Raw genomic sequence first — 56,495 nt, 5'->3', positions numbered from 1 at the left:
GGAAAGCACGTTCTACGCGCGCATCTACGCCGACATCGAAAGCACGCTGCGCGCGCACCTGCCGACCTTCACCGAGCAACTGTTCGGCCAGGCCACGGCCATCGCGCACGAGGCGCGCATGATCTACGTGTTCGGCATGGGCGGCGCGTCCGCCGTGCTGGCGCAGGAAGTGCAGTCGCGGCTGGTGCGGCTGGGCTATCCCATCGCGGTCTACACCGACGCGGTGCTGCTGCGCATGGTCGCGGCCACGCTGGACGAGCGCGACGCGGTGCTGATCCTGTCGGCCTCGGGTCTGACGCCCGAGATCCTGGGCGCGGCGCGCATCGTCAAGCAGTACCGCGCCCGCATCGTCGCCATCACCGACGCGACCTCGCCGCTGGCTGAGATGGCCGACGTGGTGCTGCCGATCCGCACCGACGAGACCGACTTCATCTACAAGCCCTCGGCCTCGCGCTACGCCATGATGCTGGCGATCGACCTGCTGGCCACCGAACTGGCCATGCTGCATCAAGAAGAAAACCGTGAACGCCTGCGCCGCATCAAGCTGGCGCTGGACGGCTACCGCGGCGGCCCGAACCGGCTGCCGCTGGGCGATTGAACCTGGAACAGAAGATGTTTGACACTCTCATACGCGACGTGCGCGTGCTGGACGGCAGCGGCCAGGCCGAATACCGCGCCAGCGTGGCGCTGGAAGGCGGACGCATCGCGGCCATCGGCGAGCTGCCCGACGCCCAGGCGCGGCACGTGGTCGACGGCGACGGCCTGGCGCTGGCGCCGGGTTTCATCGACGTGCACACGCACGACGACACCAACGTCATCCGCACGCCGGGCATGCTGCCCAAGCTCTCGCAGGGCGTGACCACTGTGGTGGTGGGCAATTGCGGCATCAGCGCCTCGCCCGTCTCGCTGCGCGGCGAGCCGCCGGATCCCATGAACCTGCTGGGCGCGCGCGAGGATTTCAGCTATCCCAGCTTCGCCGACTACACGCGCGCCATCGAGGCCGCGCAGCCGGCGGTGAACGTGGCGGCGCTGGTGGGCCACACCGCCCTGCGCAACAACCACATGGACCGGCTGGACCGCAGCGCCACCCGCGACGAAGTCCTGGCCATGCGCGAGCAACTGCGCGAGGCGCTGGCGCACGGCGCCATCGGCCTGAGCACCGGCCTGGCCTACGGCTCGGCCATCGAGGCCGACACCGAAGAGGTCAAGCTGCTGGCCGAGGCGCTGGACGAGTTCGGCGCGCTCTACACCACGCACCTGCGCTCGGAGTTCGCCGCCATCCTGGAAGCCATGCAGGAAGCGTTCGACATCGCCCTGCACGCGCGCGTGCCGGTGGTGGTGTCGCACCTGAAATGCGCCGGCGCCGGCAACTGGGGCCGCACGAAGGAAGTGCTGTTCAAGCTGGAGAACGCCGGCAAGATGCAGCGCGTGGGCTGCGATTGCTATCCCTATTCCGCCAGCTCGTCCACGCTGGACCTGAAGCAGGTCACGGACGAGTTCGACATCATCATCAACTGGTCGGCGCCACATCCGGACCAGGCCGGGCGCAAGCTGGCCGAGATCGCCGCCGACTGGAACGTGACGCTGCTGGAAGCGGCCAGACGCCTGCAACCGGCCGGCGCCGTCTACCACAACATGCACGAAGACGACGTGCGGCGCGTGCTGTCGCATCCGCTCACGATGGTGGGCTCGGACGGCCTGCCCAACGATCCCAAGCCGCATCCCCGGCTGTGGGGCGCCTTCCCGCGCGTGCTCGGCCACTACAGCCGCGACGCCGGCCTGTTCCCGCTGAACCAGGCGGTGCACAAGATGACCGGCCTGTCGGCCGCGCGCTATGGCCTGGCCGGACGCGGCCTGATCCGCGAGGGCTATCACGCCGACGTAGTGCTGTTCAATCCGGACACCGTGATCGACCGCGCCACCTTCGCCGATCCCGTCCAGGCGGCGGCCGGCATCGAGGCGGTCTGGGTCAACGGCGCCCTGTCCTATCTACACGGGCAGCCCACCGGCGAACGCGCCGGCCGTTGGCTGCCGCGCAATGGCGACCTGCGCGCGAGCTTCGCGGCGGCGTCCTCTCCCACTCTCTAAGCAAGGAGCACATCATGAGCAATTCCTCCACCACCGACAGCAACGGCATCACCCGCTACGGCGTGGCCGGCGGCACCGGCCAGGGCGGCTCGCACATGCCCTTCGCCCGCGCCGTGGCAGCCGACGGCTGGCTGTACGTGTCGGGCCAGGTCCCCATGGAAAACGGCGAAGTCATCGAGGGCGGCACCGTGGCCCAGTCGCACAAGGCCATCCAGCAGGTGCTGGCCATCCTGAAGGAAGCCGGCTACGGCCCCGAGCACGTGGTCCGCTGCGGCGTGTGGCTGGACGACGCGCGCGACTTTCCGTCGTTCAACAAGGTGTTCAAGGAGTACTTCGGCGAAAACCCGCCGGCGCGCGCCTGCGTGCAGTCGCCGCTGATGGTGGACGCCAAGGTCGAGATCGATTGCGTGGCGTATAAGAGGTGACCCCCCCCGAAGCGCTGCGCGCTTCCCCCCCAGGGGGGCGCCGCTGCGGACCGGCGGAGCCGGATCCGCGCGGCCTGGCTAGCGACGCCAGCGCACGCGCCTCCACGCCTGTCGTACTCCAAAGCAAACGGCCCCACGAATCCTTCGTGGGGCCGTTTGTTTTTGGGGTGGCGTGGCGCTGCCTACGTCCGTCTACATCTTGACCACATCCACGCCCTTGGGCGCGGTGAACTGGAATTCCTTGGCGCCGATGGACGGATTCGGGGTGATGCCCGACAGGTCCACCCGCGTCGTCTGGCCGAAGGAATCCAGCAGCTCGACGCGCGCCGGCAGGTTGTCCTTCAAACCGATATCCACGCGCGAAAAACCGGCGTCGGCGTTGCGCGGCTTGGCGCGCAGCCAGTCCAGGCCGTCCTTGGACGGCAGCGCCGACACCTCGAACGACTGCTCCAGCGAGCCCGAGCCGAACAGGATCGCGGCGGGCGAGGTGCCGATGGCCGCGTCGACCTTGCGTTCGGTCACTTGCAGCAGGTCCGGATCGTACTGATAGACCTTGGCGCCATCCGAGATCACCAGCTGCTCGTAGGGCTTCTGCACCGCCCACTTGAACTTGCCGGGGCGCTGGAACGAGAACGTGCCGGTTTGCGCCGGCTGGGTGCGGCCCTGGGCGTTCACCGTGTATTGCGAGAACGAGCCGGTGGCCCCGTTCACCTTGCCGACGAAATCGCGCAGCTGCTCCTGCGCGCTGGCGGCCGCGGCGGGCGCGGATGCCAGGATCGAAGCCATGCACAGGGCCGCCGCGGCGGCCAGGCCTTGGAACATCTTCATCATGCTTCCTCTCGGGCTGCGGCCGGCACCAGGATGTCCCGGTTGCCATTGGACTGCATCGCCGACACCATACCCGATTGCTCCATCTGCTCCAGTAACCGGGCCGCGCGGTTGTAACCAATCCGCAGATGGCGCTGCACCAGCGAAATGGACGCGCGGCGGTGCTTGAGCACCACTTCGCAGGCCTGGTCGTACATGGGGTCCGACTCGGCGTCGCCGCCGATGCCGGTGACGCTGCCCGCGCCTTCCGCGCCGTCGCCATCCAGGCCGCCCTCGAGCAGGCCTTCGATGTAGTTCGGCTCGCCCTGGGCCTTCAGGCTCTCGACCACGCGGTGGACTTCATCGTCGCTGACAAAGGCGCCGTGCACGCGCACCGGCAGGCCGGTGCCCGGCGGCATGTAGAGCATGTCGCCCTGGCCCAGCAGGGTTTCCGCGCCCATCTGGTCGAGAATGGTGCGCGAGTCGATCTTGGACGAGACCTGAAAGGCGATGCGGGTCGGGATGTTGGCCTTGATCAGGCCGGTAATCACGTCCACGCTGGGGCGCTGGGTGGCCAGGATCAGGTGGATGCCAGCGGCGCGCGCCTTCTGCGCCAGGCGCGCGATCAGCTCTTCGATCTTCTTGCCCACCACCATCATCAGGTCGGCCAGCTCGTCGATGACCACCACGATGGTGGGCAGCGGCGCCAGCGGCTCGGGCTGGTCGGGCGTCAGCGAGAACGGATTGGGGATGGGTTCCTCGCGCTTGATGGCGTCGCGGATCTTGGTGTTGTAGCCGGCCAGGTTGCGCACGCCCATCTTGCTCATCAGGCGGTAGCGCTTTTCCATTTCGCCCACGCACCAGTTCAGCGCGTTGCCGGCCTGGCGCATGTCCGTGACCACCGGCGCCAGCAGGTGCGGAATGCCTTCGTAGACGCTCATTTCGAGCATCTTCGGATCGATCAGGATCAGACGGGTGTGCGAGGCGTCGGCCTTGTACAGGAGCGACAGGATCATGGCGTTGATCCCGACCGACTTGCCGGAGCCGGTGGTGCCGGCCACCAGCAGGTGAGGCATCTTGGCCAGGTCGGCCACCACCGGATTGCCGGCGATGTCCTTGCCCAGCGCCATCGTCACCACCGAGTGGCTGGCGTGGTAGGTCTGCGAACCCAGGATTTCCGACAGCTTGACCATCTGGCGGCGCGGGTTGGGCAGTTCCAGGCCCATCAGGTTCTTGCCGGGTATGGTTTCCACCACCCGGATGCTGACCAGGCTGAGCGCGCGCGCCAGGTCCTTGGCCAGGTTGACGATCTGGCTACCCTTGACGCCAGTGGCCGGCTCGATTTCGTAGCGCGTGATGACAGGGCCCGCCTGCGCCGCCACCACGGTGACGGACACGCCGAAGTCGGCCAGCTTCTTTTCGATCAGGCGCGAGGTGAATTCGATGGTCTCGGCCGACACGGTTTCCTGGTTGGGCGGCGGCGGGTCGAGCAGGCTGATGGCGGGCAGGTCGCCCTCGGCGCCCGGCGGCGGGGCGAAGAACAGCGACTGCTGCTTTTCCTTTTCCACGCGCTCGGACTTAGGCACCACGGTGATGGCGGGCTCGATGCGCACAGGCTGCTCGTGGACCAGCTTTTCCTGCTTGGCCACCACCTGCTCGGTGCGCACGGCCTTGGCCACTTCGCCGACCTTGCGGTCCTCGCGCGCGGCATAGGAGCTGCGCACGCGAAACACCATGCCTTCGATCCAGGCGCCGACCCGCTCGGCGATGTTCAGCCAGGAGAACGAGAAGAACAGGCTCAGGCCGATGGCCAGCATGACCAGGAAGGCCAGCGTGCTGCCGGTGAAGCCGATGCTGCGGCCGATCAGGTCGGCCAGCGTATGGCCGATGACGCCGCCCGCGCCGCTGGCGTGCTCGGACGCGCCGGGCAGGTGCATGCCACGGCTGGGCAGGCGCAGGGCCTCCATGCCGAGCGAACCGACCATCAGCAGGAAGAAGCCGATGCCCTCTTCCCAGTGAACGCGGGGCAGGACTTCGGGTTGCTTACTATTGGTAACTTTAAGTTGGCTGGCCAGGCGGCGATAACCGGCCCGGACGCGGTGCAAAAGCAACACCACCCACCACCAGGCGGAAAATCCGAACAGATAGAGCAGGATGTCGGCCAGATAGGCGCCCAACATGCCGCCGCGGTTGTGCACCGCGCCGGCGGGCACCGAGTGCGACCAGCCGGGGTCGGCGGCGTTCCAGGTGGCCAGCACCAGGGTCAGCCAGGCCGCCAGGGCGGCAAAGAGGATCCAACGGGCCTCGCGCAGCAGCGAGGATAGTCGTGTCTGCAGCGGGGAAGGTCCGTTGCGGGTATTGCGCGAGGCGCGTGGAGTGGCATTCGAGATACGCGGCATGCGGCTCATTATAATTGGGCGTCAATCTAAAGATACCTGCCCATGTCCACGCCTACCTCCACGCCCAAGCACGCTAAAGTTTTGATACTTGGTTCCGGCCCCGCCGGTTACACGGCCGCCGTCTATGCCGCGCGCGCCAATCTGAACCCCGTACTTGTTACAGGTCTGGCCCAGGGCGGCCAGCTCATGACGACGACCGACGTCGACAACTGGCCGGCGGACGCCGACGGCGTGCAGGGTCCGGACCTGATGCAGCGCTTCCAGAAGCACGCCGAACGCTTCAACACCGAAATGCTGTTCGACCACATCGCCAGCGTCGACCTGTCCAAGCGCCCGTTCACGCTGAACGGCGACGGCGGCAAGGTCTACACCTGCGACGCGCTCATCATCGCCACCGGCGCCTCGGCCAAGTACCTGGGCCTGCCGTCCGAAGCGTCCTTCATGGGCCGCGGCGTGTCGGGCTGCGCCACCTGCGACGGCTTCTTCTACCGCAACCAGGACGTGGTCGTGGTGGGCGGCGGCAACACCGCCGTCGAGGAAGCCCTGTACCTGTCGAACATCTGCCGCAAAGTCACCCTGATCCACCGCCGCGACAAGTTCCGCGCCGAGCCCATCCTGGTAGACAAGCTGATGTCCAAGGTCGAGAACGGCAACATGGAGCTCAAGGTCTTCCATACGCTGGAAGAAGTGCTGGGCGACGACAGCGGCGTGACCGGCGTGCGCGTGCGCCACGTCGACACCGGCGCCACCGAGGACCTGAAGGTCACCGGCGCTTTCATCGCCATCGGCCACCAGCCCAACACCAGCATCTTCCAGGGCCAGCTGGAAATGAAGGACGGCTACATCGTCACCAAGAGCGGCCTGTCCGGCATGGCCACCATGACCTCGGTGCCCGGCGTGTTCGCCGCCGGCGACGTGCAGGACCACGTCTACCGCCAGGCCATCACCAGCGCCGGCACCGGCTGCATGGCCGCGCTGGATGCCCAGCGCTGGCTGGAGAGCGAAGGCCAGTAATGAAAGGCAGCAAAGTCGGCCTGGCCGACCTAAAGCGCCTGAAGAAGGACCTGGAGGCCGAGCGCCAGCGCGCCACGCTGGCCCGCGCCTCGGCCGCGGCTGCCGCGCGCAAGCCGGCGGCCGAGTCCGCCAATCCCGCCGACGATGCCGAGGCGCTGCGGCGCAGCCTGCGGTCCGTCACCCCGATCAGGCGCGACGCCCGCGTCGAGCACAAGCCCGTGGCCACGCCCGCGCCGGCCCTGCGCCGCGCCAACGCGCTGGGCGAGACCCCGACCCGCGCCGACGCCGGCGTGTCCGACGGCGGCGAAGTCATCCACCTGCTGTCCGAAGGCGGCACCGCCTTCGTGCGCGGCGACGCCGCGCCCGACACGGCGCGCAACCTGCGTCGCGGCCAGTGGCGCGCGGGCGCCGAACTCGACCTGCACGGCCTGCGCGTGGAACAGGCCCGCCACGCCCTGCTGTCCTTCCTGGATGAATGCCAGGAACACGGCATCCGCTGCGTGCGCATCGTGCACGGCAAGGGCTACGGCTCGCAGGGGCTGGAGCCGGTGCTCAAGGACAAGGCCCGCACCTGGCTGGTGCAGAAGAACGAGGTGCTGGCGTTTTCCGAGGCGCCCGAGCGCGAAGGCGGCGCCGGCGCCCTGCTGGTGCTGCTGCGCCAGGCCGAAGGAGCCCGCAAATGAAATGGCTGTACCTGGCCGTGGCCATCCTGGCCGAGATCGTCGCCACCAGCGCCCTGAAAAGCTCCGATGGCTTCACGCGGCTGCTGCCGTCGGTGGTGACGACGCTCGGCTACGTGGTGTCGTTCTATTTTCTGTCGCTGACGCTGCGCGAGGTGCCGGTCGGCATCGCCTACGCGATCTGGTCGGGCGTGGGCATCGTGCTCATCTCCATCGTCAGCGCGCTGCTCTTCAAGCAGCACCTGGACGCGCCGGCGATGATCGGCATGGGCCTCATCATCGCCGGCGTGGTGGTGATGAACGTCTTCTCGAAGTCCGTTTCCCACTGAGCCCCACAGCAGCCTCCCCGAGCTAGCTGTTCGCGGCCGGCGGCGCGCCCCCGCCCGGCTGGCGCAGGTAATCGACCAGCGCCAGCGTGGCGCGGTCGGGCGGCGGGGTCAGCAGCGACACCACGATGATGGTCAGGAAGGCCACCGGCGCGCCGAACACGCCGGCGGCGATGGGCTGGATGCCCCACCACAGCGTGATCGGCTCGCTGCGCGAGATGCCCAGCACCCATTCGCGCAGCCAGGGCTGGGTGTGTGTCATGTAGGAGAACGTGACCAGCAGCCCCGCCGCCATGCCCAGCGTCGCCCCCCACTTGTTCGCTCGCCGCCAGAACACGCCCATGACCAATGCCGGGAAGAAAGACGAGGCGGCGAAGGAGAAGGCGGCGGACACCATGAACAGGATGTCGGCCGGCTTGCGCGCCGCGACCCAGGCCGCGCCGAACGCCACCGCCAGCAGCAGGATCTTGGACGCCATCACGCGCCGCGCCGCCGGCATGCGCGGCGACACCACCCGATACCACATGTCGTGCGACAGCGAGTTCGACAGGGTCAGCAGCAGGCCGTCGGCAGTGGACAGCGCGGCGGCCAGCCCGCCGGCGGCCACCAGCCCGGAAATCACATAGGGCAGCCCGCCGATCTCCGGCATGGCCAGCACCACCACATCCGCCCCCATGCTGATCTCGCCCAGCTGCACGATGCCGTCGCGGTTGATGTCGGTCACGTCCAGCAGGTTGCTGTCGACCGCGCTCCAGGCGTGCACCCAGTTGGGCAGGCTGAGGAAGTTGGAGCCGACCACCTGCGTGTAGACCTCGTATTTCACCAGCAGGGCCAGCGCCGGCGCCATGAAATACAGCAGCAGGATGAACAGCAGGGACCAGCACACGGAACGCCGCGCCTCGCTCACCGAGGGCGTGGTGTATGAGCGCATCAGGATGTGCGGCATGCCGGCGGTGCCCAGCATCAGGCACAGCACCAGCGCCAGGAAATTGGTGCGCATGTTGCTGCGCTCTTCCGCGTCCTTGGCCGGAAACGGCTCGGCATGCGGCGTGGGCGGCGCGGCGCGCGCCTCGAACAGGGCCTTGGACTGCGACCAGGCCGCGCGCGCCTCCTCGGCATTCGGCGGATAGGACGCCAGCTCACGCTCCAGCGAACGGATCTCCACCATGGGCGCGTCGGTGGCGTTGAGCTGGGCCAGCCGGCTGCGTAGCTTGTCCTTCTCCAGCGTCCAGGACTCGGGCAGCGCGGCGATGCGCTGGCCCATCTCGTCGGCCCGCTCCTGCCAGATGCGCCGCACCTCGATCTCGCCGGTGTCGTTCAGCAGATAGCTTTCCTTCTCGGCCACCTGCTGCAACACGATGCCGGCCGAGACCTGCGGCACGGGCGATCCGGTGTGCTTGACCGACAGCCACACCACCGGCACCAGATAGGCGATCACCAGGATGATGTACTGCCCGACCTGGGTCCAGGTCACCGCCCGCATGCCGCCCAGGAAGGAACAGACCAGCATGCCGCCCAGCGCCACGAAGATGCCCAGCTCGAACGAGATGCCGGTCATGCGGGTGGTGATGATGCCCACGCCGTAGATCTGCGCGACCAGATAGGTGAAGGAACACAGGATGGCGCAGGCCACGCCGGCCAGGCGCGGCAGGTTGCCGCCGTAGCGCGCGCCCATGAAATCGGGGATGGTGTACTGGCCGAAGCGGCGCAGGTAGGGCGCCAGCAGCATGGCCACCAGCACGTAGCCGCCGGTCCAGCCCATGATGTAGGCCAGCCCGCCGTAGCCGGTCAGGTAGAGCGTGCCCGCCACGCCGATGAAGGACGCCACCGACATCCAGTCGGCCGCCGTGGCCATGCCGTTGTAGATGGCCGGCACGCGCCGTCCGGCGACGTAGTACTCGACCTGGTCGGAGGTGCGACAGACGATGCCGATGCCGGCGTACAAGCTCACCGTCACCAGCAGGAAGACATAGCCGATCCAGTTGCGCGGCATGCCCAGGATCTCGGCCAGCGCCATCAGCAGGATCAGCAGCGCGAAACCGGCTGTGTACAGGACATAGATGCGCCGCAGCCGCAGGCTGAATTCCTGCGGGGTGTCCCCGCTGAAAAACGGCATCAGCGGTCCCCCTCAAGCTCGGCGCGCCGGTCGGCGCGGTTCATGACCCCGGCGTAGACCGCGATGATGATCAGGTAGGCCAGCGGCGCGCCATAGGCCGCCATCCAGTACGAGAACGGCCAGTTGAGGAAGTCGAAGGACAGGCCGCGGGCGAAATACGAGGGGATGAAGGTCAGCCCGGCCCAGAGCGCGAGCAATAGCGCGATCAGGCGCAAGTTGCGGCGCCAATAGGAACGGGAGGGGGATGCGGAGGGAACGCGGGATTCGGGCATAGCGATTTTTGACAACCTGGCCTGAATATCGCGAAACGCGGCGCCCGCCGCGCCGGAGCAAGCATTTCCGGACGCTTTAAGCGACAACGGCCGGCACTGCCTGGTGCCAGCCGTTGTGCGTTTTGCTTTTTTTGATACTGCTTTACTTTTTTTATGTACCGGTGCCGCCGGTCTCGTGCCCATGATGCAGGGCTTGTCTCCTCACCTGCATGGGACGAGATTCTGCACCAGACGCGGGATTGTCACACTAGGGGAATGCCCTAATTCGGCGCATTCATTTACATATAACTGGCACCACAATGGTGCAAATCACCCAACTCGTCCCAACCTTTGGGATTTTTCCCGGATGCCCGCGAGTCGGCGTCCATTTACGGCCTTGCCGCAAAACCCGATTTGCGCCGCCCTTCCCCATCCTGGCGCCACCGCGCCCGCATCCGGGCGCGCCTGGCCGCCACGCCCCGCCACGGGGCGGTCCGCGCCGTTTTTATATCCCGTTTACACCCGCCGGCCAAAGCTATACCCCGTTTTTACCCCCCGCTCCGTAACCTGCCGCTGTCCTGATTGGTCATTGCGCCTGCGCGGCCCGCATCCCCTCTGCCGCGCATGGCCCGACGCACGCAGGGAGCATCGCTCCCGGGAGGAAAGAACGTGGATGCCATCTATATCGCCATCTTCGCCGTCATGGCCGGGCTGACTTACGCCCTGCTGGGATTGTGCGCAGCCCTGTCATCGGGAGACCAATCATGAGCTGGCTCTACTGGCTCAGCGGCCTGACCGCGGCCGCCCTGTTCGTGTACCTGCTGGTCGCCCTGTTCAAACCGGAGAAGTTCTGATGAACGCCCAATACATCGGACTGCTCGTGCTCTATCTCGCAGTCCTGCTTGCCCTCGCGCCGTTTCTCGGGCGCTACATCCGCATCGCCATGGAGGACGGGCAGTCCCGCTGGACCGCCTGGGGCCGTCCGCTGGAACGCGTCATCTACCGGCTGTCCGGCATCGATCCGCAAGCCGAGATGGGCTGGAAGCGCTACGCGCTGGCGGTGCTGGCCTTCAACATCCTCGGCATCATCGCCGTCTACGCCCTGCAACGCCTGCAGGGCATGCTGCCGCTGAACCCGGCCGGCATGGGCCCGGTATCGCCCGATTCCGCGCTGAACACCGCCATCAGCTTCGTCGCCAACACCAACTGGCAGGGCTACGGCGGCGAATCGACCATGAGCTACCTGACGCAGATGCTGGCGCTCACGGTGCAGAACTTCGTGTCCGCCGCGACCGGCATCGCCGTGCTGTTCGCGTTGATCCGCGGGCTGGCGCGCCATTGCAGCGCCACGCTGGGCAACTTCTGGACCGACATGGTCCGCAGCACGCTGTATGTGCTGCTGCCGCTGTCGCTGATCCTGGCACTGGCGCTGGTCAGCCAGGGCGTGATCCAGAACTTCAGCCCCTATGTCGAGGCGCAGACCGTCGAGGCGCTGCACTACGCCCAGCCGCGCGTGGACGCGCAGGGCCAGCCGGTGCTGGACGCGGCCGGCCAGCCGGTCACCGACCCGGCGGTCACGCAGACCCAGACGCTGGCGATGGGTCCGGTGGCCTCGCAGGAAGCGATCAAGCTGCTGGGCACCAACGGCGGCGGCTTCTTCAACGCCAACTCGGCCCATCCCTATGAGAACGCCACGCCGCTGGCGAACTTCCTGGAAATGCTGGCCATCCTGATCATCCCGGCCGCACTGTGCTTCTCGTTCGGCGAGATGGTCGGCAGCCGCAAGCAGGGCATCGCGGTGCTGGCGGCGATGACGGCGCTGTTCGTCGCTTTCGCGATCAACGTCGGCTATTTCGAGCAACAGGCCAATCCGATGGCGGCGCAGGCCGGCGCGGACAGCTCCCTCTCGGCCTTCTCGCCCGGCGGCAACATGGAAGGCAAGGAAACCCGCTTCGGCATCGCCGCCACCTCGCTGTTCGCCACCGTGACCACGGCGGCGTCCTGCGGCGCGGTCAACGGCATGCACGACTCGTTCAACGCCATGGGCGGCGTGACGCCGATGCTGCAGATGCAGCTGGGCGAGGTGGTCTACGGAGGCGTCGGCTCCGGTCTGTACGGCATGCTGGCCTTCGCCGTCCTGGCGGTGTTCATCGCCGGCCTGATGATCGGCCGCACGCCGGAATACCTGGGCAAGAAGATCGAGGCCTACGACATGAAGATGGTGTCCATCGTCATCCTGGCCACTCCGCTGCTGGTGCTGGGCGGCACCGCGCTGGCCGTGTCGGTCAGCGCCGGCCAGGCGGGCGTGCTCAATCCTGGCATCCACGGTTTCTCGGAAATCCTGTACGCCCTGACCTCCGCGGCCAACAACAACGGCAGCGCCTTCGCCGGCCTGTCCGCCAACACGCCCTTCTACAACGTGCTGCTGGGGGCGGCGATGTGGTTCGGCCGCTTCGCCATCATCGTCGCCGTGCTGGCGATGGCCGGTTCGCTGGCCGCCAAGCGCCGCCTGCCCGCCGGCCCCGGCAGCATGCCGACCCACGGCCCGCTGTTCGTGGTGCTGCTGATCGGCGCCGTGCTGCTCGTGGGCGCGCTGACTTACGTGCCCGCGCTGGCGCTTGGCCCCGTCGCCGAGCACCTGCTCCGCTAATGATGAAGCCCACCCCCGAAGCGCTGCGCGCTTCCCCCTCAAGGGGGCGCCGCCGCGGACCGGCAAAGCCGGATCCGCGGGTGACGCCCACCCCCGAAGCGCTGTGCGCTCCCCCCTCAAGGGGGCGCCGCCGCGGACCGGCAAAGCCGGATCCGCGCGGCCCCGCGAGGCGGCGAGCTTCTCCATGCTGCGGATGGCTCGCCAGCGCCGCAGACAACTTGAACACCAACGGCTAGGAATGAAAATGGCCAAGATTGAAACTTCTACGACCGGCGCCGGAGGCGGCGCCGCCCGCGCCGCGTCCAGCGGCGTCCATGAACGCCAGTTCGGCATGTGGTCGAGCGCGCTGGTCGGCCCGGCGCTGCTGGACAGCCTGCGCAAGCTCTCGCCGGCCGCGCAGATGAAGAACCCCGTCATGTTCGTGGTCTACGCCGGCAGCATCCTCACCACGATCCTGTGGATCATGGCGCTGCGCGGCCAGGCCGAGGCCCCGGCGGGCTTCATCCTGGCGATCACGGTATGGCTCTGGTTCACCGTGCTGTTCGCCAACTTCGCCGAAGCCCTGGCCGAAGGCCGCGGCAAGCAGCAGGCGGCCACCTTGCGCGGCCTGCGCACCACCATCGACGCGCGCCTGCTCAAGGGATTCAAGGACGCCGACGCCAACCGCGCCACGCCCGACGCATGGCGCGGCCAGGCCGTCAGCCAGCCCTCCGGGCTGCTGCGCCGCGGCGACGTGGTGCTGGTCGAGGCCGGCGAAACCATCCCCGGCGATGGCCAGGTGATCGCCGGCGTGGCGTCCGTCGACGAAAGCGCCATCACCGGCGAATCCGCGCCCGTGATCCGCGAATCCGGCGGCGACTTCTCGTCCGTCACCGGCGGCACGCGGGTGCTGTCGGACTGGATCTTCGTACGCATCGCGGCCGATCCCGGCGAGAGCTTCCTGGACCGCATGATCTCCATGGTCGAAGGCGCCAAGCGCCAGAAGACGCCCAACGAACTGGCGCTGACCATCCTGCTGGTGGGCCTGACGGTGGTGTTCCTGCTGGTGGTGGTCACGCTGATGCCGTTCTCGATCTACGCGGTCTCGACCGCCGGCGGCGGCACGACGGTGACCGTGACGGTGCTGGTGGCGCTGCTGGTGTGCCTGATCCCGACCACCATCGGCGGCCTGCTCTCGGCCATCGGCGTGGCCGGCATGAGCCGCATGATGGGCGCCAATGTCATCGCCACCTCCGGCCGCGCGGTGGAAGCCGCCGGCGACGTGGACGTGCTGCTGCTGGACAAGACCGGCACCATCACCTTCGGCAACCGCCAGGCCTCCACCTTCCTGCCGGCGCCCGGCGTCTCGTCGCGCGAGCTGGCCGACGCCGCCCGCCTGGCCTCGCTGGCCGACGAAACGCCCGAGGGACGCAGCATCGTGGCGCTGGCCGACAAGACCATTCACGCGCCCGCGCCGCAGCTGGCCGCCGCCGAATTCGTGCCCTTCACCGCCCAGTCCCGCATGAGCGGCGTAAACGTCGGCGAACGCATGATCCGCAAAGGCGCGGTCGACGCCGTGGCCGCCTGGATCCAGGCGCAGGAAGCGTCCGTGCCCGACACGGTGCTGCGCCTGGCCGAGGATGTGGCGCGGCGCGGCAGCACGCCCCTGCTGGTCAGCGACGGCAACCGCGCGCTGGGCGTGGTCGAGCTCAAGGACATCGTCAAGCCCGGCATCCAGTCGCGCTTCGCCGAGCTGCGCCGCATGGGCATCAAGACCGTGATGATCACCGGCGACAACAAGCTCACAGCCGCCTCCATCGCGGCCGAGGCCGGCGTGGACGACTTCCTGGCCGAAGCCACGCCGGAAGCCAAGCTCAAGCTGATCCGCGCCTACCAGGGCGAAGGCCGGCTGGTGGCCATGACCGGCGACGGCACCAACGACGCGCCGGCGCTGGCTCAGGCCGACGTGGCCGTGGCCATGAACTCGGGCACGCAGGCCGCCAAGGAAGCCGGCAACATGGTGGACCTGGACTCCAATCCCACCAAGCTGATCGAAATCGTCGAGATCGGCAAGCAGATGCTGATGACGCGCGGCGCGCTGACCACCTTCAGCGTGGCCAACGACGTGGCCAAGTACTTCGCCATCATCCCGGCCGCCTTCGCCACCGTCTATCCGCAGCTGAATGTGCTGAACATCATGGCGCTGGCCACGCCGGCCTCGGCCATCCTGTCGGCCGTGATCTTCAACGCGTTGATCATCGTCGTGCTGATCCCGCTGGCCCTGAAAGGCGTGCGCTACCGGCCGCTGGGCGCCGCGGTGCTGCTGCGCCGCAACCTGCTGATCTATGGCCTGGGGGGCCTGCTGGTTCCCTTCGTCGGCATCAAGCTGGTCGACATGGTCCTGGCCGCGCTGGGCTGGGTCTGATCCGCGACACTAGGAGAATTTCATTATGAAGCAAGCCATCCATGCCCTGCCGCGCCAAGGCGGCATCCTGCGCCCGGCCCTGGTCGTGTTCGTCGCGCTGTCGCTGGTGACCGGCCTGGCCTATCCCTTCCTGACCAACGGCATCGCCGCCGCTGTCTTTCCGCACGAGGCCGCCGGCTCGCTGATCCGCGACGGCGACAAGGTGGTGGGATCGGAGCTGATCGGCCAGTCCTTCAGCTCGCCGCAGTATTTCTGGAGCCGGCCGTCGGCCACCGCGCCAATGCCGTACAACGCGGCCAACTCGGGCGGCTCGAACCTGGGTCCGCGCAACCCCGCGCTGGCCGAGGCGATCCAGGCCCGCATCGCCCTGCTCAAGGCCGCCGATCCGGAGAATCCGCTGCCTGTCCCGGTGGATCTGGTCACCGCCTCGGGCAGCGGTCTGGACCCGCACATCAGTCCGGCGGCGGCGGTTTACCAGGCCGCCCGCGTGGCGCGCGCGCGCAACCTGCCTCGCACCGAGGTCGATGCGCTGATCGCGGCGAACACCGAAAAGCCCTGGATCGGCCTGCTGGGCGACCCCGCGGTCAACGTGCTCAAGCTCAACCTGGCGCTGGACAAGCTGGCGCCCCGGCGCTGACGGCCATGCGCCTGGGTATAGTATTGCCAGCCCTGTTCTCCTTGAAGCCCCGCGCCCATGGCCGATACCGCTGACGAGCGTCCCGATCCGGACGCGCTCCTGAAAACGCTGGACGACGCCGCGCGCCAGGCTGTGCGCGGCAAGCTGCGCGTCTATTTCGGCGCATCGGCCGGCGTGGGCAAGACCTATGCCATGCTGGTCGCGGCGCGCGCCCAAGCGGCGCAGGGCGTGGACGTGCTGGCCGGCATCGTCGAAACCCACGGCCGCCGCGAGACCGCCGCCCTGCTGGACGGCATCCCGACGCTGCCGCTCAAGGACGTGGCCTATCGCGGCCATGTGCTCAAGGAGTTCGACCTGGACGGCGCGCTGACGCGCCATCCGGCGCTGGCGCTGGTGGACGAGCTGGCGCACTCGAACGCGCCCGGCTCGCGCCATGCCAAGCGCTGGCAGGACATCGAGGAAATGCTGGCCGCCGGCATCGATGTCTGGACCACGCTGAACGTGCAGCATCTGGACAGCCTGAACGAGGCGGTCGGCAGCATCACCGGCGTGCGGGTCTGGGAAACGGTGCCCGACGAGGTCTTCGACGGCGCCGACGAAGTCATCCTGGTGGACCTGTCGGCCGACGAGCTGCTGCGCCGATTGAAGGAAGGCAAGGTCTACCTGCCCGAGCAGGCGCGTCACGCCACCCGCAACTTCTTCCGCAAGGGCAACCTGATCGCGCTGCGCGAACTGGCGCTGCGCCGCACCGCCGACCACGTGGACGACGACGTGCAGGCCTATCGCCGCGACCGCGCGATCGAGCCGGTCTGGCGCACGCGCGAGGCCGTGGTCGCCTGCATCGGCGCCGACGAGGACGCCGAGTACGTCATCCGCAGCGCCCACCGCCTGAGCCAGCAGCTGGAATGCGATCTGCACGTGGTGACGGTCGACACGGCGCGCGCCGCGCCCGCGCCGCAAAGCGCCCAGGAGCGGCTGCAGCGCGCGATGGCGCTTGCCGACACGCTGGGCGCGCGCGCCGAGACGCTGGCCGGCGGCGACATGGTCGAAGCCATGGTCCGCTACGTGCGCCGCCACAACATCACCAAGGCCGTCGTCGGCCGCACCCGCGCCAGCGGCCTGCTGCGGTTGCGGCTGTCGGCGTCCGCCCTGCTCAACGCAGCCCTGTCGCCGGGCTGGCTGTGGCGCCGCCACAGCTTCGCCGACATGCTGGCCGCCGGCTGCCCGGAGATCGACGTGATCCGGCTGGGCGCGCCGCCGCTGCCCGCCAGCGCGGCGCCGGGACGCGATCCGCTGACCCTGGGCCAGCGCGCGCGCCAGGCGGCGGACGAACGCGGCGGCCGCCCCCTGGCCGGCTATGCCTGGGCGCTGTGCTACTGCGCCATCGCCACGGCGCTGTCGGCGCTGGCCTTTCCGGCGCTGCACCAGACCAATATCGTCATGCTGTTCCTGCTGGCGGTGGTGGCGGTGGCCGTCAGGCACGGCCGCGGGCCGGCGGCGCTGGCCTCGGTGGTCAGCGTGGGTCTGTTCGATTTTTTCTTCGTGCAGCCGCTGGCGTCCTTCGCGGTGTCGGACGTGCAGTACCTGCTGACCTTCGGCGTGCTGCTGGCGGTGGGCCTGTTGATCGGCCAACTCACCGCCGGGCTGCGCCTGCAGGCCCAGGTCTCGGTCAAGCGCGAGGCCGACGCCCGCAGCCTGTATGAATTCGCGCGCGAGCTGTCGTCGGCCCTGCTGCCCGAGCAGATCGTGGCCTCGGCCGGCCTGTTTGTCCACGCCACGTTCGGCTCGCGCTGCGCGCTGTACATCCTGGGATTGGACGACCGGCTCAAGCTGGCCTCGCCCGCCGCCGACGACATGCCACCGCTGGAGTCGGCGCTGGCGCAATGGGTCTATGACCATGGCCAGCCCGCCGGCGCCGGCACCGCCACCCTGTCCAACAGCGAGCTGCTCTACCTGCCGCTGAAGGCCCCCATGCGCACCCGCGGCGTCCTGGCGCTGGCCGCGCCGCGCCGCAGCCTGTTCTCCAATCCAGAGTCGCGGCGGCAGATCGAGGCCTACGCCACGCTGATCGCCATCGCGCTCGAGCGCCTGCATTATGTCGAGGTGGCGCAACAGGCGCTGGTCAGCATGGAATCCGAGAAGCTGCGCAACTCGCTGCTGGCCGCCGTGTCGCACGACCTGCGCACGCCGTTGACCAGCCTGGTCGGCATGACCGATACCCTGGCGCGCCAGCAGGCGGCGCTGCCGGCCGATGTGCAGGACACCATCCGCGCAATGCGCGACCAGGCCCAGCGCATGCATGCGCTGGTGGCCAACCTGCTGGACATGGCCCGGCTGCAAAGCGGCGACACGCCGCTGCGGCTGGAATGGCAGTCGGTAGAGGAACTGGTGGGCGCGGCGCTGGCGGCCATGCGCGAACCACTGGCCGCGCACCAGGTGACGGTGTCCAGCCTGTCCCAGCTGCCGCTGGTGGAATGCGACGGCGTGCTGATCGAGCGCGTGCTCTGCAACCTGCTGGAAAACGCGGCCAAGTACACGCCGGCTGGCAGCGCCATCCAGCTGGGCGCGACCGTGCAGGACAAGGAACTGCGCATCTCGGTCTGCGACAATGGCCCCGGCGTGGCCGCCGGCGCCGAACGCCGGATCTTCCAGAAATTCACTCGCGGCGAACGCGAATCCGCCACGCCGGGCGTGGGCCTGGGCCTGGCGGTGTGCGAAGCCATCGTCACCGCCCACCATGGCCGCATCTGGGTCGAGCACGCGCCGGGCCGGCCCAGCGGCGCGCAATTCGTCTTCACGCTGCCGCTGGGCGAACCGCCCGCCATCCAACCCGAAACTCCCTGAGTCCCGCCACGCATGTTCGACTACCAGCCCACCGTGCTCATCATCGAGGACGACGACTACATCCGGCGCTTCGTGCGCCAGGCCCTGGAAAGCGAGGGCTGCACGGTCCATGAGGCCGACACCGTCAAGCGCGGCCTGATCGAGGCCGGCACCCGCCAACCCGACGCCATTGTGCTGGACCTGGGCCTGCCCGACGAGGACGGCATGACGCTGATCCGCGAACTGCGCGGCTGGACCGAGGTGCCGGTGCTGGTGCTGTCGGCGCGCAGCGCCGAGGCCGACAAGGTGGCGGCGCTGGACGCCGGCGCGGATGACTACCTGACCAAGCCCTTCGGCGTCAGCGAGCTGCTGGCGCGGCTGCGCGTGCTGCTGCGGCGGCACGCCCGGGGCGGCGCGGGCAACGCGTCGGAGATCAGCTTCGGCGACGTGCGCGTGGATTTCGCCAAGCGCGTGGTCGAGCGCAACGGCCAGCATGTGCACCTGACGGCGATGGAGTATCGCCTGCTGGCCGCCCTGCTGGCGCATCGCGGCAAGGTCATGACGCACCGCGAACTGCTGCGCGAGGTCTGGGGCCCCTCGCATGTGGAGAGCAACCACTACCTGCGCATCTATATGGGGCACCTGCGCCAGAAGCTGGAAGCCGATCCCGCCCAGCCCGCGTACCTGCTCACCGAGATCGGCGTCGGCTACCGCTTCGCCGGCTGACCCTCGCCGGACTCGGCATTGACGGCGCGTTTACGCGCGCGGCGCCACTCTTGTCTCGGCGTTTATGCGGCTTCTCCTATCGTTGCGATCCGTTCAACGCATGGAGCATTCCGATGTCCCGCAACACCCTGGCCGCCCTGGCGCTGATCGCGCTGGCCGCGCCGTCGCATGCCGAGCAGGCGCCCGCCCCGCAATCCACGCAATCCGATTTCACGTTGAGCGCCAACGTGACGCTGGCCAGCCAGTACCGCTATCGCGGCCTGATGCAGACCAACAACAAGCCCGCGATCCAGGGCGGCTTCGACCTGGCGCATTCCAGCGGCCTGTACCTGGGCAACTGGAACTCCAGCATCAGCTGGCTGGGCGACAGCAACAGCGCCGTCTCCGCGCCCGTGGAAATGGACTTCTACGGCGGCTATAAGGGTGAACTGGCGCCCAGCGTGCCTTTCGATCTGGGCGTGATGCAGTACTACTATCCCGGCGACTACCCGTCCGGCTACACCAGTCCCGACACCACCGAGCTGTATGCCGGCCTGGGCTACGGCCCGGTGATGTTCAAGTACTCCATCGCCATGACCAATCTGTTCGGCGCCGTCGACAGCAAGTACAGCCAGTACTTCGACCTGTCCGGCAACTTCGACACCGGCGTCTGGGGCCTGACCGTCAATGCGCACGTGGGCCGGCAGACGGTGCGCAACGTGGACAAAGGTTCCTACACGGACTGGAAGCTGGGCCTGACCAAGGACTTCGGCCAGGGCTTTGCCGTGTCGCTGGCCTATCTGGACACCAACGCCGACCGTGGCGCCTACACCAACAGCAAGGGCCGCTACATGGGCCGCGCCACCGGGCTGCTGTCGTTGACCAAGACGTTCTGAGCCCGCCGGGCGTTGACGCGGTTTTTACGCGCCGCGCCCGCATTTATCGGCAGGATTTACGACGCGCTTCCTATAGTGGAAGCGTCGTCAACCACCCCAAGCCGGTACCCCGGAAACACGTTTTCCGGCCTCGCCCGGCCCCACGCCATGATTCCTCGACAAGCCAGCGCCGCCTCCCCAGCCTACAATCCCGCGTCACGGATTCCGCCGCGCCACGCGCCGGCGGACGTGTCGCTGACCATCCGGATCGACAGCCTGGACGCGCTGAACCTGCGGCTGGCGCTGCATCGGGCGCTGGGCGCGCGCATCGGCGTCTACGTGCTGGCGGTCGATCACCAGCATGGCCAGACCGCCGTCCAGTTGCAGTGCGCTCGCGACCAGGTCGACGCCATCATGCATGCGGTCATGTCCGGCCTGCCGCGCGCCGAATTCGGCCCGGTGCTGCTGGCCGGTTCCGCGCGGAGGCACTGAGCCATGGACATGCCCGCCCGCCCCGTCTTCGAAGGCATCTGGCTGCCCATGGTCACGCCCATGCGCGCCGGACACGTGGATTGCGAGGCCGCCCAGGCGCTGGCCCGCTACTATCGCAACGCCGGCATCGCCGGCCTGGTCCTGTTCGGCTCCACCGGCGAAGGCAACCTGCTGAGCCTGCCGGAGAAGATCGACATGATCGAAGCCATCCGCACCGATCCGCACGCGCTGCCGCTGGTGTTCGGCGCCGGCGGCGTGGACACGCGCGGCGTGGCGGCGGCCATCCGCCGCCTGGACAAGCTGAGCCCGGCCGGCTACCTGGTGCCGCCGCCGTACTACCTGTGCCCGTCGCAACAAGGCATCCTGTGGCACTACCGCCAGATCGCCTGGGCCACCGAACGCCCCGTCATCCTGTACAACATCCCCAAGCGCGCGGGCGTTGCGATGACGGTTGAGACCATGGAAACGCTGGCCGCGCTGCCGCAATTCGGCTCGGTCAAGGAATGCAATCCCTCACTGTTGTCCGCGCTCAACGCGCGCGGCAGGATGGACGTCCTGTGCGGCGAGGACATGGCCTTCCTGGATCACTTCCAGATGGGAGGTCGCGGCGCCATTCCCGCCGCGGCGCACCTGTATCCCGAGCGCTACGTCGAGGTCATGCAGCTGGCCCGCGACGGCCACGCCGAAGCAGCGCGCGAGCTGTTCGAACCGCTGCGCGGCTTGATCCGGCTGTTGTTCGCCGAACCCAATCCGGCGCCGATCAAGCGCGCGCTGGCCTTGCAAGGTTTGATCACGGACGAGCTGCGCCCGCCCATGACCAGCGCCAGCCGCGAACTTAGCGCGCGGCTGCAGCGCGCCATGAGCGTGGTCCAGTGCTCGCCTAGTAGGCTGCAGACAGCTTGAACACCGACACGGCGCGGGCCAGGTCGTCGGCCTGGTCGTGCAGCGTGGCGGCCGACGCGGCGAACTCCTCCACCAGCGAGGCGTTCTGCTGCGTCACGCTGTCCAGGTGCGTGACGGCCTGATTGATCTGCTCGATGCCCACGCTCTGCTCGGCCGAGGCCGTGGCGATCTCGCCCATCAGCGGCGCGCTGTTGCGGGCCGATTCCAGCACGCTGCCCATGGTGGCGCTGGCCTGTTCCACGCGCTGGCTGCCGCGCTCCACCGAATCGGAGGACGCCTCGATCAGGCCCTTGATTTCCTTGGCCGCGGTGGCCGAGCGCTGCGCCAGCGCCCGCACTTCGCCCGCCACCACGGCGAAGCCCCTGCCCTGTTCGCCCGCGCGCGCCGCCTCGACCGCGGCGTTGAGCGCCAGGATGTTGGTCTGGAACGCGATCTCGTCGATCAGGCGGATGATCTCGTCGATGCGCTGCGAGCTTTGCGAAATCTCGCGCATGGCGTCGATGGCGTGCTGGGTTTCCTCGCTGCCCTGACGCGCCAGCTGCGCCGACTGGCCCGCCAGCGCGCTCACTTCGCGCACATGGTCGGCGCTCTGCTTGGCGGTGGCCGTGATCTGCTCCACGCTGGCCGCCGTCTGCTCCAGCGCAGCCGCCTGCTTCTCGGTGCGGTCATGCAGGTCCATGCTGCCGGCGGCGATCTGACGCGAAGCGGCGGCGATCGAGCCCGTGGAATGCACGATGCTGCGCACGGCCACATCGAGGCGTTCCTGCATCAGCGCCATGGCGTCGAACAGCCGGCCGATCTCGCCCCGGTGATGACGCGACACGATGCTGGACAGATCGCCCTGCGCCACTCGCTCGCACACGACCACCGCCTCGTCCAGCGGACGGATGATGTGCGTCCGGAAAAAGCGCAATGCCGCCAGCAGCACCACCGCCAGCAAGCCCAGCGTCACGCCGCCCTGGCGCCACAGCGTGGCGCGGAATGCCGCGTCCACGTCATCGACGTACAGCCCGGTGAACAGCAGCCAGCCCCATTCGGGTTCATAGACCGCATAGCTGATCTTGTGCAGGGCTTCGTCCGATCCCGGGCGCGGAAACAGGTAATCGACATAGCCGCCGCCAGCCTTGCCCTGCGCATACAGGTCCTCGAAGATCGGTCTGCCCTCGGCGTCGCGCGTATCCCGCACATTGGTGCCGACCAGCTTGGAATCCGGATGCACCAGCAGTGAATAATCGTCGCGGAACGCGCCCACGTAGCCGTCGGCGCCATAGCGCAGCTGCGCCAGGCGCTGGGCGACATTGCGCTGCGCCTGCTCCAGCGTGAGCCCCTCCCTCACGCCCCGCTTGCCGTTCTGCACGATGCTGGACGCCAGGTCCAGCACGTGCCGCAGCTCGGTCTTGCGCTGCGCCACCATCTCGGCCCGCCGCTCCCAGGCGTCCCAGACGCCCAGGGCCAGCACGGCCGCGCCGATGGCGAATACGAACCACAGCAATTCCCTACGCAAACTGGAATTTTTCATAGAACCTCTCTTTCTATGCCCACCCTGCGCATGCAAGCAATAGCGGCAGAATGTGACGGTTTATATGTTGCGTTTCATCAGAATACGGGGATGAGCCAGGGTTTTCACCAGGAAGAGACCGGGCGATTGACGCAGGTCAATGCCACCTGGGTTTTGGTCGCGGACGAAAAAAAACGCAAGGATCAGACCTTGCGTTTTTTGACCGGAGCAGCGCGAAAAGCGCCACGGATTTCAGGCGCTGGCGGACGAGGCCTGGGAGCGGTTCCTGCGAACCGTGGTCAGCGCGTACAGCAGCACGACCGTCACCGCGTAGATCGGCACGCTGCGCATGTTGCGGAACATCATTTCGGACAGGCTGAAGACGCTGTAGCCCAGGCAAAACAGCAGGCCGAGCTGGGCGCCTACCCGCACCACCACGTCATCGCTGCGCATGCGGCGCATGAACACCGCCGCGGGGACAAAATAGAGGGCGAAGATGCTCAGGATGCCGAGCAGGCCGTAGCCCGCCAACGCGCCCAGATAATCATTATGCGGCTCGCCAAAGTCCGTGGAGACCAGCTTGGTCACAGTCCCCTGCTCCGCCATCTTGACCAGCTCGGGCCGGAAGTTGGGCACGCCCACGCCGACCAGCGGGCTTTGCTTGAACATCAGCCAGGACGCGTGCCAGAGCTGCATGCGTATGCCGACGGAGGTATCGCGTTCCTTGTTCTCGGTGAAGAGGCTCACGTCCGATGCCGCTTCAGTCCAGCGCGTGCCCTTGGCATGCCATGCCGCCACCGCTCCCAGGGCCAGGACCGCGGCAATGCAGGCCACGAAAATCGCCTTCTTGCGTACCGTCCAGCCACGTTTGGCCAGTAGAAACACCACACCGCACACCGGCAGCAAGCCCCAGCTGCTGCGGGTCTGGGACACCCAGACGGCAGCCAGCGTCAGCGGCAGGGCGAAGATCTTCAACGCCGCCTCAAACCTGGCCCAGCGCGTCAACGTCCAGGGCAGGGTCACGATCGACATCACGCCGAACAACAGGGTCAGGTCGGCGAAGGCAACGGCGTTGTAGCGCCCGCCGTAGTCCGATACAAATCCCCGTCCCAGGCCCGGGTGCAGCAGGATGACGAAAAGCATGATCGAGCCGGCATACGCGCCAAACAGCACACTCCATTGCACATGCTGCAGCCAGTGGCGCGGCGCCCGCAACAACATCCAGCACACGGGTACAGCCAGCGCGAACCTGAGCAGTTTTTCGATCTCGGATGCGCTCCATACACCCAGCCATATACTGCTGATCAACATCGCAGTGAAAGGCGCGAACAGCGCCACCGCCATCGGCATCAACTCCCTGAAATCGAACAGTTGCCGACGGGTGAAGGCATTCGACGCCAGAACGGCCAGTGAGATCAACGCGGTCAGATAAATGACTGCGGGACCGCCAACGGCGCTGGTCAGGGCCATCGCCGGTACAAGCATGACCAGCAAGGCAACACAACGGGAACTGATCATAGACATATCGATGGACTTGTCCACCAGGAGGTGGGCTGCAAATGGGAAAGAAGTAGGTGTGCGACGCCGTCGCTAAGCGGGCCACGCCGCGCTTCAGGCACGCAGACCGGGCTTATTCGAGATGGAATCTTTTCGAGGACGCCGCGGACCCCTCATACTCCCGGGCAAGGCGTCCAAAGGCAGCCATGACGCTGCCCGGCCACAACCAGTCACGCCAGAAACGATCGCGCCATCTGCCGCCAGGAATATATGCGGGATAGACGATATGCGACAAGGACCAGCCCGGTCGCCATGCCCTGGTTCGGGTGGGCCGCCCCGTGAGCGTCAGAGTCGGAACGCCCACGCTGGACGCCAGATGACCGACGCCCGATTCATTGCCGATGAACCAGCCGCATTCATGGATGAAGGCAGCGACATCGGCCAGCGACGGTGCTTGCTGGATCTGCAGGCCGGCTTCCGCTAGGCACGCCCATCGATCCCGCTCATGCGGCGCCAGGATATAGAACGGCTCATAGCCGTCGCGCTTCAAGCGCAGGCCCAATTCCACGAAATGCCTGGGCGCCCAGCAGCGCTCTATGCCGCTCGACGAAGGATGGACGGCGACCCGTCGCCGGTGCAGCCGATGTCGCCCGCCGACGGGAGGACACAGGCCGATGTCCGTCGTCGAAAGCGCCAAACCAAGCTGGTCGCGACAAAAATCGCTGATCTGATTGACCTTTACAAAGCCCTTCCCGGTGATCACGACATGGGCATCGTAGTAGAAGTACGAGCGCGCATGATCGTGCAAGGCATAGGGCCAACCCACATGCATCTGGGCGGCGCAGTCAAAACCGGCGAGCGCACCAGCCGCATCTGACTCCGACAACGAAGGACGGATGTCCACGCCGGGAAACCAGCTGCGTAAGGCATAGGCATAGTCGCCAAACACCGTCACGGCCCGGCCATGCTTGGCCAGGTTGCTGGCCATGGCCATCATCAGCAAGGTATCACCCAGCCGCGGCGCCATCAGCAACGCGACGCGCTCCGCCTCGCGCAAACTGCGCAGGCAGGATGATACGTCATAAGGCGGCATGTTCGGCGCGGGTTGTGCCATCGTTTCAGAGGTCGGCGGAATGCGCGGAAAACAACAGCACGATAGTGCTTAGTTCCGGTGAGGCGGGCATTATATTCCCCAAGTTTTAACAATTGAATACGATTAACTTCATTTTCATCGCATTAATAACAATTTTCAGCCCAAGCATTAACAAAAAACCCGCAGGCCAGCTCGACCTTGCGGGTTTTTACGTGAGGGTACGCGCCAACAGTATCACTCCCAGGCGCCGATGGAGCATCGGCTGGCAAATCGCGCCCCGGAAAATGAGTCTGAAAAGCTCGAACGCCTCGTGGCCAAGCGCCGTCTGGATTCCACTTTAGCGGATTTGCCCCCCTTGCGCATCAGCCAAACGCGGGGCCAGGAAAACCTCGCGGCCTCCAGGCAAACACGAACGTGATCCCAAGAAACACGCACGTCCGGCTCGCCCGTTGACAGTCAACCGCAGCACAATCGTATCGGCCCCCGGGCACGTGACCGCCGGACAACGAAAGCAGCAAGACGTCGTCCGCGGCGTTTCGCTGTCCAGCAATCGTTGGCCCATCCTACATATTGTCGATCATCACCTGCCCGAAGCCCGAGCAAGACACCTGGGTCGCGCCCTCCAGCAGGCGGGCGAAGTCGTAGGTGACCTTCTTGGACAGGATGGATTTCTCCATGCTGGCGATGATCAGGTCGGCGGCTTCGGTCCAGCCCATGTGACGCAGCATCATCTCGGCCGACAGGATTTCCGAACCCGGGTTCACGTAGTCCTTGCCCGCGTACTTGGGCGCGGTGCCGTGCGTGGCCTCGAACATGGCGACCGAGTCGGACAGGTTGGCGCCCGGCGCGATGCCGATGCCGCCCACCTGCGCCGCCAGCGCGTCGGAGACGTAGTCGCCGTTGAGGTTGAGCGTGGCGATCACGTCGTACTCGGCCGGGCGCAGCAGGATCTGCTGCAGGAAGGCGTCGGCGATCGAGTCCTTGACGATGATCTCGCGGCCCGTCTTCGGGTTCTTGAACTTGCACCACGGGCCGCCGTCGATCAGCTGCGCGCCGAATTCCTTCTGCGCCAGGGCGTAGCCCCAATCGCGGAAGCCGCCTTCGGTGAACTTCATGATGTTGCCCTTGTGCACCAGCGTGACCGAGGCGCGGTCATTGTCGATGGCGTACTGCAGGGCCTTGCGCACCAGCCGCTCGGTGCCTTCGCGCGACACCGGCTTGATGCCGATGGACGAGGTGGCCGGGAAGCGGATCTTCTTCACGCCGAGCTTGGTCTGCAGGAACTGGATCAGTTCCTTGGCCTGCTCGCTCTCGGCCATGTATTCGATGCCGGCATAGATGTCTTCCGAGTTTTCGCGGAAGATCACCATGTCGGTCTTTTCGGGTTCGCGCACCGGCGAGGGCACGCCCTTGAAGTAGCGCACCGGGCGCAGGCACACATACAGGTCCAGCTGCTGGCGCAGGGCCACGTTGAGCGAACGGATGCCGCCGCCCACCGGCGTGGTCAGCGGCCCCTTGATGGAGACCACGTAGTCCTTGACCACGTCCAGCGTTTCCTCGGGCAGCCAGACGTCGGGACCATAGACCTTGGTGGCCTTTTCGCCCGCATAGACTTCCATCCAGTGGATCTTGCGCTTGCCGCCGTAGGCCTTCTGCACGGCGGCGTCGACGACCTTGATCATCACCGGCGTGATGTCGGCGCCAGTGCCATCGCCTTCGATGAAAGGCACGATGGGCTGCTCAGGCACATTCAGCGAGAAATCGGCATTGACCGTGATCTTCTGGCCGCCGGCGGGAACCTTGATATGTTGATAGGACATGAATGCTCCATTTGCTCCGGGTGATTATTCTGCGCGCGCGCCGCGACGCCCGTCGTGCTTCCCGGCCGGGCGCGGCGGCCCGCTGGACGCACGAGGCAAGCGGATGGCAACCCATTCTATATCGCAATGGCCCGCCCGGCGGGGCCCGCCCGGCCGCGAGCGCTAAAATGTGGACATCTATCGCCAATTCACTTTTGCAGATGTTCAACCCATCACGCGACCAAGTCCGCGAATTCTTCATCGAAACCTGGCGCAAGCACCGCGCGTCCGAGGTGCTGACGCCGCTCGAGATCATGGCCCTGGACTGGATCATCGAACACCCCGAATACCATGGCGACCTGGAAAGCCCGGAAGCCATGACGGCCGAATACGCGGTGGAAAAGGGGCGCACCAACCCGTTCCTGCACCTGTCGATGCACCTGGCCATCGCCGAGCAGCTGTCCATCGACCACCCGCCCGGCATCCGCCGCGCCTATCAGAAGCTGGTCTCGCGCAGCGACGCCCACCACGCCGCCCACGAAATCATGGAATGCCTGGGCCAGGTGGTCTGGGAAGCGCAACGGCTGGGCAAGCCGCTGGACAGCGACAGCTACGTGGAACTGATCCGCCAGCGCGCCGAACGCTGAAGCCCGGCGCAAACAGCCAACGCAACGGGCGTTGCAATCCGACGCCTGCTCACACCCCACGAACGGGGTCCGATGCCCCAACATGGCAAGGCCGCCCTCTCAAGGCAACGCAAGACCAATCGTGTAGCCACAGCACAGCGCCCCCGCAAAACGCAGACGCCCCAAGAGCGCGATGCCACGGATCCGGCTCCGCCGGTCCGTAGGCATGCCCCCTAGAGGGGGAAGCGCGCAGCGCTTCGGGGGTGGACCTACTTCCGCACGCCCAGATCGCTGGGCTGGGACGAGAGCCAGGCGGCGACGTTGTTGATGTCCTGGTCGGAAAGCTGGGCGGCGAACGCGCCCATGATGGGATTCTTGCGCACGTTGGCCGTGGCCGCGCTGCCCGAGGCGCCGCGCTTGTAGGCCTTCAGCGCATGGACCAGGTAGTCGGCGTGCTGGCCAGCCAGCGTCGGATAGGCCGGATCCACCGCGCTCTTGGCGTCGGCGCCGTGGCAGGACGCGCAGTTGAACTTGTCGAACACGGCCTTGCCGGCCGCAAGGTCTTGCGCCTGGGCGGCGGCGCCCGCCATGGCCAGGGTTGCGCCCGCGAGGGCAAGCATGGTGCGATTCATGGTGTGGCCCCCTCTTATTTGAGATTCGAGTAGTAAGCGGCGAGGTCGGCGATGTCCTGGTCGGACAGGCTGCCGGCGACGGCGTCCATCGTGGGATGGCTGCGCGCGCCTTTCTTGTACTCGTTGAGGGCCGTTTCGATGTACTTGGCGTTCTGGCCAGCAATCTTGGGTACGTGGTACAGCTCGGGGAACGTCGCCTTGTAGCCTTCAATGCCATGGCAACCGATGCACATGGAGACTTTATCGCGGGCGTTCTGGATATTGCCGACCGGGGCTGCGTCGGCAGCGACTGCCTGACCGGCGATCGCACAGGATGCCATCGCGGCCAACACGGAAACCGTGCACTTCAGAGAGGTTCGCAACTTCATTGGAATGACTCTTCTTGATATGGCTAGGGACAGGGCAAACACTTCGCGGGGCGAACCCGGCTGCAAAACTGCCCGATTGTACGATAATTGCCATGAATGAATACCTTTGAAAGCGTATTGATCCCCGTCAATCCCATCCGGCAAAACCCCATGTCCGCAGCTCAATCCGCAACGCCCGCGCGCTTCGAGGGCACCGATACCTACGTCGCCACCGACGATCTCAAGCTGGCGGTCAACGCCGCGCTGACCCTGCAGCGCCCGCTGCTGATCAAGGGCGAGCCCGGCACCGGCAAGACCATGCTGGCCGAGGAAGTGGCCCGCGCGCTGGGCCGGCCGCTGCTGCAATGGCACGTGAAGTCCACCACCAAGGCGCACCAGGGCCTGTATGAGTACGACGCGGTGTCGCGCCTGCGCGACTCGCAGCTCGGCGACGAGAAGGTCCGCGACATCCGCAACTACATCGTGCAGGGCACGCTGTGGCAGGCCTTCGAAGCGCCGGAGCCCGTGGTGGTGCTGATCGACGAGATCGACAAGGCCGACATCGAATTCCCCAACGACCTGCTGCGCGAGCTGGACCGCATGGAATTCCATGTGTACGAAACGCGCCAGACCATCGCCGCGCGCCACCGCCCGCTGGTGATCATCACGTCGAACAACGAGAAGGACCTGCCTGACGCGTTCCTGCGCCGCTGCTTCTTCCATTACATCCGCTTCCCCGACCGCGAGACCATGCGCGAGATCGTGGCCGTGCATTTCCCCGAACTGAAGCAGGACGTGCTGCGCGCCGCGCTGGACAATTTCTTCGCGCTGCGCGAGGCGCCGGGCCTGAAGAAAAAGCCGTCGACGTCCGAGCTGCTGGACTGGCTGCGCCTGCTGCTGGCCGAAGACGCCACCGCCGCCGAGATCGACGCGCACGCCGCCGCGGCCGTACCGCTGATGGCCGGCGCGCTGCTCAAGAACGAGCAGGACATGCACCTGCTCGACCGCCTGGCCGCCATGACCCGCGGACAACGCCGCTAAGCCTTGCGCCGGCCCTGCCATGCTGATCGATTTCTTCTACCACCTGCGGGCGCACAAGCTGCCGGTCTCGGTCAACGAGTACCTGACGCTGGTGAACGCGCTGCGCCAGGACCTGATGCCGCCGACGCTGGACGATTTCTACTTCCTGGCGCGCGCCACGCTGGTGAAGGATGAATCGCTGTACGACCGCTACGACAAGGCCTTCGGCGCGTACTACAAGGGCATCGCGGCCGCGCTGCCCGAAGGCCGCGAAGTGCCGGCGGACTGGCTGATCAAACAGTTCGAAAAGAGCCTGACGCCAGAGGAAAAGGCCGCCATCCAGAAACACGGCTGGGACAAGCTGATGGAGCTGTTCAAGCAGCGGCTCGAAGAACAGAAGGAACGCCACGCCGGCGGCAACAAGTGGATCGGCACGGGCGGCACCTCGCCGTTCGGCAATGGCGGCTACCATCCCGAGGGCATCCGCGTGGGCGGCGACTCGGCCGGCAACCGCAGCGCGGTCAAAGTCTGGGACATGCGCCAGTTCCGCGACTACGACGACCAGGTCGAACTCGGCACCCGCAACTTCAAGGTGGCGCTGCGCCGGCTGCGGCGCTTCGCGCGCGAAGGCGCCGAGCTGGAGCTGGACCTGGACGACACCATCGCCAGCACCGCGCGCAACGCCGGCCACCTGGACCTGCGCATGGTGCCGGAACGCCACAACACTGTGAAGGTGCTGATGCTGCTGGACGTGGGCGGCAGCATGGACGACCACATCACACGCGTGGAGGAACTGTTTTCCGCCGCGCGCAGCGAGTTCCGCAACCTGGACGTCTACTACTTCCACAACTGCCCGTACGAAAGCCTGTGGCAGAGCAACCGGCGCCGCAACAACGAGCGCTTCGACACCTGGGACGTGCTGCGCAAGTACAACCCGGACTGGCGGCTCATCATCGTCGGCGACGCCACCATGAGCCCATACGAGATCCTGCAGCCGGGCGGCTCGGTCGAGCACTACAACGCCGAGCCCGGCGCGCTGTGGCTGCGGCGGCTGCTGGACGCCTGGCCCAAGTCGGTGTGGCTCAATCCGGAGCCGACCGCGTCCTGGCAATACCGCCAATCCATCGCGCTGCTGCGCGACATCATGCAGGACCGCATGTACCCCGTGACCGTCGCCGGCCTGGAACAGGCCATGCGCGTCCTGTCGAAGTAGTCCGCCCGCGCCGCGCGTCCGGGCGGGTCAACCCTTCAGCCGTCGACCGGGTTCGCGGGCGTATCCAGCGTCAACTGATAGAACGCCAGATCCAGCCAGCGGCCGAACTTGAAGCCCGCCTCGCGCAGCGTGCCCGCGTGCTTGAAGCCCAGCTTTTCGTGCAGGCGGATGCTCCCCTGGTTGGCCGCGTCGATGCCGCCGACCAGCACATGCACGTCGCGCTCGCGCGCGCGGGCGATCAGCGCGCGCATCAGCGCCTCGCCCAATCCCAGTCCGCGATGGCGGCCGTCCACATAGACCGAGTGCTCCACCGAATACTTGTACGCGGGCCAGGCGCGGAACGTGCCGTAGCTGGCGAAGCCCATCAGCTCGCCCGCCGCGTTCTCGAAGCCGATCACCGGAAATCCGCCCTTCTGCTTGGTCTGGAACCAGGTATCCATGGACTCGCGCGGCCGAGGCTTGTAGTCGTACAGCGCGGTGGACGTGGCGATGGCATCGTTGAAAATGGCGAGGATCTGGTCGGCATGGCGCTCGAGCGTGCAGTCGACCAGCGTGGCGCCCTCGGGCGCGGGGAATTCGGCGGACGGGTTCATGCGCTGATTGTAGCGATGGCCCACGCATCGCGACGCCAGCGCGGCGCGAAAAAAAAACCGGCGCGAGACGCCGGTTCAAGCAGATGCTGCCGCTTCTGGCCACTCTGTCAGGCGGCGCGGCTCTCCACTGATCCTCCCGCCGCGCCAGCGCAGCGCAGGCCCGGACAATTGCGCCAGGCCAGTTCGTCCGCGTCCATGTCCAGGTCGAACAGGTCGTTGGCGGCGGGCCAGGGATGCCGGCGCGCGGCCGATCCCTCCATTTCCAGCACATGGCCGGCGAATCCCCTGGGCGAGCCGCCGCATTCGGCGAAGTAGCGGCGCGCGCTCAGGTCGACCACGTAGGTCGTCATGTCATGGGTGAGTATGGCTACGAATTGGCCGTCGTCGCTGGCATAGGCGTATTGAAACTGTCCTTTGATCAGCTCGCCGCTCATGGGCCGGCCGGTCAGTTGGGACAAGGCACGCGTGACGATCTCGGTCAGCATGGGTCGTTCCTCCGAAAGATGCGCCGGCAGGATGCCGGCGGCGAAGGCGCGAACACAAGCACCGGCGCCGCGATGAACCAGCGGCGTCTGGCGTTGGACGGGAAACCTGCTAAGCGGCTGTCGCGCACCCCGTCTGCAACAGGTGATACGGTGCGGACAGCTTACACCCGTGACCGGGCGGTCTTCAAATCCACGGCTCCGCGCCTGCTTGTTGCGTCGCAACACGGCATGACCGCGTGCCGCGCGGGCCGTTATGCGGCCGCGACCGGCGTGCAGCGGTCCCCATCACCATCGCGACCGGACGCCGCGCGCCAGTCCTGCTGACGCAGCCGATACAGCACATGCAGGCTGAGCGTATGGTCCTCGGGCAAGGCGGGATGCCGGAACGGGACGGGATCCTCGCGCATGCCCAGCTTCGCCATCACCGCGCGCGAGCGCCGGTTTTCCGCCACCGTGAACGCGACGATCTCGGGCGCGCGCAACTGCTCGAAGCCCACCCTCAGCGCGGCCCGCGCGGCCTCGGCCGCATAGCCACGCCCCCAGTATGGGCGCGCCAGCCGCCAGGCGATCTCGATGCCAGGCGCGAAAGGCAGTGCGGACGACAGCGGCCGGATGCCGACGAAACCAATAAACGGCGCCACGCCTGGCGCTTCGACCGCCCAGACGCCCCAGCCATGCTCATCGATTTCGGCCGCCAGCCGGTCCGCCAGCGCATCGCTCTGCGCGGCGTCCAGTGGCACCAGGAATTCAGTGACTTGCGGATCGGCGTTCAGCTCGGCGAAAGGCCGGCGGTCGGCGGCGCGCCATTGCCGCAGCAGCAGACGCGGCGTTTCGATTTCCAAAGACAGGGACATGCGGGATTCCTTGGGTGCGCGGCCCGGAACAGCCTGAACCTATCACACCGTATACACTCCAACGGATTCTGCCATGACCAAGGAATGATTCGCCATGCGCCTGTCCCTGTCGAAGCTGCCGCGCCCATTGGGCACGCTGCTGTTCACCTCCTTCCTGGCCTTCCAGGCCGGCGCCGCCAGCCTGCCGGCAGGCGTCACGGAGGCCGCCTCGATCGAAGGCATCACCGAGTACCGCCTCGGCAACGGCCTGCGGGTGCTGCTGGTGCCGGACGAGTCCAAGCCGTCCACCACGGTCAACATGACCTACCTGGTCGGCTCGCGCAACGAGAACTACGGCCAGACCGGCATGGCCCACCTGCTGGAGCACATGCTGTTCAAGGGCACGTCCACCACGCGCAACGCGATGGGTGAATTCTCGCGCCGCGGCCTGCAGGCCAACGGCTCGACCTCTGGCGACCGCACCAACTACTTCGCCAGCTTCGCCGCCAACCCCGAGACGCTCAAGTGGTACCTGGGCTGGCAGGCTGACGCCATGGTCAATTCGCTGATCGCCAAGGAAGACCTGGACTCGGAAATGACCGTGGTCCGCAACGAAATGGAAAGCGGCGAGAACAGCCCGTCCCGCATCCTGATGCAGAAGATGCAGGCGGCCGCGTTCCAGTGGCACAGCTACGGCAAGAACACCATCGGCGCGCGCTCCGACGTGGAAAACGTCGACATCGGCCAGCTGCGCGCCTTCTATCATCAGTACTACCAGCCCGACAACGCCGTGCTGATCGTGGCCGGCAAGTTCGACCCGCAGGCCACGCTCGCCGACATCGAGGAAACGCTGGGCAAGCTGCCCAAGCCCGAACGCGCGCTACCGCGCGAGTACACGGTGGAACCGGTGCAGGACGGCGAACGCTCGGTGACGCTGCGCCGCGCGGGCGGCACGCCGCTGGTCGCTGCCATGTATCACATCCCCGCCGCCGGCAGCGCCGACTTCGTGCCGCTGGACCTGGCCGCCACCATCCTGGCCGATACGCCTTCCGGCCGCCTGTACCACGCGCTGGTGCCCACCAAGATGGCCTCGGGCGTGTTCGGCTTCACCATGGAGCAGCTCGATCCCGGCCTGGCCATGTTCGGCGCGCAGCTGTCGCCGGGCAAGAGCGTGGACGCGGCGCTCAAGACGCTGACCGGCACGCTCGAAACGCTGGACAAGAAGCCCTTCACCGCGCAGGAACTGGAACGCGCGCGCAGCAAGTGGCTGACCTCGTGGGAGCAGGTGTACAGCGATCCCGAGCAGGTCGGCGTGGCGCTGTCCGAAGCCATCGCCGCCGGCGATTGGCGCCTGTTCTTCCTGCAGCGCGACCGCGCCCGCAAGGCCACGCTGGGCGACGTGCAGAAGGCGGCCACGTCCTACCTGGTGCAGAGCAACCGCATCGAGGGCCGCTACCTGCCCACCGAAAAACCGCAGCGCGCGCCGCAGGCGCAGCGCGTGGACCTGAGCGAGGTGTTCAAGGACTACAAGGGCGACCCGGACTTCAAGAGCGCGTCGGCCTTCGACCCCTCGCCCGCCAACATCGACAAGCTGACGCTGCGCAAGAAGCTGGACCTGCCCAACGGCCCCGTGCAGCTGGCGCTGTTGCCCAAGGCCACGCGCGGCAACCGCGTGCAGGCACAGATGCAGATCCAGTTCGGCACCGCGCAGGACCTGCGCGGCCAGCGCGTCAATGCCGCCGCCGTGGCTGACCAGCTCAACCGCGGCACGGCCAAGCTCTCGCGCCAGGACATCCAGGATCGCCTGGACAAGCTGCAGGCCGAGCTGGGCTTCTCGGGCTCGGGCACCACGCTGCGCATCGCCATGTCCACCAAGGGCGAGAACCTGCCCGAGCTGACCACGCTGGCGCTGGACATCGTCCGCAACGCCAACTTCCCGAAGGACCAGTTGGAGGAGTACCAGCGCCAGCTCGAAACCTCGATCCGCAACGCCATGACCGAGCCCTCGGCGCTGGCCTCGCGCGCCCTGGCCCGCCAGGACAATCCGTGGCCCGCCGATGACCTGCGTTACGTGCCGACCTTCGACGAAGCGCTGGCCAGCGCCCGCGGCCTGAACCGCGACGCCCTGGCGAAGTTCCACGCCAGGTTTTACGGCGCCGGCAACATCGAGTACTCGGCCGTGGGCGACTTCCAGCCCGAGGCCATCGAGAAGGCCATCAAGGCCGGCCTGGCCGGCTGGAAACGCGCGCCCGCCTATGAGCGCGTGGCAAATCCGTACCGCGAGATCGCCGCGCAGCGCTTCGATATCGAGACGCCCGACAAGGCCAACGCCTTCTACCTGTCGCGCATGCCGCTGAAGCTGCAGGACAGCGACGCCGACTATGCGGCGCTGTACCTGGCCAACTACCTGTTCGGCGCCTCGGAAACCTCGCGCCTGTGGAACCGCGTGCGCGAAACCGAAGGGCTGTCCTACAACGTGCGCAGCTCGCTGTCGGTGTCGGCATTCGAGCCGAACGCCTCGTGGAGCATCTACGCCATCTATGCGCCGCAGAACCGCGAGCGCCTGGAAAAGGCCGTGGGCGAGGAACTGGCCCGTGTGCTGAAGGACGGCTTCTCGGACAAGGAGATCTCCGACGGCATCACCGCCCTGCTGAACTACCGCAACCTCGCCCGCGCGCAGGATGACGTGGTGGCCGGCGTGTGGCTGGACTACCTGGAGCGCGGACGCACCTTCGCCTGGTCGGCCGACATGGACAAGAAGATCTCCGCGCTGACGCCCGACGTGGTGAACGCGGCCATGCGCAAGTATCTGCGCCCGGACGCCTTCAGCACCGCCGTCGCCGGCGACTTCAAGAAAAAAGCGGCGCCCTGACGCCCAACAGGGGCGGCCTCGCCCGCCCCGCTGCTGCCCATCCAGCCCCTGCCTCGGCAGGGGCTTTTCTTTTGGCGCGCCGTCATGATGCGCCGCCCTGCCTGCCCGCACGGAGCTGCGCATGCCGCTACCCCACGCAGGTGCCTCCGCCCCCAGCCGGATCTCCCACGGCCGGCCAAGCCGCCCCGAAGGCATTCTCCCTTCCACCTGTGGGGCAATTCATAAGAAAGAAATTTATTACTCGGTTATTTGGAAAGATGTTTTCAACGAATGCGGGTTTATCCCAGGTGGGATAACGCGGAGAATTCAGTCATCGGGAACACATGACGAACCACGACGGAGACCCGCCGGATTCGCACCCTAAATCCAAGACACGGAGGTCTACCATGAAAACCCTGACTACCACCCTGCTGATTTCGCTGGCCCTGGTCGGCGCCGGCGCCCAAGCCGCCGATCTGTCGCAAGCCAAGAGCAGCGCCCAGGTCGCCACCGAACTGCAACAAGCCAAGGCCAGCGGCCAGTACACGTTCGGCGAGCTGGACTATCCGCCCGCCCTGCCCCAGGCAACCAGCCTGAGCTCGCAGCAAGTGAGCGATGAGCTGCAACAAGCCAAGATCAACGGCCAATACACCTTTGGCGAACTGCAATACCCGCCCGTCGCCGCCGCCCCCGCGGCCAAGGCCGCGAAGTCGCGCGCCGACGTGGAGGCCGAACTGGCGCAGGCCAAGGCCAGCGGCCAGTACACCTTCGGCGAGCTGGAATACCCGCCGATCGTGCGCTGAACCGGCCATCCGGTGAGCTGCTTGCTGTAGCCCGGCCGGCCTCGGACGGCATCATGGTCCGGGGCCGGTTTTTTCAGCTACGACAAGCGGATGCAGTGCAGCCGCGGCAGAGATGCCGCGGTTTTTTTTGCCCGTCGAAATAGGCCGCCAAGGCCGCGCGCCCTGCGGGCGCTAGCTGCCCCCAAAGGGGGCATTTCATCTTGGAGGCGGCCCTGCGATGAAAAATCCCCGCAAGGCATGACGCCCTTGCGGGGATACGCAAGCCGGGGCGCCAGATTGGCGCCCTATCCGGCGATTCAGCTGAAGAATTCCTTCACCCGGTCGGTCCAGGACTTGCTTTGCGGCGAATGGCGGTCGCCGCCGTCGTTCAGCGAGGCCTCGAACTGGCGCAGGATGTTCTTCTGCTCGTCGCTCAGGCGCACCGGCGTCTCGACCACCACGTGGCAGTACAGGTCGCCCGGATAGCTGCCGCGCACGCCGCGGATGCCCTTGCCGCGCAGGCGGAAGGTCTTGCCCGACTGCGTGCCTTCGGGGATCGAGATCTCGGCCTTGCCGCCCAGCGTCGGCACTTGCAGCTCGCCGCCCAGCGCCGCCGTGGTGAACGGGATGGTCAGCTCGCAATGCAGGTCGTCGCCGTCGCGCTGGAAGATCTGGTGCTTCTTGATGTGGATTTCCACATACAGGTCGCCCGGAGGACCGCCATTGATGCCCGGCTCGCCATTGCCGCTGGAGCGGATGCGCATGCCGTCGTCGATGCCGGCCGGAATCTTGACCTGCAGGGTCTTGTTGCGGCGGATGCGGCCCACGCCATCGCAAGCCTGGCAGGGATCGGTGATTTCCTTGCCGTTGCCGTGGCAGGTCGGGCAGGTCTGCTGCACGCTGAAGAAACCCTGCTGCATGCGGACCGCGCCCGAGCCGCCGCAGGTGCGGCAGGTCTTGGGCGAGGTGCCGGGCTTGGCGCCCGAGCCCTTGCAGGTGTCGCAGTTTTCCCAGCTGGGCACGCGGATCTCGGTGTCAAAACCGGCCGCGGCCTGCTCCAGCGTGATTTCCAGCGCGTATTTCAGATCGGCGCCGCGGTAGACCTGCGGGCCGCCGCCGCGACGGCCGCCACCGCCGCCGCCGAAGATCTCGCCGAAGATGTCGCCGAACGCATCGGCGAAGCCGCCGCCCATGCCGCCGCCCATGCCCGCGGCATTGGGATCGACGCCGGCGTGGCCATAGCGGTCGTAGGCGGCGCGCTTCTGCTCGTCGCCCAGGACTTCATAGGCCTCTTTGGCTTCCTTGAATTTCTCTTCGGCTTCCTTGCTATCCGGATTGCGGTCCGGATGGTACTTCATGGCCAGCTTACGATAGGCCTTCTTCAGTTCGTCGTCCGAGGCGTTCTTCGCCACGCCCAGGACTTCGTAATAGTCACGTTTTGCCATGATCGGTGGGCCCGGAAGCGAGCCTTCTTTTCAGTGCTACAGAATGAGTCCGCCCGGTAGGCGGAAAATCCGGCTACCGGGCGGCGCTGGGCAGGTCAGAGCCTGGCCATCAGTGGTCGCGCTTGACTTCCTTGAAGTCGGCGTCGACGACATTGTCGTCCACCGGCTTCGCGTTGTCCGCGGCCTGTTGCTGGCCCGCGGCCTGCTGCGCCTGCATGTCGGCGTACATCTTCTCGCCGAGCTTCTGCGAGGCGGTCGACAGCGCTTCCACCTTGGCGTCGATCGCGGCCTTGTCGCCGTCCTTCAGCACGGCTTCCAGGTCCTTGATCGCGGCCTCGATGCTTTCCTTCTCGGCGGCCTCGAGCTTGTCGCCGTATTCGGTCAGCGACTTGCGGGTGGCGTGCACCAGCGCGTCGGCCTGGTTGCGCGATTGCGCCAGCTCTGCCACGCGGTGATCTTCCTCGGCATTGGCCTCGGCATCCTTGACCATGCGCTGGATCTCGTCTTCCGACAGGCCCGAGTTCGCCTTGATGGTGATCTTGTTTTCCTTGCCGGTGCCCTTGTCCTTGGCGGACACGTGCAGGATGCCGTTGGCGTCGATGTCGAACGTGACTTCGATCTGCGGCACGCCACGGGGCGACGGCGGGATGCCTTCGAGGTTGAACTCGCCCAGCGCCTTGTTGCCGGCGGCGATTTCGCGCTCGCCCTGGAACACCTTGATGGTCACGGCGGGCTGGTTGTCGTCGGCGGTCGAGAAGGTCTGCGAGAAGCGGGTCGGGATCGTCGTGTTCTTCTGGATCATCTTGGTCATCACGCCGCCCAGGGTTTCAATGCCCAGGGACAGGGGGGTGACGTCCAGCAGCAGCACGTCCTTGCGCTCGCCCGACAGCACGGAACCCTGGATGGCTGCGCCGGCGGCGACGGCCTCGTCGGGATTAACGTCCTTGCGCGGATCCTTGCCGAAGAATTCCTTGACCTTCTCCTGCACCTTGGGCATGCGGGTCATGCCGCCGACCAGGATCACGTCGTCGATGTCCGAGACCTTGACGCCGGCGTCCTTGATGGCCACGCGGCAGGGCTCGATGGTGCGCTCGATCAGTTCCTCGACCAGCGCTTCCAGCTTGGCGCGCGTGATCTTCAGGTTCAGGTGCTTCGGACCCGAGGCGTCGGCCGTGATGTACGGCAGGTTGATCTCGGTCTGCTGACTGGAGGACAGCTCGATCTTGGCCTTTTCGGCGGCTTCCTTCAGGCGCTGCAGGGCCAGCACGTCCTTGGACAGATCAACGCCCTGTTCCTTCTTGAACTCGGAGATGATGTAGTCGATGATGCGCTGGTCGAAGTCTTCGCCGCCCAGGAAGGTGTCGCCGTTGGTCGACAGCACTTCGAACTGCTTCTCGCCGTCCACGTCGGCGATTTCGATGATGGACACGTCGAACGTGCCGCCGCCCAGGTCATAGACGGCGATCTTGCGGTCGCCCTTCTCGTTCTTGTCCAGGCCGAAGGCCAGCGCGGCCGCGGTCGGCTCGTTGATGATGCGCTTGACTTCCAGGCCGGCGATGCGGCCGGCGTCCTTGGTGGCCTGGCGCTGGCTGTCGTTGAAGTACGCGGGCACGGTGATGACGGCCTCGGTCACTTCCTCGCCCAGGTAGTCCTCGGCGGTCTTCTTCATCTTGCGCAGCACGTCGGCCGACACTTGGGGAGGCGCCATCTTGTTGCCGCGCACTTCCACCCAGGCGTCGCCATTGTCGGCCTTGACGATGGCATAGGGCATCAGATTGATGTCCTTCTGCACCGCCTTTTCGTCGAACTTGCGGCCGATCAGGCGCTTGACCGCGTACAGCGTGTTCTTGGGGTTGGTCACCGCCTGGCGCTTGGCCGGGGCGCCGACCAGGGTTTCGCCGTCGTCCATGTAGGCGACGATGGAAGGCGTGGTGCGGGCGCCTTCGGCGTTTTCGATGATCTTGACCTGCCCACCGTCCATGACAGCCACGCAGCTGTTGGTCGTGCCCAGGTCGATGCCGATGATTTTGCTCATGGTGGGTTTACCTTGAATGTATATCTATGAAAATAGAGAAAATTTACTGTCCCCGCATAACTGGGGCCGCCGGCAGGGTTTTTCAAGACGTCCCGGCGGAATTTTCCGGAGGCGGCTCACGCAGCCGGCGGATCGCCGCCGTGAACTGGGGCAGGCCCGGCCAGCCGGTGATGCGTCCCAGCCGCTTGCCCGCCCGGTACAGCACGAAGGTGGGCACGCCATGCAGCGAAAAGCGCCGGCCCAGCGGCTCGTCGGCGTAGACGTCGGCCTCGAACCACCTCAGATCCAATTCCAGCAGCGCATCCCGGTGCAGCAGGGCGGTCTGCTTGAAGATATTGCAGTTGTAGCAGTCCTGCCCCCACAGGAACACGCAGCGCAGATCGTCGCCCGGCGCCTGGACCACGGCCGCGTCGAAACCGGCGGAATCGACACGGCGCATGCCGAAGGCCTCGAAAAAGCTGGCCGGGTCGAATTGGGGCGCGCTCATGGCGGGGGGGATCGTCCGGTTTCAGCCCTGGCCGGCGGACACCACCACCAATGCGGGCCGCAGCGTGCGGTCGGCAATGGCGTAGCCCTTCTGCAGCAGCTGCAACACGGTGTTGGCGGGCTGATCGGCCGGCACCGACGAAATCGCCTGGTGCAGGTGCGGATCGAACTTGTCGCCCTGGGCCGGCGCGATTTCCTTGAGCAGGTTGCGCTCGAAGGCGGCGGCCAGCTGCTTCAGGGTCACTTCCACGCCTTCGCGCAGGGTGTCCACGGTCTGTTCGGGCTGGGCCAGCGCGGCTTCCAGGCTGTCCTTGACCGGAACCAGGCTCTCGGCGAACGACTCGATGCCGAACTTGCGGGCCTTGGACACGTCTTCCTGGGCGCGACGGCGCACGTTCTCGGCTTCCGCGCGCACGCGCAGCAGCTGGTCATGCTGTTCATTGACGGTGGCCTGGGCGGCGTCCAGTTGGGCGCGCAGCTCGTTCAGCTCGGCCAGCAGGTCGTCCTGGGCGGCGGGGGCCGCGTCGGCGGCGGCGCCGTGCTCGGGCGTCTGGTCTGCGGGCTCGTGGGGTGCCGTCATGGGGAATCCTCCAAAAAGAATGGCTTTCGCAGACATGAATGGGGGCCAATACCCCTATTTCAAGCCCGGGATAGCGAAATATTCCCCGGCGGCGGAACCTTTGCGAAAAATCGGGGTCGCCCTACTTTTTTCTGTGCGGCTGGGCGGGCGCGGCCGGATCACTGGCGGGAAAGCTGTCCTTCAGCGCCCGGTCGACCCGGGCCTCATCCGTTTCCGGCTCGGGATGGACGGCGATGGGGTCGCTGGCGGGAAAGGTCTCGGCCAGCGCCTCGTCCAGCTCATGCTCGACCTGATCCTCGTCCACCGGGGTAGCCACCGTCCCCTTTTTCACGGTCTTGCCAGTCTTGGGATCATGATGCATGAGCCTGCTCCTTCAAGTCGGTGAGTGCGCGCCCCACCCTTGCAGATGCCTGGCCGTCAAGCCTGCCAGGCCGGCGATCCAGGCCGGATCGTCGTTCAGGGCGGGAATGTAGCGGAACTGCCTGCCGCCGGCCTCGAGGAAGGCATGGCGGCATTCCTGGCTGATTTCCTCCAGGGTTTCCAGACAGTCTGCCACAAAACCCGGGCACACCACGTCCACGTCCGTCACGCCGGCGGCGGCCAGCATCTTGAGCGTGGGCTCGGTATAGGGCTCCAGCCAGCGGGCCGCGCCGAAGCGGCTCTGGAAGGTGACTTCGATCTGCTCGCGCGGCAGCGACAGACGCTGCGACAGCAGCCGCGCCGTTTCCATGCAATCGCGGTAGTAGGGGTCGCCCAGCTCGATCGAGTAGCGCGGCAGGCCGTGGAAACTCATCACCAGCTTCTGCGGACGACCATGCTCGCGCCAATAGGATTCGATGCGGCCGGCCAGCGCGTCCAGGTAGAACGCGTCTTCATGAAAACGCTTGATGAAGCGCAGCTCCGGCTGGTCGCGCAGACGCCCCGCGTGGCGGGTCACGGCGTCCACCACCGTGGCGGTGGTGCTGGCGGCGTACTGCGGATAGAGCGGCACGGTCAGGATGCGCTCGCAGCCCTGCGCGCGCAGCCGGCCGATCGCGTCCGGGATCGACGGGTTGCCATAGCGCATGCCCAGTTCCACCGTCGCGTCCACGCCCGCCTCGCGCAGCGCCGCGGCCACGCCCTCGGCCTGGCGGCGGCTGTAGACCATCAGCGGCGAGCCGTCCTGCAGCCAGATGCCGGCGTAGCGCGGCGCCAGCTTCTTCGGGCGCAGGGTCAGCACCAGGCCATGCAATATCGGCTTCCACAGATAGCGCGGAATTTCGATCACGCGCGGGTCGGACAGGAATTCGCCCAGGTACTTGCGGATATCCCTGGCCGTGGGAGCGTCCGGGGTGCCCAGGTTCACCAGCAGCACGCCGACCTTGCCCGGCGCGCGCGGCGGCGGATCCTCGTTGAAGGGATCGTCCTGCTCCGGTTCGGGCAGGTAGCGTTCGGGCCACAGGTACTTGAACAGGCGAAGAAACACAAAAACTCCCCTTCCTCCGCGAGGAGGATGCAGCTTTGACTGGGAACTACTGGTTGTGGCTGAGCGCGTTGGACAGCAGGCGCGCCGTGATGTCCACGATGGGAATGACGCGCTCGTAGGCCATGCGGGTCGGGCCGATCACGCCCAGGGTGCCGACCACCTTGCCGTCGACCCCGTACGGCGCGGTGATGACGGACACCTCTTCCATCGGCACCAGCTGGGAATCGCCGCCGATGTAGATCTGCACGCCCTGCGCGCGGCTGGAGACGTCCAGCAGCTGCAGCAGGTCGGTCTTTTTCTCGAACAGCGCGAACATCTTGCGCAGCCGGTCCATGTCGGAGGCGATGTCGGTCACGTCCAGCAGCTTGCGCTCGCCGGAGATCACCACGGCATCGCCGTCCTCGGCCGCTTCGGCGCTGGCCTCGACCGCGGCCTGCATCAGGCGCGAGATGTCCTCGCGCAGCTGGGCGAGTTCGGTGGACAGCGTGCGGCGCACGGCGTCGAAGGACTTGCCGGCGAAATGGACATTGAAGAAGTTGCCGGCCTCCAGCAGCTCGGACTCGGCGTAGTCGCGCTGCACGAACAGGATGCGGTTCTGCACGTCGCCATCCGGCGTGACGATGATGAGCAGCACGCGCTTGTCGGACAGGCGGATGAATTCGATCTGGCGGAATATCTGGGCGCGCTTGGGCGTGAGCACCACCCCGGCGAACTGGGTCAGGTTGGACAGCAGCGCGGCGGCGGCATTGACGGCCCGGGTGGGCTCGGCCGCCGACAGCATCTCGCCCATGTTGCGCGGTTCCAGCTGGTACGACTGCACCGCCAGCAGGGAATCGACGAACATGCGATAGCCGCGCGGCGTCGGCACGCGCCCGGCCGAGGTGTGGGGCCTGTGGATCAGGCCCAGCTCTTCGAGGTCCGACATGACGTTGCGGATCGTGGCCGGGGAAAGATCGAAGACTTTGGATAGCGTCCGCGAACCCACGGGCTGCCCATCGGCGATATAGCGTTCGATCAACGCCTTCAGTAACGCGCGTGCACGGTCGTCCATGGCGGGTATTTTAGGGAATCTTTTCCAATTGAGGCGATTTTTGTCCCGCAAGCGTATATGCGGCCCCATATAATCGGCAAACTGGCCCATTCCGGGCAAGTGTCGCGTTTTCCAGCGTCGCCTTTTCTGATCCGCTCGCAGCCATGCACTTTCCCACCGTCGCCCTGATCGGCAGATACCAGGACACCGGCCTGGACGCACCGTTGCGGGCGCTCGCGCTCGCGCTCAGGCAGGCCGGTCGGCAGCTGCTGGTCGACGCCGACACGGCGCGCAACACCGGGCTCACCGAATTCCCCGCCGCCTCGCTCGAAGAGATCGGCCAGAACGCCTCGCTGGCGGTGGTCATGGGCGGCGACGGCACCGTGCTGGGCGCGGCGCGCCACCTGGCGCCCTTCGGCGTGCCGCTGGTCGGCATCAACCATGGGCGGCTGGGCTTCATCACCGACATCCCGCTGCAGGACTCGCAGGCCGCGCTGGCGCGCGTGCTGGAAGGCAGCTTCCAGATCGAGGAACGCATGCTGCTCGAGGGCAGCGCCTGGCGCGGCGAACAGCAGCTGTATTCGGCCACCGCGCTGAACGACGTGGTGCTCAACCGCGCCGGCCGCGGAGGCATGATCGAAGTCCGCGTCGAGCTGGACGGCGCGTTCATGTACACGCAGCGCGCCGATGGCCTGATCATCGCCACGCCCACCGGCTCGACCGCCTACGCGCTGTCCGCCAACGGCCCCATCCTGCATCCGGGCATGAACGCCATGGTGCTGGTGCCGGTGGCGCCGCAAACGCTGTCCAACCGCCCCATCGTCATTCCCGACAGCGGCGTGCTCAACATGACCCTGACCGCCATGGGGCGCGTGGGCGTGGGCGCCAGCGTGCACTTCGACATGCAGACCTGGTCCGACCTGCAACCCGGCGACCGCATCGTGGTGCAACGCTCGCGCCACAATGTCCGCTTCGTGCACCCCGAAGGCTACAGTTTCTTCTCCACCCTGCGCCGCAAGCTGCACTGGAACCTGATGCCGCAGGCCACCGACAACGTAGAGTAGTTAGCGCCCCCCATGCTGCGCACCCTGCATATCCGCGACTTCGTCATCGTCGAACAGACCGAGATCCATTTCGGCCCGGGCTTCACCGTGTTTTCCGGCGAGACCGGCGCGGGCAAGTCCATCCTCGTCGACGCCCTGGCCCTGGCGCTGGGCGAGCGCGGCGACGCCAGCGTGCTGCGCGAGGGCGCCGCGCGCGCCGACATCTCCGCCGTCTTCGATACCCCCGCGACGCTGCGTCCCTGGCTGGCCGAGCGCGAATTCGACGCTGACGAAGAACTCGCCCTGCGCCGCGTGATCGACGCCCAGGGACGCAGCCGCGCGTATATCAACGGCACGCCCGCCACCGTCGCGCAACTGCGCGAGCTGGGCGACAGCCTGGTCGACATCCACGGCCAGCACGCGCACCAGAGCCTGATGCGCCCGGACGCGCAGCGCGACCTGCTGGACGCACACGGCGGCCATGGCGAACTGCGCCAGGCCGTCGGCCAGGCCTGGAAGCTCTGGCGCACGCTGGCCCGCCAGCTCGAAGCCGCCGAAAAAGACGCCGCCGGCCTGGCCGCCGAACGCGAACGCCTGCAATGGCAGGTGGAAGAACTCGACAGCCTGGACCTGGGCCAGGACGAATGGGACGCGCTGCAGTCCGAACATACGCGGCTGGCGCACGCACAATCGCTGCTGGACGGCGCCGGCCAGATCCTGGAAGCGCTGGACGGCGACGGCGACTCGGCCCATCACCGGCTCAACTCGGCCGGCCAACGGCTGCAGCAGATGCTGCGCCACGATCCCGGCTTGCAGGGCGTGGTCGATGAGATCGAATCGGCCCGCATCGCCGTCAGCGAAGCCGTGTCCGACCTGAACAACTATGTCAGCCGCGTCGATCTGGATCCGCAGCGGCTGGCCGACGTCGAGGCCCGCCTGAGCGCGGTGTTCGAGACGGCGCGCAAGTTCCGCGTCGAACCCGACGGGCTTTGCGGCCTGCGCGAAGACCTGCACACGCAGCTGTCCGCCCTGCAGGCGGCCGCCGACATCGACAGCCTGCGCGAACAGACCCAGGCCGCCCAATCACGTTACGACGCCGCCGCGGCCAAGCTCGGCACGGCCCGGCGCAAGGTCGCCAAGGATCTCGGCAAGCTGGTCACCCAGGCCATGCAGACGCTGGCCATGCAGGGGGGCCGCTTCGAGCCGACGCTGTCACCCGCGACGCCGTCCGCGCACGGCAACGAACAGGTCGAATTCCTGGTGGCCGGCCATGCCGGCACCTCGCCGCGCCCGCTGGCCAAGGTGGCCTCGGGCGGCGAGCTGTCGCGCATCTCGCTGGCCCTGTCGGTCATCGCCAGCCGCGCGGCGCGCGTGCCCACGCTGATCTTCGACGAAGTCGACAGCGGCGTCGGCGGCGCGGTGGCCGAAGTGGTCGGCAAGCTGCTGCGCGAATTGGGCGAGCGGCATCAGGTGCTGTGCGTGACCCACCTGCCCCAGGTCGCTGCCTGCGCCAACAGCCAGTTCCTGGTCAGCAAGGCGGAATCGCGCGGCACCACCCGGTCCAGCATCGAGGCGCTGGACGACGCGGCCCGCGTCGAGGAAATCGCCCGCATGCTGGGCGGCATCAAGCTCACCGCCACCACCCGCGAACACGCGCGCGAAATGCTGGAAGGCGCGGTCCAGGCCACGCGCTGACCCAGAAGACCGGTCGCCACGGGCGCCCGTCGCTCGGCGCCCCGCGCTGATGATAAAAAAAGCCCCTTTCATGGAAAGGGGCTTTTGATTTCACCGACCCGCGACGAGCGCGGCGCGAGTCGGGGGGAATCAGGCTTGCTGCGTCCGGACGCGGATCCCGGACACGGGGATCAACGCCCCTTCAGGCAGCTGCCGCAGATGCCGTACAGCACCATGGCGTGGCTTTCCAGCGCGAAGCCGTTGTCCTTGGCGACCTTCTGCTGACGCTTCTCGATGTCCGGATCCGAGAATTCCACGACCTTGCCGCAGTTGGTGCAGATCAGGTGGTCGTGATGGTCGCCGTCGTTCAGCTCGAACACGGCCTTGCCGCTGTCGAACTGGCTACGGGCCAGGATGCCGGCTTGCTCGAACTGGGTCAGCACGCGGTAGACGGTGGCCAGGCCGATCTCGACGTTCTCGCCGATCAGGGCGCGGTACACGTCTTCGGCGCTGAGGTGCCGTTGGTCGGATTTGCGAAAAATATCAAGAATCTTCAGGCGCGGGAACGTCGCCTTCAGCCCCATGTTTTTCAGTTCGCTTTGGTCGGTCATGGTGTAATCGCTCTCCGTCCGCGTTGGCATGGGCAAGGATCAGGGGAAAACCGCAAGCGGGCCGCCCGGAATTCATGCCGCCCCGCGGAACTATCCTTATGAAACCTTTATGATAACGGTTTTGTCTGCTTCCAAATAATAGGGGCGCGTAGTGTCCATGATTGCACGAATTCCCTCCCGTTCGCTGAAGACCGGCTTGGCCGTCGCCGCCCTGGCCTTCGCCCTCGCGGGCTGCTCGTCCGGCAAATGGGGTTTCCCGTACAAGGCGGGCGTCCAGCAAGGTAACTGGATCACCCAGGAACAAGTGGCCCTGCTGCAGCCCGGCATGTCCCGCGAGCAGGTGCGCTTCGCGCTGGGCAGCCCCACGCTGACCAGCGTGCTGCACGCCGACCGTTGGGACTACCCGTACTACTTCAAGCCCGGCTACGGCGACGCCCAGGAGCGCAAGTTCACGGTCTGGTTCGAGAACGACCGGCTGGTGCGCTGGGAAGGCGACAAGCAACCCGAGCTGCAGCCCTACCAGATCAACACGCCCAGCGCCCAGGGTGACGAAAAGGCCGAGAAGCGTCTGAACGAAGACGAAGCCCGCCTGAAGGAAGAGCAGGACGCCAAGAAGCGCGACAGCGCGGCCCCGGTCGACCCCGCCACCCAATACCCCGGCCAGCCGGGCAACGCGCCCGAGCCGCTGCGCTGACACCAAGGAATTCCCACATGCGTATTGCAATCGCAGGCGCCAGCGGCCGCATGGGCCAGATGCTGATCGAAGCCGTGCTCGCCGCCGACGGCCTGGAACTGGCGGTGGCGCTGGACCGCAAGGACTCGGCCTCGCTGGGCCAGGACGCCGGCGCCCCGCTGGGCAAGCAGACCGGCGTCGCCATCACCGACAACCTGGACGCGCTGTCCGGCGCCGACTGCCTGATCGACTTCACCCGTCCCGAGGGCACGCTGGAGCATCTGCAGGCCTGCGTGCGCCATGGCGTGAAAGCCGTCATCGGCACCACCGGCTTCGACGAGGCCGGCCGCGCCGCCATCGAGGTCGCCGCCCAGAAGACCGCCATCGTCTTCGCGCCCAACATGAGCGTGGGCGTGAACGCCACGCTCAAGCTGCTGGACATGGCCGCCCGCATCCTGAATTCGGGCTATGACGTCGAAGTGTTCGAGGCCCATCACCGCAACAAGGTCGACGCGCCCTCGGGCACCGCGCTGAAGATGGGCGAGACCATCGCCTCGGCCTGGGACGTGGCGCTGCCGGACGTCGCCACCTGGAGCCGCCACGGCGACACCGGCGTGCGCAAGCCCGGCACCATCGGCTTCTCGGTGCTGCGCGGCGGCGACATCGTGGGCGACCACACCGTGTCGTTCTGCGGCATCGGCGAACGCATCGAGATCACGCATCGTTCTTCCAGCCGCGTCACTTACGCGCAGGGCGCGCTGCGCGCCGCGAGCTTCCTGGAAGACAAGCACAACGGGCTGTACGACATGCAGTCGGTGCTGGGTCTCTAAGCGCGATCCGCCCATGCCGCCGCTGGCGGCATGGCGTCGGCCGACCGGCATGGCCGGCGCATGAAAAAGGCTCCCACGGGAGCCTTTTGCTTTTTCATGACCGCCACCGAGCATGCGCGATGCCGGTGCGCTCAGACCCGCACCGGCTCGGGCTCCAGCGCCACGCCATAACGCTCGGCCACCGCTTCCTGGATCGCCCCCGCCAGCGCCATGATGTCGGCCGCCGTGGCGCCGCCCCGGTTCACCAGCACCAGCGCCTGGCGGTCGTGCACGCCAGCCGCGCCCAGGCTGCGCCCCTTCCAGCCGCACTGGTCGATCAACCAGCCGGCGGCCAGCTTGTAGCCGCCATCGGGCTGCGCGTAGGAAACCAGGCCGGGAAAGCGCGCCAGCAGTTCGTCGCGCCGCGCCGCGGACACGATGGGGTTCTTGAAGAAGCTGCCGGCGTTCCCGGTCACGGCCGGATCGGGCAGCTTGGCGCGGCGGATCTCGCAGACCGCGTCGAAGATATCCCTGGCCGTCGGCGACGCCGTCCGCGACAGGCGTTCGTGGCGCTGCAGATCCGGATACGCCAGCACCGGCCGCCACGGCCGGGGCAAGACGAAGCGCACGCTGACGATGACCCAGCGGCCCGGCGCGTCGTGCTTGAAACGACTGTCCCGGTAAGAAAAACAGCAATCCGCCGCGGACATGTCCACCATGCGCGCCTGTTGCACATCCCAGGCCGTCAGGCTGTGAAAGCGCTGGTCCAGCTCGACGCCATAGGCGCCGATGTTCTGCACCGGCGACGCCCCCACCGTGCCCGGGATCAGCGCCAGGTTTTCCAGCCCGTCCCAGCCCTGCTCGACGCAGGCCGACACGAAGCCATGCCAGTTCTCGCCGCCCGCCGCCTCGATCAGCCAGGCATCGGCGCGCGCCTCAAGCAGCCGGACACCCTGGAAGCGCACCCGCGCCACCAGTCCCGGCACGGTCTCGGGCAGCACCACATTGCTGCCGCCGCCCAGCACCAGCAGCGGCGCGCGCTCGCGAGCCAGGGCCGACAGGGCCGGCAATTGCGACGGCTGATCCAGCGTCACGCAGGCCCCGGCGCGGGACGCCAGGCCCAGGGTGTTGAGGCCGGAAAGATCCTGGGCGACCGGGAACAGCGTGGTTTTCGCGTCAGGCATGACAGGGGAATTTGACATGGGTGCTGCGGGGTTGCTATAGTTTCTGTCTTCGCTCATATTACTTGATTGAGTTTTTCGGTTTTTCTGCCAGTTGTCTAAATCAACGAGACAACAAGAAAAGCAAATCCGGCGGAAGAAAAAACCGCTGGCAAGACAAGCTCAAAAAAATCATGTAAGATGCGCGCCTTCTGATCGATAACCAAGTTGATCAGCGCGACAGCCGACAGGATCACGATTCTTCGGCACGCAATAAAAAATGCGGTTTTCGCAAGCCGTTGGCGCAAGCCAGCCGCCCAGAGGAAACCAATGCGGGAGTAGCTCAGTTGGTAGAGCGCAACCTTGCCAAGGTTGAGGTCGCGAGTTCGAGACTCGTCTCCCGCTCCAATTTACGATCTACAGACATCCACTGACGTCTGTAAGTTGTTGAAAACAGGGGCTTCGGCCCCTTTTTTCATTCCAGGGCCGTCCACCGAAATCCACCGACAGCCAGCGTTTTTAAGGCCAGAATTGAGGCCAAAGAATGCGGGTGGATCCGGAACCGGATTGTTGCTGGGCCAGGAGTGGAGCCGTGACGAGCATTGAGCCTAAGTCTCAACTTAGGAGCTCGATGATGGCACTCTCTGATCTGATCGTCCGCCAGGCCAAGACCGCTGGCAAACTCTACAACCTCCCCGATCTTGATGGCCTCGGCCTGGTGGTCTCACCGGTCGGCGGCAAGTCGTGGCACTTCCGCTACTACTGGCTCGGCAAGCAAAAGCGCATCTCACTGGGGAACTATCCCGAGATCGGCTTGCGCGATGCCCGCATCCTGCGCGACGAAGCCAGGGCCCTGCTGGCCAAGGGCATCAACCCTCACACCGATCGCAAGCAAAAGCGGCACGCCATCCAGCTCGCCGCGGAGCACACCTTCAAGGCAGTTTTCGACGCCTGGGTGGAGCATCGCCGCAAGGAACTGAAGGAAGGTCGTCAGAGCACGCTTTCGCAGATCCTGCGTATCTTTGATCGCGATGTGCTGCCCAGCCTTGGCAAGATGTCGATCTTTGACATCCGGCGGCCTCAGCTTCTGGGGGTCTTGGCAAAGATCGAGGAACGCAAGGCTTTCACTACAGCGGAGAAGGTTCGGACGTGGTTCCGGCAGATGTTCCGCTATGCCTTGGTGATCGCCGAAGGAATGGAGGTCAATCCGGCCTCGGATCTTGACGTGGTTGCGGCCCCCAAGCCCCCGACGGCCCATAACCCCTACCTGCGTCTGCATGAACTGCCCGAGATGCTCCTGAAGCTGCGCGACTACCGTCGGCGGGGCCTGCAGACGCAGTTGGGCATCCGCCTTCTGTTTCTGACAGGCGTGCGCACCGGCGAGCTGCGCCTGGCGACTCCCGACCAGTTCGACCTGGATCGTGGCCTGTGGATCATCCCACCCGAGTTCGTCAAGCAATTGCAGGACGAGATGCGCAAGGCTGGCAAGCGGCCCCAGGACGTCCCGCCCTATGTCGTTCCGCTGTCCCTGCAGGCCATTGAGGTGGTGCGCTATCTCCTTGGCGAAATGAAGCCGGCCCAGCGCCATCTCCTTGCGCATCGCAGTGAGCTGAAGAAGCGCATCAGCGAAAACACGCTCAACAGCGCGCTGCGCCGGATGGGTTATGAAGACCAACTGACCGGCCATGGCATCCGTGGCACGTTGTCGACGGCGCTCAACGAGGTCGGTTATCCCAAGATTTGGGTGGACGCCCAGTTGTCCCATTCCGATCCGAACAAGGTCAGCTCTGCATACAACCATGCCAAGTACGTGGAGCCACGGCGTCGGATGATGCAGGACTGGGCCGACCGCCTGGATCTCCTGGAGCAGGGGCAAGTGGAGGCTGCGAGTGCGCACCTGACGATCCATATCGAAGGCGTGCCGGCAATGGCTGACGACGAGAAACTGGCCGAGGCAGCGATTGCTGCGGCAATGGGCGGTGTGCCATCCGCAGGTGGCGTGCCCATCGTTGTCAGCTCGGGGAGTCAGGGCGTTGCATTCCAGCGCCTATCTCCTGTGCCCATCGTGCCGGCCCCGGTGGCGCAGGAGCCGGAGGTGTCGGAGATCCAGCGCGAGCGAGAGGAGATGTTGGCGATCTACGAGGCGCCGAGCAGTTTGCCCGTGCCGCTGTTCGCCAAGCTGGCGGGCAAGTCCAAGGATCAGGTCAACCGCGAATTGAAGGCGGGCAAGCTGTTGTCCATCAGCATTGGCAACCGCGGACAGCGCGTGCCCGACTGGCAGTTGGTGCCGCTCAAGCTCAAGCTTGCGCAGGTGATGCTGAAGCACGCCTCTCACGATGAATCATGGGCGCTGTATCACCTGCTGACGAAACCTCAGCCCGGGCTGGACGATCGCGCAGCCATCGACGTGGTGACGCCGGCCAACCTGGACAAGGTCGTGCAGGCGTTGCTGATTGCAGCACAACCGGCACCGGAGGGTCTCAATGACTCGCCTGAGTTCCCGGATCCGGTTCGCGAAAGCGTGAGGCGTCTCGTGGGCAGTGCAGCCGTGCTCGAGACTGTGTAGGGTTGTGGTGAGCGAGGGGCGAAAACGCAGCGTTGCCCCTCGCCCAGCAATCTTCAATACGTAAGCCATCTTCTCAATCTGCTGGGCTATGCGCCTTTGCGAAAGTTGACCAAGCGGGGTCAGTTTTGCTGCCATGGTTCTCCGGCATCATCAAGGGCTTCACCTAGTTTGGGAAGAATCACGGCGCTGAGTTGGGACTTCGCCCATTCGCTTCTGGTGTGCGTCTCGAAAGCCGCCAGTACCCCGAGTGCCGTATGCACCCGGGAGAGCAAGGCCACTGAGCCCGAGCCGGCCGCTGTCGCTAACCAGGCATCCGCCTGGTCCTCGGCAGCGGAGAGATAGTCGAGGATGCCAAGGGTGACTGGCTCTATGACACCCGCCTCCGGATGCACGATCGATACCCCGCCGGCCATGTCCATGGTTGGGAGCATCCGCAGCGTTTGCGGCCCCCGATTGCCGCGCAGAGGCACAGGACAGGTCCCGATCTGCAGTAGCAGGTTCGGGGCTTCTCTTCTTGCCCCATGCTCGCCCATTACCTCGAAAGGCGTGCACGCCACATGCGACAGGATCAGCCAGGGGTGAATGTTCTTGTAGGTGACCTGTTCCTCGTCACCGAGGTCTATCTCGTGCTGCTCCCCATCGATGATCACGAAGCCCTTGCCATCGGGCTGGAACTTGATGTCTACCATGGTGCCGTTGGGTAGCACCATCGCGTAGTGGCCGCCCGCGTCGAGTACCTCGCGTTCGGGAGGAATCTCCACCAGGGCACTGATGAGGCCGACAGGCAGCCCATTTAGACGCTTGGCGGCATCGACAATGGCCTGCGCTGCCACCACCTCGCCAAGAGGAAGATTGCTTGCAGCGCCGGCGATCCAGGCAGCAGTTTCATGCAGATCCTCATTTAAGCGCTTCACGATCTCATCAGCCAGCGCGTATGCCATCTCGCTGGCCAGTAGCTCCGGCAGCCGGACCAGGATCGTCGCACCCGCGATGTCATGCATGCCAGGACGCACGAATCCATGGTCGATCAGCCATTGCAGGTCGTTGGGCTCAAGGTCTGTCTTGAGCGCATCGCGGCGGATGATTCCCAATTCAAGTTGCTGGAGCACGATCTCGGGTGGCCGCGATTGGTCCTGCGCATCGGCAATCATCGAGCGCGCCAGGCCCCTGAACATGCGACGTAGCTCGTGGTCGTGCGCGAAACGCTTGCGAACGAGCTCCAGCAACCGCGGCCCGAGCAACGAGGGCAGTGAAAGCGCTTGCGTTTCGGGCTTGCCTTTGAGCGCTGCATGACCAGAGCCACTGATCGCTCGCAGCACCCACGGCTCTCGATACTCAGGGGCCATGTCGGCGCCTGTCATCAGGTACAGACGGCGCTGTCCCAGCAAGGACCGAGCAAGCTTGAATTCGGTGTCGCGCAGGTGTCCCACGCTTACCACCTTGGATCGGCGTCCCAATGGGGAAAGAGAACGATGGTTTGGCGCCTTGAACACGCTCTGCGCGACTGCATCGTCCATCGCTACCACCACCGAGAGGGAGGGGCCGAACGCGCTGGAAGTGAGGTCTTCGAGCTCGCGCACAGATGCCGCGTCGACGGCACCCAAACCATCAAACGCCAGGACCAGTCGCACGCCATCGTGGTGTGACACACGAATCAGCCAGTCACGCGCTTCTTGAGGCGACACGGGCCAGCTCAGCGATCGTGAGATGGCGTCGGCCAGCGTTTGGAGCGCACCACCGCCAACACCGGCCTCGACGTACAGAGTGGCGAGGGTCTCGCTTCGCTCTGTTCGCGCACAGAGCTCGCGAAGCACGTTGCTCTTGCCGGCGAGAGGAGGCCCCTCCAGTACAAGCAGCTTCTCGCCCGCGACCAGGTGTCGCCACAGCTGATGGGTGGCAGCACGTGGAGCAAGGAAGTCAGCGGCGAACGGCAGCGCGGGTTCGTCCAAGGACGCCGTGAGCTCTGTGATCGTCTCGGCTGACACGAGGCGGACTGCCTGCATCCACACATTCGGTGTGGTCCCCATCAGGGTCTCAATGGCATGTCGGATATCGGCACCGGCGACGCGGCTTGCCTGTGTGACGAGATCATGGAACGCGTCTTCTGTCGCAGTTGCTGGGTGCCAAGGATTCCCCGTGAAGGTTTCCAAGATTCTGACGTCAACGCCATTCGTGACGACCACCAGTGGTGCCGGAGGCTGGACCAGTCGGGCATATGACAGCCCTTGCGCGCCATCGTCATCAGTCAGCTTGATGCCGGGTCTCTTCAACTCTATGATGGCCAGGGGCTTGTCGTCTTTCTCCAGCAGGATGTCGAGCCGAGCCTCGGCGCGAGACTTCGCTGCATCGACCTCCAGGGTCTGCCGTCCGAATTTGAAAGTGAATTTGATCTGATGCTTGATGGCGCCGTCGGGCATCCAGGGAAATGCCACTTTGATCGCCGCGCGGACGCGTGCCTCCAGATCGGCTTCCGTCTCTTCAGTTGTCGCTCGTTTGCTTGGCATATTGCTCCCTTGTGCGCGCGGATTCATTTCCCATATTAGCCCGTTCAACCAACTCCAGAGGCTGGCCGCCGCCGCCGCATCGCTACCTGGCAAGTGTCGAAGTTCTCCGAGGTTGGCGAGCGCATGTCATAGTTCTGTTAATTGATGGAATTGACAAACTGCTTTGGGGCTTCCGTATGGGTTTTATATGTGCTGATTGTGTTGGCGAGACTTATCTGCAGCGACTGGTGCTGGACTCCGCGACATCTGAGAATTCTTGCGAGTACTGCGATGGTGATGCGCCTGCAGCAGACCTTTGGGAGATGGCTCAACTCTGCGGGGAAGTCATCGATACGTTTTTTGAGGAATCCAGCCACACCATGGCGGTTATCCACTTCGGCCGAACGCCGGCCGGGAATGACCTGCAGACCACGGTTTCGGAGCTGACCGGCATTCCTCAGGAGGCAGTCGAGGTGGTCGTCGAACATCTCGGCACTCTATGGTACGACGCTAACTCGGGAGAGTCTCGCTACGGCGATGATGACCCCTGGTTTGTCCTCAGGTCTTCGATGGCGGAGCCGCTCGGGCACGCCTGGCGCGAGATGGAAGACAGTCTGCGCTCTGACGTACGCTACTTCAATCCTAAGGCGCTGACGTTGCTCGGCACGATCTTCGGCGAGCTCATCAATGATCGAGACAAAGAGGGCCAGCCGGTCGTTATCGATGCGGGACCAGATACATCATTGAAGACGCTCTACAGGGGGCGAGTGTTCCAAACTGACGATGCGCTTGTGGCCGCGCTTCGTTGGCCTGAGCGCTTTCTGGGGTCACCTGCAGCAGGCCTTGGCGCTGCTGGCCGAATGAACGGGCAGGGCCAGCCTGCGTTCTACGGCGCCACGGATCCTGATATTTGCATTGCCGAGGTACGCCCGCCAGTCGGTAGCCGGATTGCTATGGCGGCATTCGAGGTGATTCGCCCGTTGCGCCTATTGGATCTTCGGCGACTGGCTAACGTTGAGCTGCCACCCGGTACAAGCCTCTTCGATCCGGCAACACTTGCTGCAGCGCAGAGACGCGACTTTCTGAGAACGTTGGGCGAGCGCCTGTCGGCGCCTGTGGTCCCCGAACAGCAAGATCGAGACTATCTCGTGACGCAAGCCGTTGCTGACTATCTTGCTGCCCATCGCAACTTGGCTGTCGACGGCATCATCTATCCATCGGCACAAAGCCGTCAGCCGGATGAGCCGCCGGCAGGCGATAACGTCGTGTTGTTCCGCAAAGCTTGCGATGTGACCCTCTCTGATGGCGAGGGCGCGACGGCCCAAGTCGCGCTATGGGAGTACGAGGAGGAAGGGCCCGGACGCTGGTTTCGTCCCTCGATCCATTTCATGGACCGGAACGCATCGTGGCATGGGCACCATGCGGTACATCCGGCGCTATCGTTGAGGCGGGATTCGATTGTTATTCATGACATTTCTGCCGTGCGTTACTACAGCAAGCCGCATCCCGTGGAAAGTGTCACTTCACTCAATGACCGACATTATGGATGATAGGGTTTTGGCAAATCGAAC

The 56,495-nt window shown here is 66.1% G+C and carries 49 protein-coding genes and 1 tRNA gene (1 of these 50 only partly in view); 27 read left to right on the top strand and 23 right to left on the bottom strand.

From position 1 onward, the window contains the following. The 3 genes in view from C2U31_RS11415 to C2U31_RS11405 are tightly spaced (at most 14 nt apart) and all read left to right on the top strand, a layout consistent with a single transcriptional unit that may run on beyond the window. On the top strand, window positions 1–598 hold the 3' portion of the coding sequence (locus C2U31_RS11415) for a MurR/RpiR family transcriptional regulator (RefSeq protein ID WP_103272892.1). It extends 278 nt beyond the left edge of the window; the window shows 598 of its 876 coding nt (coding positions 279–876); its start codon lies off the left edge, out of view; the stop codon is at window positions 596–598. A gap of 14 nt (window positions 599–612) precedes the next feature. After that, complete coding sequence (locus tag C2U31_RS11410; protein WP_103272891.1) at window positions 613–2,088, top strand: amidohydrolase family protein; 1,476 nt, start codon at window positions 613–615, stop codon at window positions 2,086–2,088. Window positions 2,089–2,102: 14 nt separating this feature from the next. Then, window positions 2,103–2,513 (top strand): RidA family protein, encoded by a 411-nt coding sequence (locus tag C2U31_RS11405; RefSeq protein ID WP_103272890.1) that lies wholly within the window; start codon window positions 2,103–2,105, stop codon window positions 2,511–2,513. 192 nt (window positions 2,514–2,705) lie between these two features. Here C2U31_RS11405 and lolA read toward each other — a convergent pair whose 3' ends face one another. Both lolA and C2U31_RS11395 read right to left on the bottom strand, forming a co-directional pair. Continuing rightward, window positions 2,706–3,341 (bottom strand): outer membrane lipoprotein chaperone LolA, encoded by a 636-nt coding sequence (gene lolA / locus C2U31_RS11400; protein ID WP_103272889.1) that lies wholly within the window; start codon window positions 3,339–3,341, stop codon window positions 2,706–2,708. Then, a complete protein-coding gene (locus C2U31_RS11395) occupies window positions 3,341–5,719 on the bottom strand; it encodes a DNA translocase FtsK (RefSeq protein WP_103272888.1) in 2,379 nt (792 codons plus the stop codon). The genes lolA and C2U31_RS11395 overlap by 1 nt, the downstream gene beginning before the upstream one ends. A gap of 42 nt (window positions 5,720–5,761) precedes the next feature. Between C2U31_RS11395 and trxB the strand changes: the two genes are divergently transcribed. Genes trxB through C2U31_RS11380 form a run of 3 tightly spaced genes read left to right on the top strand, consistent with a single transcriptional unit; the run spans window position 5,762 to window position 7,742 of the window. Further along, window positions 5,762–6,733 carry a thioredoxin-disulfide reductase gene (trxB, locus tag C2U31_RS11390; protein ID WP_103272887.1) on the top strand — a complete coding sequence of 324 codons (972 nt, stop codon included), beginning with the start codon at window positions 5,762–5,764 and terminating at the stop codon, window positions 6,731–6,733. Further along, the gene (locus C2U31_RS11385; RefSeq protein WP_103272886.1) at window positions 6,733–7,416 is read left to right on the top strand and encodes a Smr/MutS family protein; all 684 of its coding nucleotides are present in this window, start codon (window positions 6,733–6,735) and stop codon (window positions 7,414–7,416) included. Before trxB ends, C2U31_RS11385 begins: the two co-directional genes overlap by 1 nt. Next, window positions 7,413–7,742, top strand: coding sequence for a multidrug efflux SMR transporter (locus C2U31_RS11380; protein ID WP_103272885.1), 330 nt, complete (start codon window positions 7,413–7,415; stop codon window positions 7,740–7,742). Before C2U31_RS11385 ends, C2U31_RS11380 begins: the two co-directional genes overlap by 4 nt. Before the next feature lie 22 nt (window positions 7,743–7,764). Here the strand turns inward: C2U31_RS11380 and C2U31_RS11375 are convergent, their stop codons facing one another. Next, the gene (locus C2U31_RS11375) at window positions 7,765–9,855 is read right to left on the bottom strand and encodes a sodium:solute symporter family protein (RefSeq protein WP_103272884.1); all 2,091 of its coding nucleotides are present in this window, start codon (window positions 9,853–9,855) and stop codon (window positions 7,765–7,767) included. Further along, on the bottom strand, window positions 9,855–10,127 hold the full coding sequence (locus C2U31_RS11370; RefSeq protein WP_103272883.1) for a DUF4212 domain-containing protein: 273 nt from the start codon (window positions 10,125–10,127) through the stop codon (window positions 9,855–9,857). Before C2U31_RS11370 ends, C2U31_RS11375 begins: the two co-directional genes overlap by 1 nt. Window positions 10,128–10,870: 743 nt before the next feature. Between C2U31_RS11370 and kdpF the strand changes: the two genes are divergently transcribed. The 9 genes from kdpF (at window position 10,871) to dapA (ending at window position 21,595) form a co-directional block, all read left to right on the top strand. Continuing rightward, window positions 10,871–10,960: a K(+)-transporting ATPase subunit F gene (gene kdpF, locus C2U31_RS11365; RefSeq protein WP_103272882.1), complete on the top strand. Its 90-nt coding sequence runs from the start codon at window positions 10,871–10,873 to the stop codon at window positions 10,958–10,960. Further along, entirely contained in the window at window positions 10,960–12,756 is a 1,797-nt protein-coding gene (gene kdpA, locus C2U31_RS11360; protein ID WP_103272881.1) for a potassium-transporting ATPase subunit KdpA, read from the top strand. The genes kdpF and kdpA overlap by 1 nt, the downstream gene beginning before the upstream one ends. Before the next feature lie 244 nt (window positions 12,757–13,000). Next, window positions 13,001–15,160 (top strand): potassium-transporting ATPase subunit KdpB, encoded by a 2,160-nt coding sequence (gene kdpB / locus C2U31_RS11355; protein WP_103272880.1) that lies wholly within the window; start codon window positions 13,001–13,003, stop codon window positions 15,158–15,160. Window positions 15,161–15,185: 25 nt separating this feature from the next. Then, window positions 15,186–15,797, top strand: coding sequence for a potassium-transporting ATPase subunit KdpC (kdpC, locus tag C2U31_RS11350; RefSeq protein WP_103272879.1), 612 nt, complete (start codon window positions 15,186–15,188; stop codon window positions 15,795–15,797). Between the two features lie 57 nt (window positions 15,798–15,854). Continuing rightward, window positions 15,855–18,641 carry a sensor histidine kinase KdpD gene (locus C2U31_RS11345; protein WP_103272878.1) on the top strand — a complete coding sequence of 929 codons (2,787 nt, stop codon included), beginning with the start codon at window positions 15,855–15,857 and terminating at the stop codon, window positions 18,639–18,641. A gap of 12 nt (window positions 18,642–18,653) precedes the next feature. Continuing rightward, window positions 18,654–19,346 carry a two-component system response regulator KdpE gene (gene kdpE, locus C2U31_RS11340; RefSeq protein ID WP_103272877.1) on the top strand — a complete coding sequence of 231 codons (693 nt, stop codon included), beginning with the start codon at window positions 18,654–18,656 and terminating at the stop codon, window positions 19,344–19,346. A gap of 113 nt (window positions 19,347–19,459) precedes the next feature. Further along, window positions 19,460–20,221 carry a TorF family putative porin gene (locus C2U31_RS11335; protein ID WP_103272876.1) on the top strand — a complete coding sequence of 254 codons (762 nt, stop codon included), beginning with the start codon at window positions 19,460–19,462 and terminating at the stop codon, window positions 20,219–20,221. 147 nt (window positions 20,222–20,368) lie between these two features. Further along, complete coding sequence (locus C2U31_RS11330; RefSeq protein WP_233772734.1) at window positions 20,369–20,692, top strand: hypothetical protein; 324 nt, start codon at window positions 20,369–20,371, stop codon at window positions 20,690–20,692. A 9-nt stretch (window positions 20,693–20,701) separates the two neighbouring features. Continuing rightward, window positions 20,702–21,595 carry a 4-hydroxy-tetrahydrodipicolinate synthase gene (gene dapA / locus C2U31_RS11325; protein ID WP_233772733.1) on the top strand — a complete coding sequence of 298 codons (894 nt, stop codon included), beginning with the start codon at window positions 20,702–20,704 and terminating at the stop codon, window positions 21,593–21,595. Here dapA and C2U31_RS11320 read toward each other — a convergent pair. From C2U31_RS11320 to icd, 4 genes are all read right to left on the bottom strand, one after another. Beyond that, on the bottom strand, window positions 21,573–23,114 hold the full coding sequence (locus C2U31_RS11320) for a methyl-accepting chemotaxis protein (RefSeq protein WP_103272874.1): 1,542 nt from the start codon (window positions 23,112–23,114) through the stop codon (window positions 21,573–21,575). The two genes, dapA and C2U31_RS11320, sit on opposite strands and share 23 nt — an antisense overlap. Window positions 23,115–23,345: 231 nt before the next feature. Next, on the bottom strand, window positions 23,346–24,617 hold the full coding sequence (locus tag C2U31_RS11315; RefSeq protein WP_103276338.1) for an O-antigen ligase: 1,272 nt from the start codon (window positions 24,615–24,617) through the stop codon (window positions 23,346–23,348). A gap of 106 nt (window positions 24,618–24,723) precedes the next feature. Then, window positions 24,724–25,704, bottom strand: a complete 981-nt coding sequence (locus tag C2U31_RS11310; RefSeq protein WP_103272873.1) for a glycosyltransferase family 9 protein — start codon at window positions 25,702–25,704, stop codon at window positions 24,724–24,726. A gap of 542 nt (window positions 25,705–26,246) precedes the next feature. Beyond that, window positions 26,247–27,503, bottom strand: coding sequence for an NADP-dependent isocitrate dehydrogenase (gene icd, locus C2U31_RS11305; RefSeq protein ID WP_103272872.1), 1,257 nt, complete (start codon window positions 27,501–27,503; stop codon window positions 26,247–26,249). A 200-nt stretch (window positions 27,504–27,703) separates the two neighbouring features. Between icd and C2U31_RS11300 the strand changes: the two genes are divergently transcribed. Next, window positions 27,704–28,129: a DUF1841 family protein gene (locus tag C2U31_RS11300; protein WP_103272871.1), complete on the top strand. Its 426-nt coding sequence runs from the start codon at window positions 27,704–27,706 to the stop codon at window positions 28,127–28,129. Window positions 28,130–28,377: 248 nt separating this feature from the next. Here the strand turns inward: C2U31_RS11300 and C2U31_RS11295 are convergent, their stop codons facing one another. Both C2U31_RS11295 and C2U31_RS11290 read right to left on the bottom strand, forming a co-directional pair. Then, complete coding sequence (locus tag C2U31_RS11295) at window positions 28,378–28,740, bottom strand: c-type cytochrome (RefSeq protein ID WP_103272870.1); 363 nt, start codon at window positions 28,738–28,740, stop codon at window positions 28,378–28,380. A gap of 14 nt (window positions 28,741–28,754) precedes the next feature. Continuing rightward, window positions 28,755–29,108: a cytochrome c gene (locus tag C2U31_RS11290; protein WP_103272869.1), complete on the bottom strand. Its 354-nt coding sequence runs from the start codon at window positions 29,106–29,108 to the stop codon at window positions 28,755–28,757. 150 nt (window positions 29,109–29,258) lie between these two features. Here C2U31_RS11290 and C2U31_RS11285 point away from each other — a divergent pair, with 150 nt between their 5' ends. Both C2U31_RS11285 and C2U31_RS11280 read left to right on the top strand, forming a co-directional pair. Then, window positions 29,259–30,128 (top strand): MoxR family ATPase, encoded by an 870-nt coding sequence (locus C2U31_RS11285; protein ID WP_103276337.1) that lies wholly within the window; start codon window positions 29,259–29,261, stop codon window positions 30,126–30,128. Window positions 30,129–30,147: 19 nt separating this feature from the next. Beyond that, complete coding sequence (locus C2U31_RS11280) at window positions 30,148–31,320, top strand: VWA domain-containing protein (RefSeq protein ID WP_103272868.1); 1,173 nt, start codon at window positions 30,148–30,150, stop codon at window positions 31,318–31,320. Window positions 31,321–31,355: 35 nt separating this feature from the next. Here the strand turns inward: C2U31_RS11280 and C2U31_RS11275 are convergent, their stop codons facing one another. The 3 genes from C2U31_RS11275 to C2U31_RS11265 form a co-directional block, all read right to left on the bottom strand. Further along, a complete protein-coding gene (locus tag C2U31_RS11275; protein ID WP_103276336.1) occupies window positions 31,356–31,913 on the bottom strand; it encodes a GNAT family N-acetyltransferase in 558 nt (185 codons plus the stop codon). Between the two features lie 107 nt (window positions 31,914–32,020). Then, window positions 32,021–32,398, bottom strand: coding sequence for a hypothetical protein (locus C2U31_RS11270; protein WP_103272867.1), 378 nt, complete (start codon window positions 32,396–32,398; stop codon window positions 32,021–32,023). A gap of 251 nt (window positions 32,399–32,649) precedes the next feature. Then, on the bottom strand, window positions 32,650–33,252 hold the full coding sequence (locus tag C2U31_RS11265; protein ID WP_103272866.1) for a GNAT family N-acetyltransferase: 603 nt from the start codon (window positions 33,250–33,252) through the stop codon (window positions 32,650–32,652). A gap of 94 nt (window positions 33,253–33,346) precedes the next feature. On the opposite strand from C2U31_RS11265, the gene C2U31_RS11260 reads away from it, so the two are divergent. After that, window positions 33,347–36,103, top strand: coding sequence for a pitrilysin family protein (locus tag C2U31_RS11260; protein WP_103272865.1), 2,757 nt, complete (start codon window positions 33,347–33,349; stop codon window positions 36,101–36,103). Window positions 36,104–36,489: 386 nt separating this feature from the next. After that, window positions 36,490–36,885, top strand: a complete 396-nt coding sequence (locus C2U31_RS11255; protein WP_103272864.1) for a DUF4148 domain-containing protein — start codon at window positions 36,490–36,492, stop codon at window positions 36,883–36,885. Between the two features lie 296 nt (window positions 36,886–37,181). On the opposite strand, the gene dnaJ is transcribed toward C2U31_RS11255, so the two are convergent. From dnaJ to hrcA, 7 genes are all read right to left on the bottom strand, one after another. After that, window positions 37,182–38,309, bottom strand: a complete 1,128-nt coding sequence (gene dnaJ / locus C2U31_RS11250; RefSeq protein ID WP_103272863.1) for a molecular chaperone DnaJ — start codon at window positions 38,307–38,309, stop codon at window positions 37,182–37,184. Window positions 38,310–38,418: 109 nt separating this feature from the next. After that, window positions 38,419–40,344: a molecular chaperone DnaK gene (gene dnaK, locus C2U31_RS11245; protein ID WP_103272862.1), complete on the bottom strand. Its 1,926-nt coding sequence runs from the start codon at window positions 40,342–40,344 to the stop codon at window positions 38,419–38,421. 82 nt (window positions 40,345–40,426) lie between these two features. Then, window positions 40,427–40,831: a thioredoxin family protein gene (locus C2U31_RS11240; protein WP_103272861.1), complete on the bottom strand. Its 405-nt coding sequence runs from the start codon at window positions 40,829–40,831 to the stop codon at window positions 40,427–40,429. A gap of 21 nt (window positions 40,832–40,852) precedes the next feature. Next, window positions 40,853–41,410 (bottom strand): nucleotide exchange factor GrpE, encoded by a 558-nt coding sequence (grpE, locus tag C2U31_RS11235; RefSeq protein ID WP_103272860.1) that lies wholly within the window; start codon window positions 41,408–41,410, stop codon window positions 40,853–40,855. Between the two features lie 121 nt (window positions 41,411–41,531). After that, window positions 41,532–41,771, bottom strand: coding sequence for a hypothetical protein (locus C2U31_RS11230; protein WP_103272859.1), 240 nt, complete (start codon window positions 41,769–41,771; stop codon window positions 41,532–41,534). 12 nt (window positions 41,772–41,783) lie between these two features. Further along, entirely contained in the window at window positions 41,784–42,875 is a 1,092-nt protein-coding gene (gene hemH, locus C2U31_RS11225; protein WP_103272858.1) for a ferrochelatase, read from the bottom strand. A gap of 46 nt (window positions 42,876–42,921) precedes the next feature. Then, window positions 42,922–43,926, bottom strand: a complete 1,005-nt coding sequence (hrcA, locus tag C2U31_RS11220; RefSeq protein WP_103272857.1) for a heat-inducible transcriptional repressor HrcA — start codon at window positions 43,924–43,926, stop codon at window positions 42,922–42,924. Window positions 43,927–44,069: 143 nt separating this feature from the next. Between hrcA and C2U31_RS11215 the strand changes: the two genes are divergently transcribed. Then, window positions 44,070–44,969 (top strand): NAD kinase, encoded by a 900-nt coding sequence (locus tag C2U31_RS11215; RefSeq protein WP_103272856.1) that lies wholly within the window; start codon window positions 44,070–44,072, stop codon window positions 44,967–44,969. A gap of 12 nt (window positions 44,970–44,981) precedes the next feature. Further along, entirely contained in the window at window positions 44,982–46,643 is a 1,662-nt protein-coding gene (recN, locus tag C2U31_RS11210) for a DNA repair protein RecN (RefSeq protein WP_103272855.1), read from the top strand. A 170-nt stretch (window positions 46,644–46,813) separates the two neighbouring features. Here the strand turns inward: recN and fur are convergent, their stop codons facing one another. Next, on the bottom strand, window positions 46,814–47,233 hold the full coding sequence (gene fur / locus C2U31_RS11205) for a ferric iron uptake transcriptional regulator (protein WP_103272854.1): 420 nt from the start codon (window positions 47,231–47,233) through the stop codon (window positions 46,814–46,816). 157 nt (window positions 47,234–47,390) lie between these two features. On the opposite strand from fur, the gene C2U31_RS11200 reads away from it, so the two are divergent. Both C2U31_RS11200 and dapB read left to right on the top strand, forming a co-directional pair. Next, the gene (locus C2U31_RS11200) at window positions 47,391–47,927 is read left to right on the top strand and encodes an outer membrane protein assembly factor BamE (protein ID WP_103272853.1); all 537 of its coding nucleotides are present in this window, start codon (window positions 47,391–47,393) and stop codon (window positions 47,925–47,927) included. Between the two features lie 17 nt (window positions 47,928–47,944). Then, window positions 47,945–48,736: a 4-hydroxy-tetrahydrodipicolinate reductase gene (gene dapB / locus C2U31_RS11195; protein ID WP_103272852.1), complete on the top strand. Its 792-nt coding sequence runs from the start codon at window positions 47,945–47,947 to the stop codon at window positions 48,734–48,736. A gap of 131 nt (window positions 48,737–48,867) precedes the next feature. On the opposite strand, the gene murB is transcribed toward dapB, so the two are convergent. Beyond that, a complete protein-coding gene (murB, locus tag C2U31_RS11190) occupies window positions 48,868–49,917 on the bottom strand; it encodes a UDP-N-acetylmuramate dehydrogenase (RefSeq protein WP_103272851.1) in 1,050 nt (349 codons plus the stop codon). Window positions 49,918–50,207: 290 nt separating this feature from the next. Between murB and C2U31_RS11185 the strand changes: the two genes are divergently transcribed. Further along, window positions 50,208–50,283, top strand: a tRNA-Gly gene (locus tag C2U31_RS11185). 223 nt (window positions 50,284–50,506) lie between these two features. Continuing rightward, window positions 50,507–52,441 carry an integrase arm-type DNA-binding domain-containing protein gene (locus C2U31_RS11180; RefSeq protein WP_070414254.1) on the top strand — a complete coding sequence of 645 codons (1,935 nt, stop codon included), beginning with the start codon at window positions 50,507–50,509 and terminating at the stop codon, window positions 52,439–52,441. Between the two features lie 119 nt (window positions 52,442–52,560). Here the strand turns inward: C2U31_RS11180 and C2U31_RS11175 are convergent, their stop codons facing one another. After that, complete coding sequence (locus tag C2U31_RS11175; RefSeq protein WP_070414253.1) at window positions 52,561–54,972, bottom strand: type I restriction enzyme HsdR N-terminal domain-containing protein; 2,412 nt, start codon at window positions 54,970–54,972, stop codon at window positions 52,561–52,563. Between the two features lie 275 nt (window positions 54,973–55,247). Here C2U31_RS11175 and C2U31_RS11170 point away from each other — a divergent pair, with 275 nt between their 5' ends. After that, a complete protein-coding gene (locus C2U31_RS11170) occupies window positions 55,248–56,474 on the top strand; it encodes an RES family NAD+ phosphorylase (RefSeq protein WP_158658342.1) in 1,227 nt (408 codons plus the stop codon). Window positions 56,475–56,495 lie beyond the last annotated feature (21 nt).

The organism is Achromobacter sp. AONIH1, from assembly GCF_002902905.1.
Classification (GTDB): domain Bacteria; phylum Pseudomonadota; class Gammaproteobacteria; order Burkholderiales; family Burkholderiaceae_B; genus Achromobacter.
The sequence above is the reverse complement of the archived record's forward strand: the minus strand, read 5'-3'. Positions and strand labels throughout refer to the sequence as shown.

What these genes read in the sequence shown, in the direction of transcription:
- C2U31_RS11410 (WP_103272891.1), top strand. Translation starts at nt 613, where the DNA reads ATGTTTGACACTCTCATACGCGACGTGCGCGTGCTGGACGGCAGCGGC.
- C2U31_RS11405 (WP_103272890.1), top strand. Translation starts at nt 2,103, where the DNA reads ATGAGCAATTCCTCCACCACCGACAGCAACGGCATCACCCGCTACGGC.
- lolA (WP_103272889.1), bottom strand. Translation starts at nt 3,341, where the DNA reads ATGAAGATGTTCCAAGGCCTGGCCGCCGCGGCGGCCCTGTGCATGGCT.
- C2U31_RS11395 (WP_103272888.1), bottom strand. Translation starts at nt 5,719, where the DNA reads ATGCCGCGTATCTCGAATGCCACTCCACGCGCCTCGCGCAATACCCGC.
- trxB (WP_103272887.1), top strand. Translation starts at nt 5,762, where the DNA reads ATGTCCACGCCTACCTCCACGCCCAAGCACGCTAAAGTTTTGATACTT.
- C2U31_RS11385 (WP_103272886.1), top strand. Translation starts at nt 6,733, where the DNA reads ATGAAAGGCAGCAAAGTCGGCCTGGCCGACCTAAAGCGCCTGAAGAAG.
- C2U31_RS11380 (WP_103272885.1), top strand. Translation starts at nt 7,413, where the DNA reads ATGAAATGGCTGTACCTGGCCGTGGCCATCCTGGCCGAGATCGTCGCC.
- C2U31_RS11375 (WP_103272884.1), bottom strand. Translation starts at nt 9,855, where the DNA reads ATGCCGTTTTTCAGCGGGGACACCCCGCAGGAATTCAGCCTGCGGCTG.
- C2U31_RS11370 (WP_103272883.1), bottom strand. Translation starts at nt 10,127, where the DNA reads ATGCCCGAATCCCGCGTTCCCTCCGCATCCCCCTCCCGTTCCTATTGG.
- kdpF (WP_103272882.1), top strand. Translation starts at nt 10,871, where the DNA reads ATGAGCTGGCTCTACTGGCTCAGCGGCCTGACCGCGGCCGCCCTGTTC.
- kdpA (WP_103272881.1), top strand. Translation starts at nt 10,960, where the DNA reads ATGAACGCCCAATACATCGGACTGCTCGTGCTCTATCTCGCAGTCCTG.
- kdpB (WP_103272880.1), top strand. Translation starts at nt 13,001, where the DNA reads ATGGCCAAGATTGAAACTTCTACGACCGGCGCCGGAGGCGGCGCCGCC.
- kdpC (WP_103272879.1), top strand. Translation starts at nt 15,186, where the DNA reads ATGAAGCAAGCCATCCATGCCCTGCCGCGCCAAGGCGGCATCCTGCGC.
- C2U31_RS11345 (WP_103272878.1), top strand. Translation starts at nt 15,855, where the DNA reads ATGGCCGATACCGCTGACGAGCGTCCCGATCCGGACGCGCTCCTGAAA.
- kdpE (WP_103272877.1), top strand. Translation starts at nt 18,654, where the DNA reads ATGTTCGACTACCAGCCCACCGTGCTCATCATCGAGGACGACGACTAC.
- C2U31_RS11335 (WP_103272876.1), top strand. Translation starts at nt 19,460, where the DNA reads ATGTCCCGCAACACCCTGGCCGCCCTGGCGCTGATCGCGCTGGCCGCG.
- C2U31_RS11330 (WP_233772734.1), top strand. Translation starts at nt 20,369, where the DNA reads ATGATTCCTCGACAAGCCAGCGCCGCCTCCCCAGCCTACAATCCCGCG.
- dapA (WP_233772733.1), top strand. Translation starts at nt 20,702, where the DNA reads ATGCCCGCCCGCCCCGTCTTCGAAGGCATCTGGCTGCCCATGGTCACG.
- C2U31_RS11320 (WP_103272874.1), bottom strand. Translation starts at nt 23,114, where the DNA reads ATGAAAAATTCCAGTTTGCGTAGGGAATTGCTGTGGTTCGTATTCGCC.
- C2U31_RS11315 (WP_103276338.1), bottom strand. Translation starts at nt 24,617, where the DNA reads ATGTCTATGATCAGTTCCCGTTGTGTTGCCTTGCTGGTCATGCTTGTA.
- C2U31_RS11310 (WP_103272873.1), bottom strand. Translation starts at nt 25,704, where the DNA reads ATGGCACAACCCGCGCCGAACATGCCGCCTTATGACGTATCATCCTGC.
- icd (WP_103272872.1), bottom strand. Translation starts at nt 27,503, where the DNA reads ATGTCCTATCAACATATCAAGGTTCCCGCCGGCGGCCAGAAGATCACG.
- C2U31_RS11300 (WP_103272871.1), top strand. Translation starts at nt 27,704, where the DNA reads ATGTTCAACCCATCACGCGACCAAGTCCGCGAATTCTTCATCGAAACC.
- C2U31_RS11295 (WP_103272870.1), bottom strand. Translation starts at nt 28,740, where the DNA reads ATGAATCGCACCATGCTTGCCCTCGCGGGCGCAACCCTGGCCATGGCG.
- C2U31_RS11290 (WP_103272869.1), bottom strand. Translation starts at nt 29,108, where the DNA reads ATGAAGTTGCGAACCTCTCTGAAGTGCACGGTTTCCGTGTTGGCCGCG.
- C2U31_RS11285 (WP_103276337.1), top strand. Translation starts at nt 29,259, where the DNA reads ATGTCCGCAGCTCAATCCGCAACGCCCGCGCGCTTCGAGGGCACCGAT.
- C2U31_RS11280 (WP_103272868.1), top strand. Translation starts at nt 30,148, where the DNA reads ATGCTGATCGATTTCTTCTACCACCTGCGGGCGCACAAGCTGCCGGTC.
- C2U31_RS11275 (WP_103276336.1), bottom strand. Translation starts at nt 31,913, where the DNA reads ATGAACCCGTCCGCCGAATTCCCCGCGCCCGAGGGCGCCACGCTGGTC.
- C2U31_RS11270 (WP_103272867.1), bottom strand. Translation starts at nt 32,398, where the DNA reads ATGCTGACCGAGATCGTCACGCGTGCCTTGTCCCAACTGACCGGCCGG.
- C2U31_RS11265 (WP_103272866.1), bottom strand. Translation starts at nt 33,252, where the DNA reads ATGTCCCTGTCTTTGGAAATCGAAACGCCGCGTCTGCTGCTGCGGCAA.
- C2U31_RS11260 (WP_103272865.1), top strand. Translation starts at nt 33,347, where the DNA reads ATGCGCCTGTCCCTGTCGAAGCTGCCGCGCCCATTGGGCACGCTGCTG.
- C2U31_RS11255 (WP_103272864.1), top strand. Translation starts at nt 36,490, where the DNA reads ATGAAAACCCTGACTACCACCCTGCTGATTTCGCTGGCCCTGGTCGGC.
- dnaJ (WP_103272863.1), bottom strand. Translation starts at nt 38,309, where the DNA reads ATGGCAAAACGTGACTATTACGAAGTCCTGGGCGTGGCGAAGAACGCC.
- dnaK (WP_103272862.1), bottom strand. Translation starts at nt 40,344, where the DNA reads ATGAGCAAAATCATCGGCATCGACCTGGGCACGACCAACAGCTGCGTG.
- C2U31_RS11240 (WP_103272861.1), bottom strand. Translation starts at nt 40,831, where the DNA reads ATGAGCGCGCCCCAATTCGACCCGGCCAGCTTTTTCGAGGCCTTCGGC.
- grpE (WP_103272860.1), bottom strand. Translation starts at nt 41,410, where the DNA reads ATGACGGCACCCCACGAGCCCGCAGACCAGACGCCCGAGCACGGCGCC.
- C2U31_RS11230 (WP_103272859.1), bottom strand. Translation starts at nt 41,771, where the DNA reads ATGCATCATGATCCCAAGACTGGCAAGACCGTGAAAAAGGGGACGGTG.
- hrcA (WP_103272857.1), bottom strand. Translation starts at nt 43,926, where the DNA reads ATGGACGACCGTGCACGCGCGTTACTGAAGGCGTTGATCGAACGCTAT.
- C2U31_RS11215 (WP_103272856.1), top strand. Translation starts at nt 44,070, where the DNA reads ATGCACTTTCCCACCGTCGCCCTGATCGGCAGATACCAGGACACCGGC.
- recN (WP_103272855.1), top strand. Translation starts at nt 44,982, where the DNA reads ATGCTGCGCACCCTGCATATCCGCGACTTCGTCATCGTCGAACAGACC.
- fur (WP_103272854.1), bottom strand. Translation starts at nt 47,233, where the DNA reads ATGACCGACCAAAGCGAACTGAAAAACATGGGGCTGAAGGCGACGTTC.
- C2U31_RS11200 (WP_103272853.1), top strand. Translation starts at nt 47,391, where the DNA reads ATGATTGCACGAATTCCCTCCCGTTCGCTGAAGACCGGCTTGGCCGTC.
- dapB (WP_103272852.1), top strand. Translation starts at nt 47,945, where the DNA reads ATGCGTATTGCAATCGCAGGCGCCAGCGGCCGCATGGGCCAGATGCTG.
- murB (WP_103272851.1), bottom strand. Translation starts at nt 49,917, where the DNA reads ATGTCAAATTCCCCTGTCATGCCTGACGCGAAAACCACGCTGTTCCCG.
- C2U31_RS11180 (WP_070414254.1), top strand. Translation starts at nt 50,507, where the DNA reads ATGATGGCACTCTCTGATCTGATCGTCCGCCAGGCCAAGACCGCTGGC.
- C2U31_RS11175 (WP_070414253.1), bottom strand. Translation starts at nt 54,972, where the DNA reads ATGAATCCGCGCGCACAAGGGAGCAATATGCCAAGCAAACGAGCGACA.
- C2U31_RS11170 (WP_158658342.1), top strand. Translation starts at nt 55,248, where the DNA reads ATGGCTCAACTCTGCGGGGAAGTCATCGATACGTTTTTTGAGGAATCC.